The organism is Vibrio sp. Isolate32 (assembly GCF_022397955.1).
Taxonomy (GTDB): domain Bacteria; phylum Pseudomonadota; class Gammaproteobacteria; order Enterobacterales; family Vibrionaceae; genus Vibrio.
This window is the reverse complement of the sequence record NZ_JAKEUQ010000009.1, coordinates 57,672-115,342: the sequence shown is the minus strand read 5'-3', so window position 1 is coordinate 115,342 and position 57,671 is coordinate 57,672. Positions and strand designations below refer to the sequence as shown.

49 protein-coding genes and 4 pseudogenes (2 of these 53 cut by a window edge) are annotated in these 57,671 nt (G+C 42.9%); 24 read left to right on the top strand and 29 right to left on the bottom strand.

The genetic code is table 11. From position 1 onward, the window contains the following. On the bottom strand, window positions 1-1,122 hold the 5' end (the start) of the coding sequence (locus L1D11_RS09785) for an ABC transporter permease (protein WP_239833232.1). 1,317 nt of this gene lie to the left of the window's left edge; only the first 1,122 of its 2,439 coding nucleotides appear in the window; its start codon is at window positions 1,120-1,122; its stop codon lies beyond the left edge, outside the window. Between the two features lies 1 nt (window position 1,123). Further along, entirely contained in the window at window positions 1,124-1,798 is a 675-nt protein-coding gene (locus L1D11_RS09780) for an ABC transporter ATP-binding protein (RefSeq protein ID WP_239833231.1), read from the bottom strand. Here L1D11_RS09780 and L1D11_RS09775 point away from each other — a divergent pair. The 5 genes from L1D11_RS09775 to mrdA all read left to right on the top strand — a co-directional run bounded on the left by L1D11_RS09775 (window position 1,797) and on the right by mrdA (window position 9,729). Continuing rightward, window positions 1,797-2,420, top strand: a complete 624-nt coding sequence (locus tag L1D11_RS09775; RefSeq protein ID WP_239833230.1) for an arylesterase — start codon at window positions 1,797-1,799, stop codon at window positions 2,418-2,420. The two genes, L1D11_RS09780 and L1D11_RS09775, sit on opposite strands and share 2 nt — an antisense overlap. Window positions 2,421-2,501: 81 nt before the next feature. Next, window positions 2,502-3,701, top strand: coding sequence for an enoyl-ACP reductase FabV (fabV, locus tag L1D11_RS09770; RefSeq protein WP_239833229.1), 1,200 nt, complete (start codon window positions 2,502-2,504; stop codon window positions 3,699-3,701). A gap of 179 nt (window positions 3,702-3,880) precedes the next feature. Then, the gene (locus tag L1D11_RS09765; RefSeq protein ID WP_239833228.1) at window positions 3,881-5,788 is read left to right on the top strand and encodes a GGDEF and EAL domain-containing protein; all 1,908 of its coding nucleotides are present in this window, start codon (window positions 3,881-3,883) and stop codon (window positions 5,786-5,788) included. 120 nt (window positions 5,789-5,908) lie between these two features. Next, on the top strand, window positions 5,909-7,564 hold the full coding sequence (locus L1D11_RS09760; protein WP_239833227.1) for an ABC-ATPase domain-containing protein: 1,656 nt from the start codon (window positions 5,909-5,911) through the stop codon (window positions 7,562-7,564). 266 nt (window positions 7,565-7,830) lie between these two features. Then, complete coding sequence (mrdA, locus tag L1D11_RS09755) at window positions 7,831-9,729, top strand: penicillin-binding protein 2 (protein ID WP_239833226.1); 1,899 nt, start codon at window positions 7,831-7,833, stop codon at window positions 9,727-9,729. A gap of 79 nt (window positions 9,730-9,808) precedes the next feature. Here the strand turns inward: mrdA and L1D11_RS09750 are convergent, their stop codons facing one another. Next, window positions 9,809-10,444, bottom strand: a complete 636-nt coding sequence (locus L1D11_RS09750; RefSeq protein ID WP_239833225.1) for a DNA-J related domain-containing protein — start codon at window positions 10,442-10,444, stop codon at window positions 9,809-9,811. A gap of 163 nt (window positions 10,445-10,607) precedes the next feature. After that, window positions 10,608-11,447 carry a 2OG-Fe(II) oxygenase family protein gene (locus L1D11_RS09745; RefSeq protein ID WP_239833224.1) on the bottom strand — a complete coding sequence of 280 codons (840 nt, stop codon included), beginning with the start codon at window positions 11,445-11,447 and terminating at the stop codon, window positions 10,608-10,610. 199 nt (window positions 11,448-11,646) lie between these two features. Between L1D11_RS09745 and L1D11_RS09740 the strand changes: the two genes are divergently transcribed. Beyond that, window positions 11,647-12,252: a DUF2238 domain-containing protein gene (locus L1D11_RS09740; RefSeq protein WP_239833236.1), complete on the top strand. Its 606-nt coding sequence runs from the start codon at window positions 11,647-11,649 to the stop codon at window positions 12,250-12,252. 92 nt (window positions 12,253-12,344) lie between these two features. On the opposite strand, the gene L1D11_RS09735 is transcribed toward L1D11_RS09740, so the two are convergent. The 5 genes and pseudogenes from L1D11_RS09735 to L1D11_RS09715 form a co-directional block, all read right to left on the bottom strand. After that, window positions 12,345-12,596 carry a hypothetical protein gene (locus L1D11_RS09735; protein ID WP_004738029.1) on the bottom strand — a complete coding sequence of 84 codons (252 nt, stop codon included), beginning with the start codon at window positions 12,594-12,596 and terminating at the stop codon, window positions 12,345-12,347. Between the two features lie 19 nt (window positions 12,597-12,615). Further along, a pseudogene (locus tag L1D11_RS09730) lies at window positions 12,616-13,520 on the bottom strand (DMT family transporter). A gap of 36 nt (window positions 13,521-13,556) precedes the next feature. Continuing rightward, the gene (locus tag L1D11_RS09725; RefSeq protein WP_239833223.1) at window positions 13,557-15,248 is read right to left on the bottom strand and encodes an SgrR family transcriptional regulator; all 1,692 of its coding nucleotides are present in this window, start codon (window positions 15,246-15,248) and stop codon (window positions 13,557-13,559) included. Window positions 15,249-15,410: 162 nt separating this feature from the next. Next, entirely contained in the window at window positions 15,411-15,644 is a 234-nt protein-coding gene (locus L1D11_RS09720) for a DUF3389 domain-containing protein (RefSeq protein ID WP_239833222.1), read from the bottom strand. A 77-nt stretch (window positions 15,645-15,721) separates the two neighbouring features. Beyond that, entirely contained in the window at window positions 15,722-16,147 is a 426-nt protein-coding gene (locus tag L1D11_RS09715) for a hotdog fold thioesterase (protein ID WP_239833221.1), read from the bottom strand. A 154-nt stretch (window positions 16,148-16,301) separates the two neighbouring features. Between L1D11_RS09715 and L1D11_RS09710 the strand changes: the two genes are divergently transcribed. After that, window positions 16,302-17,090, top strand: coding sequence for a M48 family metallopeptidase (locus L1D11_RS09710; protein ID WP_239833220.1), 789 nt, complete (start codon window positions 16,302-16,304; stop codon window positions 17,088-17,090). Between the two features lie 130 nt (window positions 17,091-17,220). Here L1D11_RS09710 and L1D11_RS09705 read toward each other — a convergent pair whose 3' ends face one another. Continuing rightward, a complete protein-coding gene (locus tag L1D11_RS09705; protein WP_239833219.1) occupies window positions 17,221-18,303 on the bottom strand; it encodes a site-2 protease family protein in 1,083 nt (360 codons plus the stop codon). Between the two features lie 358 nt (window positions 18,304-18,661). On the opposite strand from L1D11_RS09705, the gene L1D11_RS09700 reads away from it, so the two are divergent. The 3 genes from L1D11_RS09700 to L1D11_RS09690 all read left to right on the top strand — a co-directional run bounded on the left by L1D11_RS09700 (window position 18,662) and on the right by L1D11_RS09690 (window position 23,127). Beyond that, the gene (locus L1D11_RS09700) at window positions 18,662-19,906 is read left to right on the top strand and encodes a porin (protein ID WP_239834283.1); all 1,245 of its coding nucleotides are present in this window, start codon (window positions 18,662-18,664) and stop codon (window positions 19,904-19,906) included. After that, the gene (locus L1D11_RS09695) at window positions 19,824-22,340 is read left to right on the top strand and encodes a VolA/Pla-1 family phospholipase (protein WP_239834282.1); all 2,517 of its coding nucleotides are present in this window, start codon (window positions 19,824-19,826) and stop codon (window positions 22,338-22,340) included. The genes L1D11_RS09700 and L1D11_RS09695 overlap by 83 nt, the downstream gene beginning before the upstream one ends. A 229-nt stretch (window positions 22,341-22,569) precedes the next feature. Then, window positions 22,570-23,127: a PhnA domain-containing protein gene (locus L1D11_RS09690; RefSeq protein WP_239834281.1), complete on the top strand. Its 558-nt coding sequence runs from the start codon at window positions 22,570-22,572 to the stop codon at window positions 23,125-23,127. Window positions 23,128-23,199: 72 nt separating this feature from the next. Here the strand turns inward: L1D11_RS09690 and L1D11_RS09685 are convergent, their stop codons facing one another. Then, window positions 23,200-24,114 carry a LysR family transcriptional regulator gene (locus tag L1D11_RS09685; RefSeq protein ID WP_239834280.1) on the bottom strand — a complete coding sequence of 305 codons (915 nt, stop codon included), beginning with the start codon at window positions 24,112-24,114 and terminating at the stop codon, window positions 23,200-23,202. Window positions 24,115-24,312: 198 nt separating this feature from the next. Here L1D11_RS09685 and L1D11_RS09680 point away from each other — a divergent pair, with 198 nt between their 5' ends. From L1D11_RS09680 to L1D11_RS09670, 3 genes are read left to right on the top strand one after another with little or no spacing between them, the layout of a single operon-like run. Next, entirely contained in the window at window positions 24,313-24,525 is a 213-nt protein-coding gene (locus L1D11_RS09680; protein WP_004730923.1) for a DUF1656 domain-containing protein, read from the top strand. A gap of 10 nt (window positions 24,526-24,535) precedes the next feature. Beyond that, window positions 24,536-25,396, top strand: a complete 861-nt coding sequence (locus L1D11_RS09675) for an HlyD family secretion protein (protein ID WP_239834279.1) — start codon at window positions 24,536-24,538, stop codon at window positions 25,394-25,396. A 12-nt stretch (window positions 25,397-25,408) separates the two neighbouring features. Continuing rightward, the gene (locus L1D11_RS09670; RefSeq protein WP_239834278.1) at window positions 25,409-26,764 is read left to right on the top strand and encodes an FUSC family protein; all 1,356 of its coding nucleotides are present in this window, start codon (window positions 25,409-25,411) and stop codon (window positions 26,762-26,764) included. Between the two features lie 93 nt (window positions 26,765-26,857). Here L1D11_RS09670 and L1D11_RS09665 read toward each other — a convergent pair whose 3' ends face one another. The 5 genes from L1D11_RS09665 to L1D11_RS09645 all read right to left on the bottom strand — a co-directional run bounded on the left by L1D11_RS09665 (window position 26,858) and on the right by L1D11_RS09645 (window position 33,065). Further along, complete coding sequence (locus L1D11_RS09665) at window positions 26,858-28,147, bottom strand: DEAD/DEAH box helicase (protein WP_239834277.1); 1,290 nt, start codon at window positions 28,145-28,147, stop codon at window positions 26,858-26,860. A 190-nt stretch (window positions 28,148-28,337) separates the two neighbouring features. Continuing rightward, complete coding sequence (locus tag L1D11_RS09660; RefSeq protein ID WP_239834276.1) at window positions 28,338-29,078, bottom strand: DUF1223 domain-containing protein; 741 nt, start codon at window positions 29,076-29,078, stop codon at window positions 28,338-28,340. Window positions 29,079-29,230: 152 nt separating this feature from the next. Continuing rightward, the gene (locus tag L1D11_RS09655; protein WP_239834275.1) at window positions 29,231-29,419 is read right to left on the bottom strand and encodes a hypothetical protein; all 189 of its coding nucleotides are present in this window, start codon (window positions 29,417-29,419) and stop codon (window positions 29,231-29,233) included. A gap of 312 nt (window positions 29,420-29,731) precedes the next feature. Continuing rightward, the gene (locus tag L1D11_RS09650; protein WP_239834267.1) at window positions 29,732-30,733 is read right to left on the bottom strand and encodes a TerC/Alx family metal homeostasis membrane protein; all 1,002 of its coding nucleotides are present in this window, start codon (window positions 30,731-30,733) and stop codon (window positions 29,732-29,734) included. Between the two features lie 592 nt (window positions 30,734-31,325). Beyond that, window positions 31,326-33,065, bottom strand: a complete 1,740-nt coding sequence (locus L1D11_RS09645; protein WP_239834266.1) for a bifunctional UDP-sugar hydrolase/5'-nucleotidase — start codon at window positions 33,063-33,065, stop codon at window positions 31,326-31,328. A gap of 238 nt (window positions 33,066-33,303) precedes the next feature. Between L1D11_RS09645 and L1D11_RS09640 the strand changes: the two genes are divergently transcribed. After that, a complete protein-coding gene (locus L1D11_RS09640; protein WP_239834265.1) occupies window positions 33,304-35,007 on the top strand; it encodes an ATP-dependent endonuclease in 1,704 nt (567 codons plus the stop codon). A gap of 184 nt (window positions 35,008-35,191) precedes the next feature. Here L1D11_RS09640 and L1D11_RS09635 read toward each other — a convergent pair whose 3' ends face one another. Beyond that, complete coding sequence (locus tag L1D11_RS09635; protein WP_239834264.1) at window positions 35,192-35,686, bottom strand: DUF1097 domain-containing protein; 495 nt, start codon at window positions 35,684-35,686, stop codon at window positions 35,192-35,194. 205 nt (window positions 35,687-35,891) lie between these two features. After that, complete coding sequence (locus L1D11_RS09630) at window positions 35,892-36,797, bottom strand: LysR substrate-binding domain-containing protein (protein ID WP_239834263.1); 906 nt, start codon at window positions 36,795-36,797, stop codon at window positions 35,892-35,894. A 273-nt stretch (window positions 36,798-37,070) separates the two neighbouring features. On the opposite strand from L1D11_RS09630, the gene focA reads away from it, so the two are divergent. Then, window positions 37,071-38,522, top strand: coding sequence for a formate transporter FocA (gene focA / locus L1D11_RS09625; protein ID WP_239834262.1), 1,452 nt, complete (start codon window positions 37,071-37,073; stop codon window positions 38,520-38,522). A gap of 313 nt (window positions 38,523-38,835) precedes the next feature. Here the strand turns inward: focA and L1D11_RS09620 are convergent, their stop codons facing one another. The 3 genes from L1D11_RS09620 to L1D11_RS09610 all read right to left on the bottom strand — a co-directional run bounded on the left by L1D11_RS09620 (window position 38,836) and on the right by L1D11_RS09610 (window position 40,339). Then, window positions 38,836-39,405, bottom strand: coding sequence for a YceI family protein (locus tag L1D11_RS09620; RefSeq protein ID WP_239834261.1), 570 nt, complete (start codon window positions 39,403-39,405; stop codon window positions 38,836-38,838). Then, on the bottom strand, window positions 39,402-39,941 hold the full coding sequence (locus L1D11_RS09615; RefSeq protein ID WP_239834260.1) for a cytochrome b: 540 nt from the start codon (window positions 39,939-39,941) through the stop codon (window positions 39,402-39,404). Before L1D11_RS09615 ends, L1D11_RS09620 begins: the two co-directional genes overlap by 4 nt. 152 nt (window positions 39,942-40,093) lie before the next feature. Continuing rightward, window positions 40,094-40,339, bottom strand: a complete 246-nt coding sequence (locus tag L1D11_RS09610) for a DUF2164 domain-containing protein (RefSeq protein ID WP_239834259.1) — start codon at window positions 40,337-40,339, stop codon at window positions 40,094-40,096. A 286-nt stretch (window positions 40,340-40,625) separates the two neighbouring features. Here L1D11_RS09610 and L1D11_RS09605 point away from each other — a divergent pair, with 286 nt between their 5' ends. Both L1D11_RS09605 and L1D11_RS09600 read left to right on the top strand, forming a co-directional pair. Further along, on the top strand, window positions 40,626-41,261 hold the full coding sequence (locus tag L1D11_RS09605) for a hypothetical protein (RefSeq protein WP_239834258.1): 636 nt from the start codon (window positions 40,626-40,628) through the stop codon (window positions 41,259-41,261). Window positions 41,262-41,837: 576 nt separating this feature from the next. Next, the gene (locus L1D11_RS09600; RefSeq protein WP_239834710.1) at window positions 41,838-42,575 is read left to right on the top strand and encodes an EAL domain-containing protein; all 738 of its coding nucleotides are present in this window, start codon (window positions 41,838-41,840) and stop codon (window positions 42,573-42,575) included. A gap of 40 nt (window positions 42,576-42,615) precedes the next feature. Here L1D11_RS09600 and L1D11_RS09595 read toward each other — a convergent pair. Then, window positions 42,616-43,061 (bottom strand): annotated as a pseudogene (locus tag L1D11_RS09595) (biotin/lipoyl-binding protein); the annotation flags it as partial. Between the two features lie 150 nt (window positions 43,062-43,211). Between L1D11_RS09595 and L1D11_RS09590 the strand changes: the two are divergent. Then, window positions 43,212-43,958, top strand: a complete 747-nt coding sequence (locus tag L1D11_RS09590; protein ID WP_239834711.1) for a TetR/AcrR family transcriptional regulator — start codon at window positions 43,212-43,214, stop codon at window positions 43,956-43,958. 100 nt (window positions 43,959-44,058) lie between these two features. On the opposite strand, the gene L1D11_RS09585 is transcribed toward L1D11_RS09590, so the two are convergent. From L1D11_RS09585 to L1D11_RS22640, 3 genes are all read right to left on the bottom strand, one after another. Further along, on the bottom strand, window positions 44,059-45,330 hold the full coding sequence (locus tag L1D11_RS09585) for a DEAD/DEAH box helicase (protein WP_239834712.1): 1,272 nt from the start codon (window positions 45,328-45,330) through the stop codon (window positions 44,059-44,061). A gap of 57 nt (window positions 45,331-45,387) precedes the next feature. Continuing rightward, on the bottom strand, window positions 45,388-45,999 hold the full coding sequence (locus L1D11_RS09580) for an ACP phosphodiesterase (RefSeq protein ID WP_239834713.1): 612 nt from the start codon (window positions 45,997-45,999) through the stop codon (window positions 45,388-45,390). 137 nt (window positions 46,000-46,136) lie between these two features. Continuing rightward, a complete protein-coding gene (locus tag L1D11_RS22640) occupies window positions 46,137-46,265 on the bottom strand; it encodes a hypothetical protein (RefSeq protein WP_275666017.1) in 129 nt (42 codons plus the stop codon). A gap of 446 nt (window positions 46,266-46,711) precedes the next feature. Here L1D11_RS22640 and L1D11_RS09575 point away from each other — a divergent pair, with 446 nt between their 5' ends. Together L1D11_RS09575 and L1D11_RS09570 are read left to right on the top strand one after the other, a co-directional pair. Continuing rightward, entirely contained in the window at window positions 46,712-47,935 is a 1,224-nt protein-coding gene (locus L1D11_RS09575) for an aromatic amino acid transport family protein (protein ID WP_239833426.1), read from the top strand. A 148-nt stretch (window positions 47,936-48,083) separates the two neighbouring features. Then, the gene (locus L1D11_RS09570) at window positions 48,084-49,508 is read left to right on the top strand and encodes a methyl-accepting chemotaxis protein (protein WP_239833413.1); all 1,425 of its coding nucleotides are present in this window, start codon (window positions 48,084-48,086) and stop codon (window positions 49,506-49,508) included. A 433-nt stretch (window positions 49,509-49,941) separates the two neighbouring features. Here L1D11_RS09570 and L1D11_RS09565 read toward each other — a convergent pair whose 3' ends face one another. From L1D11_RS09565 to L1D11_RS09555, 4 genes and pseudogenes are all read right to left on the bottom strand, one after another. Further along, a complete protein-coding gene (locus tag L1D11_RS09565) occupies window positions 49,942-50,670 on the bottom strand; it encodes an HAD-IA family hydrolase (protein ID WP_239833414.1) in 729 nt (242 codons plus the stop codon). Between the two features lie 230 nt (window positions 50,671-50,900). Beyond that, a pseudogene (locus L1D11_RS22635) lies at window positions 50,901-51,037 on the bottom strand (HD domain-containing phosphohydrolase); the annotation flags it as partial. Window positions 51,038-51,158: 121 nt separating this feature from the next. Beyond that, window positions 51,159-51,550 (bottom strand): annotated as a pseudogene (locus tag L1D11_RS09560) (phosphodiesterase); the annotation flags it as partial. A gap of 60 nt (window positions 51,551-51,610) precedes the next feature. Beyond that, window positions 51,611-52,105 (bottom strand): hypothetical protein, encoded by a 495-nt coding sequence (locus L1D11_RS09555; protein ID WP_239833415.1) that lies wholly within the window; start codon window positions 52,103-52,105, stop codon window positions 51,611-51,613. 248 nt (window positions 52,106-52,353) lie between these two features. On the opposite strand from L1D11_RS09555, the gene L1D11_RS09550 reads away from it, so the two are divergent. The 4 genes from L1D11_RS09550 to L1D11_RS09535 form a co-directional block, all read left to right on the top strand. Continuing rightward, entirely contained in the window at window positions 52,354-52,830 is a 477-nt protein-coding gene (locus tag L1D11_RS09550) for a CreA family protein (protein ID WP_239833416.1), read from the top strand. Window positions 52,831-52,946: 116 nt separating this feature from the next. Next, window positions 52,947-54,251: an inosine/guanosine kinase gene (locus L1D11_RS09545; protein ID WP_004738099.1), complete on the top strand. Its 1,305-nt coding sequence runs from the start codon at window positions 52,947-52,949 to the stop codon at window positions 54,249-54,251. Between the two features lie 279 nt (window positions 54,252-54,530). After that, window positions 54,531-56,279 carry a formate--tetrahydrofolate ligase gene (locus L1D11_RS09540; protein ID WP_239833417.1) on the top strand — a complete coding sequence of 583 codons (1,749 nt, stop codon included), beginning with the start codon at window positions 54,531-54,533 and terminating at the stop codon, window positions 56,277-56,279. A gap of 236 nt (window positions 56,280-56,515) precedes the next feature. After that, a protein-coding gene (locus tag L1D11_RS09535; protein WP_239833418.1) for a diguanylate cyclase crosses the window boundary here: on the top strand, window positions 56,516-57,671 show its 5' portion. 749 nt of this gene lie beyond the right edge of the window; 1,156 of the gene's 1,905 nt are visible here — the first part of the coding sequence; its start codon is at window positions 56,516-56,518; the stop codon falls past the right edge of the window.

Sequence of the window (57,671 nt, the reverse complement as noted above, 5' to 3'; positions counted from 1 at the left end):
CGCCGAGGTATTGACCAATCCAAGCAATGGAATTCCAAGTGCTGGTACACCGATTAGAATGCTCGATACAATGGCAAGAATGGCAGGCTCGATACCATAGCTAGGAAGCGGTGAAGGCAATAAATCACCAAGCGGGATACGAAGAAGAAACTCTAGTCCGATCCCAATCGCGATACCGAGAACGGCACCAATAACGACAAGTAGTGAAACTTGTACCGATAGCCACTTAATGATCCATGGTTTGCTAGCGCCCAAGCTTTTTAACATGGCGATGGTCTTTCGGCGGCTCGCTACATAATGTTGGCACGTCAATACCAAGGTAGTTGCCGCCATAATTACGACAATAGCGACCGTTAGTGATAAGTATTGAGTGGTGCTTTTAAACATATCATTAGTGCGGCTCGCTGAATCTTGTGTACGCCAACGATCACTCGGAGTTAATTCGATACTGTCTTGAGCTGCTTTAAGTTTTGCATCATCACCGTTTAAAAACAGTCTGAAACTTACACGGCTTCCCGGTTGAATGGCACCTGTCGCGTCAATGTCATCATTATGTATCAGTACCGCGGGCATCTGTTGGAATGGATTGAAGCTTAATCCCGGTTCTTGAGTGATTCGCCCTGTTATGGCTAGGTCAGCATCACCGATGGTGATGTTGTCACCTATTTCGACTTCCAACTGCGCGAAAATACGTTCGTCGAGCCACAGCTCACCGGGCTTAACGTGATTGGTCGATGCATTGTCTGCACTCTCTAGAAGCATCTCACCGCGTAATGGGTAGTTACTCTCCACCGCTTTAACCGTCACCAACTGCATCGCGTTGTCGCTAAATGCCATGGTTGAGAAACGCGTTAACTGAGAAGTTTCTAGTTGCTCTAATTGAGCAATGTCGAGTAGTGGTTGTGGGATTGGGTTTGCTGAGATGAACACGCTGTCAGCGGTGAGTGCATCTTTCCCCTGTTTTACGATGACCTGCTCCATACGCTCAGCCAATGCTGATAACGCGAAAACACAGGCAATGATCAGTGTTAAAGCGATTGAGACTGGCCATAATTGACCATGTCGAACCTCTTCAATGCTCCATGAAAACAGGCGTTTGTTCAATCCGTTTGATGAGTTCAATTTAGACTTCCTCAATCTGTCCGACATGCATCTTAAGCGTTCGTTGGCAGCGTTGTGCTAGCTTAGGATCATGTGTCACCAATACCAGTGTGGTGCCGTGAGAAGAGTTCAGCTCGAATAGTAGCTCGACGATTTTGGCCGCGGTTTGTTGGTCTAAGTTCCCCGTTGGTTCATCAGCAAACAGGATCTTTGGCTTAATCATAAATGCACGAGCTAAAGCCACACGTTGTTGCTCACCGCCCGATAGTTGAGATGGCAAGTGATCGAGTCTGTCTTTTAGGCCAACCGATTCGAGTAAGGCTGTTGCGCGTTCTATGTCTTCATCTTCGCCTTTCAGCAAACATGGAAGCGTTACGTTTTGCAGTGCAGACAAGCTAGGGATCAAAAGAAAGCTCTGAAAAACAAACCCAACCGATTCGCTTCGGATTTTCGCTCTCGCTTCATCATCAAGCTGTGATAGCGGTTGCCCTAGCAGATGAATTTCGCCTTTTGTAGGAACATCAAGCCCTGCAAGTAATGTCATCAAGGTCGATTTACCGGCTCCGGACGTGCCGACAATCGCGACTGTTTCACCTTCACGAATATCAATATCGACATGCTCTAGGATTGTTAATTGTTCTTGATTAGTAGACACTGTCTTGGAAACAGCTTCTGCTTTAATGATGGATGTATGCATGACTCGACTAATTTCCTTTTTGTTCTTTGTATTATTTTCTACCGCTTCTCTTGCTCAAGACTCAGCGCCAAACCAAGAGTCTAAGTTACTCATACTTGGCGATAGCTTGAGTGCTGGCTACAACATGGATATCAAACAGAGTTGGCCAAGTTTGTTACCAGATGCTTTAGCGAAACACGCCAAAGCGGTGATCGTGGTCAATGGCAGCATTTCTGGTGATACAACGGGTAACGGTTTAGCTCGTTTGCCACAACTGCTTGAAGACCATGCTCCAGATACGGTTCTCATCGAACTGGGTGCGAACGACGGTCTTCGAGGTTTCCCACCTAAGCTGATGTCTTCAAACTTGGACCAAATCATCAAACAAGTTAAAGCCGCTGGTGCCAAACCAATCATGATGCAAATTAAAATTCCGCCTAATTACGGCAAGCGTTATAACCAACAGTTTGAATACGTATTTGCAGCGTTGGCTGATCAACAAAATGTGCCGCTACTGCCGTTTTTCCTAGAGCACATCATTTTAAAACCTGAGTGGATGATGAACGATGGACTACACCCAAAACCAGAAGCTCAACCTTGGATTGCTGAATTTGTCGCCGAAGAATTATATCAGTATCTTTAAGTTTTAATGGTCTAGCTCAATAAATTTTACACAGCTTTACGTTAGCCTGAGTACATATCACTGTTAACTGTAAGGTTATTTATGCTGATCGAACCTGTTATCAAGGGTGTGGTAGCCAAAAGCGCTCACCCTCTTGGCTGTAAAGAAGCCGTTAAGCAACAAATTAAATTCGTAAAGAGTGCGCCGCAAATCAAAGATGGCCCAAAACGAGTCTTAATCATCGGCGCTTCCTCAGGCTTCGGCCTTGCTGCTCGTATCGCCCTAACCTTTGGCGGTGCACAAGCCGACACCATTGGCGTCTCATTTGAACGTGGTCCCAACGAGAAATCCCTTGGCAGTGCTGGTTGGTACAACAACATCTACTTCAAAAAACAAGCGGAACGCGAACAGCGTACAGCCATTAATATCGTTGGTGATGCCTTCTCTAAAGAAACACGTGCTCAAGTTGTTGAAGCGATAGAAACTTACTTCGAAGGTGAAGTTGATCTCGTTATTTATAGCTTGGCTGCTGGCCTTCGCCCTAAACCTGATTCTGATGATTTTTGGCATTCTGCTATCAAACCTATTGGCGAAAGCGTTACTGGCGCGACCATCTCGCTTGAAAATGATAGCTGGGTTACTAACACCCTTGAAGCCGCAACTGCTGAGGAAGAACACAGTACTCTCAAAGTCATGGGCGGCGAAGACTGGGAAAGCTGGATAGATGAACTCATCAATGCCGAATCTATCGCACCTGGTTGTAAAACTATGGCCTTTTCTTACGTTGGCCCTGAAGTCACACACCCTATCTATCTCGATGGTACACTAGGTCGTGCAAAAATCGATCTTCATCAAACCAGTCATGCGCTTAACCTTGAATTAGCTAACTTTGACGGCAACGCTTATGCGACCGTATGTAAGGCGTTGGTTACCAAAGCAAGTGTATTCATCCCAGGCTTCAGCCCCTACTTGCTGGCGTTGTACAAAGTGATGAAAGAGAAACAGACGCATGAAGGCTGCATCGAACAAATGCAGCGCCTGTTTAGCACTAAGCTGTACGGTCAAACTAAAGTACCGCTTGATGGTGAGCGATTGATACGAATGGACGACTGGGAACTAGATCCAGAGACACAAGCTCATGTGACAGAATTGCTTAATAATATGGATGAAAATAACTTCCAAACCTTGGGAGATTACCAAGGATTTAAAGATGAATTCTTGCAGCTAAACGGCTTTGCACAACCATCGGTCGATTACACTAAGAAGCTGAATAGTGAAGACTTTATAAAATTAAAGCCTTAGTCGAAATTTATCTCATTACTGAGACCTATATTCACATTTGAAAACCTCTGCAAAATTGCCGAGGTTTTTTTGTGCAACATTTCTTATACTTAATTAATGTAGGATTCACAGTTTTATTTGGTTCATCATAATTAACACAGGATGTGTTGATGCATAAAGCATAATTGACTCGGAGTCATATGAAGAAAATAAAAACACTCGATTTAGATATCCCAGACGATATGGAGCACGGTTGGCAAAATATTGTCGATCTCTTAGCTCAAATTACTCAAGTGCCAGCTGCGCTAATTATGCGTGTTCACTCCAACTACATTGAAGTCTTCTCCACCAGTGATAGCAAGAAAAACCCTTACAATAAAGGTGACTCAGAAAAGTTAGGCAATGGCCTTTATTGTGAAACAGTAATGGAATCGCAACAACGCCTACTCGTACCGAATGCGCTCAAAGATCCATCATGGGAAAATAACCCCGACATTGAACTGGGCTTGGTCTCTTATTGTGGCATTCCCCTTCTTTGGCCAAATGGCGAGGTTTTCGGAACCATTTGCATCTTAGATTCTAAGGAAAATCACTATACGCCCACTTATATCAAACTACTTGAGAGCTTTCGTACCTCCATAGAATCTCAGCTTAAAACTCTCTTCCAACATGCAAAGTTAGCTCAAATGAATCGCGACCTAAAAAATCGTGTATATACACGAACTAAAGATCTCGCCAGTCTGAATTATTCTTTGAATCAAGAAATTGATAAGCGCAAAGCGGCTGAACAAAAAATCAATTTTCAAAAGAATCACGACCTCGGGACCGGCTTCTTGAACCGCAATGCGTTTGAGTCGCGTCTTAATCACAAACTATCATCACAACGTAGACTCACTGATTGTTCGTTCGCCGTCATTCATATTGGTTTTACTAATGGCAGGCGTATACAAGCGCGATACGGCTACAACGCGTTAGACAAAGTTTTGGTGGAGTACCGAAAACGTATCGACAGCATTTCTGATATCGACGTATTAACAGCACGCCCTACTTCTATTGACTTGGTGTTGGCGTTCAGCGTTAAGGATTTGCACCATCGTCTCGAAGAGCTCTGTCAAACACTGGTAAAGGTTGGTCACTCCGAATTTGACCTTGATAAGGATAAAGTTCACCTGCACGCGTTTATCGGCATTGCGACAACTAATAGCGAAGATGACGCCGAGAGTATTCTCCAGAAGTCTTCTGAAGCTATGCTCGCATGTAAAGATTCCGGACAAAAGTTTGCCTATTACTCTCAGTCTCATGCTGACGAGCAAAGCCATATCAACAAGATCGAAGGTTATTTGCTGCAAGCGGTACGTAACGATGATTTGATGCTCTATTTCCAACCCAAAGTGTGCCCATTAACTCACCGCTGGGTGGGTGCCGAAGCTCTACTTCGTTGGCGACACCCTGTTTTAGGCGACATTTCTAACGAAACGTTAATTCACATGGCTGAGCAGAACGGCTTGATTTTCGAAGTCGGTAGCTTCGTGCTACACAATGCGATTGAGAAAGCCAAAGAGTGGTCACAATACGTTGAAGATTTTAAGATGGCGATTAATGTGTCTGCGGTGCAGCTCAAGAACGCGCACTTTGCTGAGCAAGTCGTCCATTTACTAGAAACCTACCACCTTGAACCTCACTTCTTAGAGCTCGAAGTGACAGAGAGCGGATTAATTGCAGATGAAGTGGTGGCAAAGAACACGCTTGAGTCACTACATGACATAGGCGTTACATTGTCACTAGATGATTTCGGTACCGGCTACGCGTCATTCAGTTACCTCAAGAAGTTCCCATTTGATGCAATAAAGATTGATAAGAGTTTCATCGACCAGGTGCTCGACTCGAGTGAAGATTCTGAGATTGTCCGTTCCATCGTCCAGATAGCGAAAAAGCTGGATATGAAAGTTATGATTGAAGGGATTGAATCAGAAGTTCAGGAGCAATTTATTATTGATGAGGGCTGTGACGTTGGCCAGGGTTACCTTTATGGCAGGCCGATGCCAAGCCAAGAATTTGAGCACAGCTTAGTCAATCAAAACTATTTAGGTACAACTCGTTACGCTTAAAGTAGAAAAGCACAGTTAGTTTTGGATTTAGGCCTAGTTTCTCTTTACTCTATAGGTGGTGATTTTTATAATCGCCGCCTTTCTGTTTTTATCTTCCCCTTTATATAGGCATTCCTCGTTATGGATCAGTTGACTGCAAAGCTTAAAAAGCTCGAAAAACAAAACTACCGTGCATATCAACAAATTAAAGGTCAATACGACTTTGCTGATTTCGAATTACACATCGACCACATTCAAGGTGACCCATACGCTTCAGCTTCTCGTTTTCGTGCAACGCGCGCGTGGTCCTTAACAGGGTTAGATTGGCTGAAAGAAAAGTCTTATGAATACCAAGTAGCGGCTCGTGACTTTATTGCACGTAGCTTTGCTGAGTTCGCAAAACAAGAAGCGACCGTTTCTATTGCATTAACGGGTCAAACAGTACTCGATAGCACTGCCGTCGTGTTTACTGAGCACGGTATCGAAATTCGTTTCCGTATTAACCTACCTGCTGATGGCCGTAGCATTCTTGCGAAGAAAGCGAACAATATCATCACCTTCTACCTGCCGAAGTTTATCCGCCGTGCAACGCTAGAGCGTGAACTGAACATCGATGCAATGATTAAGCACTGTGAAACGATCGAAGACCAAGAAGCGCTACGTGCACAGCTAGATGAGCACAACCTAGCGGCATTTGCTGCAAATGGCAGTGTATTACCACGTATCGCGGGTAACTGTGACCTTCCAATGAAAGATGCGGTTCCTTTCACAGCACCAGAATCACTGAGCGTTACGTTAAATACGCCAAACCAAGGCGACGTAACAGGCTTGGGCATTCCTAAAGGGATTACATTGATCGTTGGTGGCGGCTTCCACGGTAAATCGACACTATTGAATGCGGTTGAGCGTTCTATCTACAATCATATTCCTGGTGATGGTCGTGAAGGCATCGTGACTGCCATTGATACCATGAAGATTCGCGCTGAAGATGGCCGATGTGTGCACAGCTTAAATCTGTCAAACTACATTAATCATCTTCCAATGAAGAAAGATACGTCTGATTTCAGTACGCAAGACGCTTCGGGCTCTACCTCTCAAGCGGCTTGGCTACAAGAGTCGATTGAAGCCGGTGTTCAAACGTTATTGATTGATGAAGATACATCAGCGACCAACTTCATGATCCGTGATGAGCGTATGCAGGCATTGGTTTCAAAAGGTGATGAGCCAATTACTCCTCTTGTTGACCGTATTGGCCAGCTACGTGATGAAATGGAAATCTCTACCATCGTCGTTATGGGCGGTTCTGGTGATTACCTTGACGTAGCAGACACTGTGCTTCAAATGCATGATTACCAAGCAGTAGATGTTACAGATAAAGCAAAAGACGTTATTGCCCAGCACCCTACTCAGCGTACTAACGAGTGTGAAACGCCATTGGAGATGTTTGTTCCTCGTTCACTGAACCGTGCATCACTGATGAACATTCTTACTGATGGTAAGTTCCGAGTAAGTGCTAAAGGCAAAGAGTCTCTGCGTTTTGGTAAAGAGTTCGCTGACCTGTCTGCACTAGAGCAACTTGAATCAACTTCTGAAGTCAACGCGATTGGTTGGGCGTGGTTCCAGTTTGCACAAACACCAGGCTGGTCGAATAGCCCAGCAAAAGAGTTTAATGCGATTTTAGGTAACGATTGGCACCAAAACATGCCTAATTATGGTGATTTAGCGAAACCAAGAACGTTGGATGTGATGGCGGCTCTTAACCGTATGCGTAAATCTCAGTTTAAGCGTTCGAACTAAGTTCTATTCAATAACAAATAACGGCTCCCACAAATGGGGGCCGTTTGTATTTCTACTCGTCTTGAAACCACTCTATCGAACCACAAATGTTAAGTAACGAATTTTGTGCACGATAAATAAGCTGGTTATCGCTCAACGCTTCCTTCCCCATAATTTATATAACTCAGGTTATCTTTGAGAAGCTCATAAAACATGACATTGTTTTTACGAAGCTATGGTAAAGTCCGCCTAAACAAGTGTAACTAAATATAACAGGCTAAGATTTGATGTACCACAAACGCGTAAAAATGCGTGATCATAAATGTGAAGTAAACCTGTTTAGAAACCGTGTTATTGTCGCATTCATAGGTATTCTGCTTTTCACTCTCGTCTTAATCGGTAACCTATACCGACTCCAAGTTCAAAACTTTGATAGCTACCAAACCCGCGCTGACGGGAACCGAATTAAAGTGCTCCCGATCGCCCCTACGCGAGGGCTAATTTACGACAGAAACGGTGTTTTACTGGCTGAAAACAAACTGGTGTTTTCACTCACCATGATCCCTGAGCAAACAAAAGATGTGGATGAGATGCTGATCAAGCTCAACGAGTACATCCCGCTGAGTAAAGAGCAAATTACGCGTTTTAAAAAGCGCTATCGCAATACCCGCCGCTTTAAATCCGTTACGATATTAGAGAACCTGACGGAAAAAGAGATCGCAAAATTTTCTGTTCACCAATACCAGTTTCCGGGACTGACAATCGATACCAGCTTAAAGCGCTTCTACCCCAACGGTGAAGTACTGACCCATGTATTAGGCTACGTTGCACACATCAATGACAACGACTTAATAAAACTGGAAGAACAAGGAAAAGAAGCGAATTATCAAGCGACAACTATCATCGGTAAACTTGGTGTAGAGCGATACTACGAAGATATACTTCACGGTCAAAAAGGCTATCAAGAGGTTGAGGTAAATAGCCGAGGCCGTATTGTCAGAACCATAAAATATGTTCCACCAGTAGCCGGGAAAGACATAGTGCTCAACATTGATCTTGATCTGCAAAAGTATGCGTTTGAGCAGCTTGACCATCGCACTGGTAGCGCGGTTATTCTAGACCCGAAAGACAACAGTGTTTTGGCAATGGCATCAAGCCCGAGTTACGACCCTAACCTTTTCGTTGATGGCATTTCTAGTAAGAATTACCAAACATTACTCAATGACCCAGCCCATCCATTGGTAAACAGAGCAACGCTAGGTGTTTATCCGCCTGCTTCTACTGTTAAGCCGTTCATGGCTGTTGCAGGCTTGGAAGAGCATGTAATTTCAGAAAATACCATTCGCAATGATCACGGTGTTTGGCGTATCCCGGGTTCTAAGTCTAACTCCAAAGCGTGGCGTGACTGGAAGCGTTGGGGACATGGTTCGGTTGATGTGACACAAGCGATCGAAGAGTCGGTGGATTCATTTTTCTATCAAGTGGCATTTGACCTCGGTATCGATCGGATCAGTACGTGGATGAACCGTTTTGGTTTTGGTAAGCCATCGGGCATCGACATATACGAAGAAAGTAACGCCAACATGCCGACTCGAGATTGGAAGATGATGCGCTACCGCACACCTTGGTATCAAGGCGACACGGTACCGATCGGCATTGGACAAGGGTACTGGACTTCGACCCCGCTGCAACTTGCGAAAGCAACCTCTGTGTTAGTCAATCACGGTAAGGTCATGCCACCCCATATATTGCGTGCAACATTGGGTCACGGTGAAGACTTTGACACGCAACAGCTAGTCGAATCAAAGCAAATGCCATCTATTGACGAAGTTCCAGACAAGATCTGGGATGTGTCGATTAATGCGATGCGACTAGTGAACCATGGCAGCCGTGGCAGTGGTAGAAGAGCGTTTAAAGGAACCAAGTACACAAGTGGTGGTAAGTCGGGCACATCGCAAGTATTCGGCTTGGCAAAAGATCAGGTGTATAACTCTAAAAAGCTCGAAAGGCATCTACTAGACCATGCGCTCTACACCGCCTTTGCGCCTTATGAACATCCAGATTATGTTGCCACTGTCGTTATTGAGCATGGTAATGGTGGCTCTAAGGTCGGTGCGCCTTACATCCGCAAAGTGCTTGATTATGCATTCGAACACAAAAGCGGTGTGAGTAAAGATCACTCATAACTGACCAAATGTACGAAGCCCCACTCGTTTAAAGTGGGGCTTTGTTGTTCATAAACCACAACACATCCAGCGGCGCAATTTAGCTTCGCAAGACGTGCCACGCTTCGCACAATCTTTGAAACTGAGCCGTGTTACCTTCATCTCTATCTGGATGCCATCGAAGCGCTAGTCTTCTCCATTGTTTACGTATTTCTTCCGGTGAAGCGTCGAGCGGTAATTCAAACAGACTCAATGCTCGACTTCGATCCATGTCTGTTTCGACACTACCGACATACTTTTTATATCGAGTCCAAAACTCATTCAATAGCCTTTTAACTTCACCCTCTTCCGCCTCATAGTTCAACCAGTCAATATAGTACTCACGCAACGGGTCTTGGTGGTCAATAGCGTGTGTGCTTCCATGATATCGGCCGCACATTAGTTCTATGTCCATCGCCTGAACTTGAAGCCAATTATCTGGGTAGAGTGTCTCTTGTAGTTGGTAGAGCGCGTTCATGATTAAGAAGTTCTTCTTGAATAATTCCTTCTCTGGAACTGGGTCTAACACGGGAACGAAACCGAGTTCATTAAGATGTGCGGCCAAGGTATGCACCTTCCACCCACTTGGCTTTTGTTTGAGGACTTCCATTATTGGCCAGAGTAACGGGTTTTCCATATGAGCATAAAAATGACGACTTATGTCTTGGTGGCTCGATGATTCTGGGTTGTCTAACATAATTAATTGGGCCCGTTACCATATGCATTTGTGTGTATTATTAATTGAAAGCGATCTGCCGCGATTTGTCGAGTTTCAAACTGAATAAATTTCAATTAGTTAATTGTTCAAACAACAAAAAGGCCAGCATATTGCTGGCCTTTAGAGTATGAAGTCTTACTAATTAGATAACGCCTAGCTCTCTTAAGCGCTCCATTAGGTATTCATTTGCTGTGTACTTTTCAGATAGCACCACTTCTGGTTTAGGGTGCAGGAAAAGAGGCAGTGAGATGCGTGATTTTTCTTGGCGTGCGCCAGTTGGGTTAATTACACGGTGAGTCGTTGATGGGAAGTAGCCACCAGATGCTTCTTGCAGCATATCACCAATGTTGATGATCATGTTGCCGAAGTCACAAGGTACATCAAGCCACTCGTTGTTTTGAGATTTAACTTGTAGGCCTGGCTCGTTCGCTGCAGGTAGCACAGTAAGAAGGTTAATGTCTTCGTGTGCTGCAGCGCGGATAGCACCAGGTTCTTCATCACCTTGCATTGGTGGGTAGTGAAGTACGCGAAGCAGAGTTTGTTCGCTGCCGTTGATCATTTCTGATAGAGCGATAGAGAACTTTTCTTGTACTTCTTGAGGTGCGTGCGCTTCAACCCAACCTAATAGCTCTTGAGCAAAAGCATTAGCGCGTTGATAGTAATCTAGAATTTGCTCTTTAAGCTGCTCAGGAATTTGACCCCAAGGGTACACGTGGAAGTATTCTTTAATGTCTTTTACCGTGTGGCCCTTTGCAACTTCAGACACTGAAGGTGGAAAATATCCATCTTGTGTTTCAACATTGAAGTGGAAGTTCGCTTTCTCCTCAGAGATAAAGAATTGGTACCAGTTCTCGTAAATTGACTCAACAAGCTCTTTCGGGATTGGGTGGTTTTTCAGTACGCCAAATCCAGTTTCACGTAAAGAGCGAACAAATTGTTCTGCTGCGTCGTCAGCAAGATAATCGACAGTTTCCAGTTTCATGACTTTCTTTCTTGTTATGTAGTGATACGGAGATTTTATGGATCGCCTTGTTGTAAATCAAACTTTAGTGAAACTCTCGCAACCGTTTGTCTAGATACTGGGCGATAACGCTACTTTTCAACAATTTTGGTAATTAAAACCCAATTGAACAGTGTTCATTATTGTGTAACTATACATAAAACTTATATAGGATCTGATGATGACAATTACGCCACTTGCTCAAAATAGACCTCTACTCTCGCTCACTGCGTTGTATCTCGTTGTTTTTCTATTCTCAGCGTTTGCGCCGTCTTCAAGAGCGGTTTGGATTGCAGAAATCTTACCCGCCCTATTGATTCTTGTCGGGATATGGTGGTTATCGACAAAATTAACGTTTTCAAAAACGGCTTATGTTTTGATGTTCATTTGGTTGGCACTGCACACGATTGGCGCTAAGTACACTTTTGCAGAAGTACCGTTCAATTGGTTTAATCAGTTAATTGGCTCTGAGCGCAACAATTTTGATAGAGTCGCACACTTCTCTATTGGACTTTATGCCTACCCACTCTCTGAGTATCTTATTCGGAAGAAGCTGACTCAGCCCGTGATTGCGTGCTTCTTTGCACTGTTTGCCATCATGAGTGTTGCGGCAGGCTATGAAATTATTGAGTGGTGGTATGCTGAAATCGCAGGTGGTGATGAAGGTATCGCTTTCCTTGGGTCACAAGGTGATATTTGGGATGCGCAAAAAGACATGCTATGTGATACGACCGGAGCTATCGTCTCACTGCTGCTTCTCAAGCTTCAAGGACGTACCAAAGTGTAGCCAAGCATTTCGTTAACTCAGCTTGTTCAAGACTTACTTTCAAATGCCACACGTGCTACACGTTGTGGCATTTTTGTGTTTTAGCTTCAAGGCTATTTCATCGTGACCTTACCACCCACGAACTTAAATGCGGGTGTGCCTCGTACTAAGGTATCTCGAGCAAACTCAATTCCACATTCAGGGCAAATGCAGGGCTCTGTCGTAAAGTCTTCAACAATCCTTTCCTTAAAACATTTTACGAGCGCACCCTTTCCGCCTTTTCGATATTTGAATAACTGTGTTTTGCATTTCGCGCAAAATATTTGAACGGTTTTCGTAGGTTGCTTCTTGTTTGGTTTCGCCATAAAGGTAACGTGTTGATTCTTATTGTTTAAGTTTAGGCGCTACAAGCACTAAGCTTATGCCGCCTAATATGATGGTTGATGAAATAACAAATTGCATGGTGACAGGCTCCGAGAGCAACAGTACGCCACCGAGCGTTGCAATAACCGGAACCGAAAGCTGTGCGATGGATGCCACAACAGTATTGAGCTTTTTTACTACGTAGTACCACAAACTGTAACCCACCGCTGAAGCGACAGAGCCAGACAAAACCGCATAAATGATTCCTTGTTCAGACATTGAAATATCAAGAGCTGAACTTGGTACTACGAGCCACGGTGATACAAACACCAAGACAATCAAAGAACAGAACCCAAAGTTAGCCGTTGTTGACAGCAGAGCATTTGAAGATCGCTTGCCGGCCAAGGTATAAATACCCCATCCGATACCTGCCAATGACATTAGCGCAATTGAAACAAAATCTGGTGTGCTGGTTGATCTGGTCGGCATTAGCAAATAGACAAGCCCTGATACAGAGAGCAAACAGCCTGCCCACTCAATCAAGGACATCTTATTACCGGAGATAAGATGAGCCGCGATCATGGTAAATTGCACCGCAACAAACAGTACTAACGCTCCTAGCCCTGCTCCCAGTTCTAAATATGCAAACGAGAACCCGAACATATAAACGATCAATGACACTATGGAGACTAGACTGAATTGAGATTTGAGCTTAGAAAACAGCGATGTGGGATTAGGTTCAGCTGTGTTATTGCTATTCTGGGACGCGATACCTAGCAAAATCAATAGAGTAAACGCGCCAGATAAAATGCGTATTACGGAAAACTCAAAGGATCGATCGTTTGATCCATCAATGCCCATCGACATAGCACAGAATTTGCAGCAAAGCCCACCAGCGTAATAAATGTCACTAAGACGGTTTGCATTATTATTCCCTTGCCCTTGCTGACGCTATCCGCTGATTAATCAACGTCTGGTTTAACCCAAACTTGGCTAAAATCGAACCAACCAAGCGCATTACACTTCGCGTTTTGTAAGGTACCACACTGGTCTTTGTTTACGCCTAACCAACAGTGAAACATAGGAATCAATTGGTTGCTTTGTACCAGTTGCTTACCAAGCTGCCTTGCTGGGAATTGTTCAAATTCACCAGAGCGCCAGCGATCGATCATATGGCACCATTGATCAAAGTCTTCTGCCGGGCTCGATTCATCAAGAAAACTGTAATCCATAAGCCAGCATGCCAACGCATCGTCCCTGTTATTGGCAATACCCATAGGGTTTATCCAAATGTCCACGTCATCCGCATGAGGAGGATCGGTTTCATAGCCATAAAGCTCAACATCGACGTTATATTGCTTGAGTACCGTAACAATGGCCTTGGCAAGCGTAGGAAACATAGGGTGCTGGCATTGATATGCTAATTTTATCGAAGGCTTAGTATCGGCTGGTGGACATACTGGGACTTTTAACTTGATATCGTACCAACCTGGTTTAATGCCGTAAGCATGTAATACGCCCAAATCAATTACTGTCTCTTTGGGGATATGCACAAACAGGTCGGCAGCATTTAGAGCGTTAGACAAAAACTCAGCCCATGCTGGGTCCTTCGCAATGCCTTTCTTTCTATTGAGCAGTAGATAGGTACATCCCGGGTCAAGTTCTACCTCATCACTATCACCGCGATCAGCCATCACTGGTTTCGAAAGGCTCGGATAAACCATCGATGAATAGGCTTCATCTACAACCCAAACTTCTACACGATCGATCAGAGGCCTAAACCCAAAGTATCCATTGAAAGCGGTTAATACGAGTTGTTTTTCGTCATTCTTCTCAATGCGATACGGCCCAGTACCAATAGGACGAATATCGTAGTCCTCTCCTCGCAAAATCATCGGCAACGTTACTTTTGCGACAGATTCTGTGAGCGCAAGTGGGAAGTATTTATCTGGGCGCGTTAGAAAGACATCAACCACGCAATTGGCTGGAGATGATACGTCTTTGATATGAGAGAACATGTTGAGTGGCTCAAGGGCTAGCAGCGTATCAACAACATGATTTGTCATAAGTGGTTCGCCGTTATGGAAGCGAACCCCTGGCCTCAAGAAAAACCGCCATTGATAGTCACTGATTTTTTGCCAAGAGTGTGCAAGGTCAGGCTGTAACTGGTCATTTTCATCCAAGCGAGTCAAACCACTGAATACTTGGCAGGCGATATGTTGCTCGGAGCGACGCATCGACTTAGTCGGGTTAAGCATGGAGAGAGGACGATAATAAGGCAAACGGATAACCTGTTCACCCTCTTGGTACTGAACTCCCAAGTAGTTTTGGATGACTTGAGTCAGCTTCGCGGCATTTTGATCAAGAACAGACAATGCCTGTCCAATCTTACCTTCTTCTAAATAGCGCCTTGCCAAGTTTTCGCTAACGTCACAACGGTTCTGCTTGAAGATGAGTTGGGACAACTTACCTCGACCAGCTGCAGGTAGCCACTCTACCCAGCCCTCTTCTTCGAGTTTGTTGAGAACCATTCTAGCATTTCGACGGGTACAACAGAGCACATCTGTTATGTCATCAAGCTGAACATCAGAGTCTTTACCATCGAAGTATTCAAATAGGGTTTCGAATTGAACGCGAAGTCTTGGGCTACTCATAAAGAGGAAAACTTAATCAAGGGATATTAAATTCAGTTTCCTCATTTTATTAGCGAAAATCAATCTAACTGATAATGTTTTTACACAGAATTATCGAATTTAGGCAGGCCTACTCAAACATAGAGAGGTGACAAGCACCAAAAGTGCTTAGACGCTCTAGAGTTACATGACATCACAGCCAATTTCATTGGCAATGTCTCGAAGTTGTTGCTCATCATCGAGTTTTATTGACCACTTACACTCAGAGCCATTTGCGGAGATGACATTTGCCCCTTTTCCGATTAGTTGAATGGAATCAACCTGTGCTTGTAGCGTGACTCTATGTTCACCATCTAAACGCACAACGAGCTCATGGGCTGTTGCAATGACTTTTCCACTTTTAAAGGTTATGACCATGGATTTCTCATACTAGGATTATGATTGGATGATGGAGTTCAAACCAGTGGTCACGATGGGCCTACCAGTCTGGCGAGTTATCGCTTGTGTTTTTTTACCGCAATGGTTAGACGACTTGTGCAAACTAAGCGTTGACGCTCGTCAGTGATGTTTATCTGCCATACTTGTGTTGATACGCCAAGGTGAATAGGCTCAGCGGTACCGATTACATGCCCTTCACGCATCGACCTTACATGATTCGCGTTGATATCGAGTCCGACACAATAGTAGCCTTCTGGCACACAAAAATTTGCTGCTAATGAGCCTAGCGTTTCTGCAAGCACAACTGAAGCGCCACCGTGAAGCATACCAAGTGGTTGGTGAGTGAAGTGACAAACTGGCATCGTCGCCACTAATGAATTGTCGTTTACTTCGATATAAACAATGTTGAGGTGCTCAATTAAGGTATTCTGTGAGGTTGCGTTGAAGGTATCTAGGTCAACAGGCTTTTTCCAAATGGTCATTCAGGGTCCTTAATTATTGATATCGTTATCGCTTGAGCAGATTTCGCTATTGGTGTCTGTTCGTGTCTTACATCTAGTAAGTTATCTTATAGCTATTAGCCATTACGCAGTTGATGTTAACATGCATAAAAACCGAATACACAGAGGATATTGTATGATGTCATGGATGAAGTTTGCCTCGCTTCTCACACTCGCAGGCTTAACCGCGTGCAGCGCTTCCCCAACGGGAAGAAATCAATTGCTGCTCTTTTCAGACAAAGATATGTCTCAGCTTGGTGCGCAATCTTTCGAACAGATGAAGAAAGAGCAACCTATCAGTAAAGATGCAAAGACCAACGCTTATGTACAATGTGTAGCGAATAGCATTACTCAACATATCCCTAAGCAAGGTTTCAGCGAATGGGAAGTGGTTGTTTTTGATAGTGACCAAGTCAACGCGTTTGCCTTACCTGGTGGTAAAATCGGTGTATACACTGGGCTACTTAACGTAGCTGTAAATCAAGATCAACTAGCGACCGTTATAGGACACGAAGTCGCCCACGTTTTAGCTGATCACAGTAATGAACGTTTGTCCCAATCACAGATCGCCAATACAGGTTTATCGATTACGAGTGTTGCTTTGGGTTCATCTGAATACAAGCAATATCAAGGTGTAACCATGGCGGCGTTAGGTTTAGGTGTCCAATACGGCGTGATTTTACCCTATGGTCGTACACAAGAGTCTGAGGCCGATATTGTAGGTTTAGAATACATGGCACAAGCCGGCTTCGACCCAAGGCAGAGTGTCAACTTATGGCAGAACATGGCGAAAGCATCTGGCGGAAGCCAACCACCAGAATTACTATCGACACACCCTTCTCACAGTACTCGAATCAAAGATCTACAGACCAAGATAACGACATTGCCAAAATCAAACGTCGCAAGGCCAAACTGCAAAGCCTAGTATCAATGCGAAGAGAACTTTTATAGCAGAGCTCGACTAACACACGATACGAAAACGCCCTATCCAATTGGTTAGGGCGTTTTTAGTTTAGCTAGATTTTCGTACTGATCTTTACTCTATAGCGAAAGTATTAAGTACCAAGGATCTGTAACGGCAGGCTTAATAGCTGGTCGCCAGTAGAAGCGAAATACCATATAACGCCGATCAAACTAGACACTAGACCTACGTACCAAAGGAAAGAAACAACTTGTCCATATCTATCTAGTGGTAATAAATGGCTATGGTGGCGCCCTCTCCATTCAAACACGATTTCAACACTACCCATAATCAATAAGAAGCCAAACAGCGTTAGATTCAACTGATAACTTAGAATAACGCCGCCTACAGCCGCTGCGACACACAGAACGATACCGAGCACGCTGTTCATTGAAAAGCTGATACTTTTTAGAACATGACCACCATCGAGAGGCAAAATTGGCAGCAAGTTGAACAAGTTTAGTAAGGCATTAAATACCGCAAGGCCAGCAAAGAACATCTCGCCTGTCACCCAATACAAAACGGTAAATACAAGCGACAATATCAGTCCAAACAAAGGCCCCATGATTGAGATAACCACATCTTGCCATCGTGTATTAATCTTTTCATCGGAGAGTGCTAAGCCACCAAGGAACGGGATAAGATAAATACCTTTCGTTTTCATACCGAAGTATTTCATGGCTCTGATATGACCATATTCATGGAACATCAAGCAAGCGATCAAAGCGAGAGCGAACTGGATAGAAAATAGCCACGAATATGCCGCTAAACTTGCAGATGCAAGCACCACTTTAATCAACTTAGCACTCTTAAGCGCTTTCATTCCAAGCGATACTAACCCAATCAGGCTAAAACGCTTTTCCGGTTTAGGCGCGACAACCGGAGTTTGCTGTTCGATGTCTTTAGTATTACGGCTTCCTTCGGTGATGACTTGTCCGTTAACCAGCGCCTTATAAGCCATCTCAAAAGGTTGCCACTGAACCGTAGATTCGACGTGACACTGCAACGTTTCTTCGCCAGACCGAAGCATAAATGTGTGTGTTCGCACATCAACATCTTCCGAAGTCGCATCTAATTGAGACACTAATGTGTTGTCCCAAAATAGCTGCTGCCACCCTGTCATCGATCCTTCTAAACGAAGCGGTTTACCAAGAAACTCTATCGCGAGTAATTCCAAACTATAAATTCCAATTAAATGACCATCAAAATGAGCCGATATTATGCCGATTTAGGGAATGTCGGTAAACAGAAACAAAATCGTTACATATTGAGCTATTGAACACTATTTATACTGCAGCGGTGCATAAATGCTCTGGTCACACCTCCAACCACAAATAAATCATTGATTGTATATATAATATTGATGTTAAAGTGCCGCCCCTCAAAAATATAAGTTCACAAAATAGCAACTCTTTCTTTGACTTTATATGAAACACCAACCTAACATATTGTTAACATTAGAGCTTCAACGCTAAAAATGCTCAGTGTGTTTTCAAACAAGAATAATGAAATTTGATGCCCTAGGAGGGTCAAGGATGAAAACAATACAACGCTCTCTCGTTTCACTGTCAGTACTATTTGCATGTAATTCACTTGCCGCTGGCTTCCAAGTTGCTGAGCATTCAGCCTCAGGTCTTGGTCGCTCGTTCTCAGGTGAAGGTGCAGTAGCTGACAACGCAAGTGTACTAGCAAGAAACCCCGCTGCAATGACCCTATTTGATACAGCCCAGTTTTCAGGCGCGGTTTCTATTGTTGATCCAGAGGTTAACGTTTATGACGTAGATGCAAAAGAACATTCAAAAGACGTTGCCCCGTTACAAGTGGCACCTGCAGCTTATTATATTAGTCCGATCAATGAGAAGTGGGCTTGGGGTATTGGTATGTTTACCAACTATGGTGTAGCTACAGATTACCCGAATGATATAGCAGCTGGAGATATGGCTGGTGATACGTCATTACTATCTGTCAATTTAAACCCAAATATCGCTTACCGAATCAACAACTCATTCAGTATCGGTGGCGGCCTGAATCTGGTGTATGCGGAAGCAGAGCTCACGCGTCACAAAGGAGCACTTGCTCCGTGGATTGGAGGAAATGCATCTGACAACCTTATTGGTATGACAGGCGAAACTTTTGGCTACGGCTGGAACGTTGCAGCGATGTATGAGCTAAACGAAAATAACCGTTTTAGTATTGGTTACCGCTCTAAAGTTGACCTTGATTTTGATGACGGGGAATTCACAAGTTATGACTCAAATAGAGCAACTGCCCCGAAAGTTGACGGACGCTTGCAAATTGAGCTGCCTGCAATTATTGAACTATCCGCATTCCACCAACTTAATGAACATTGGGCTATCCATTACGGTTGGCAACAAACGGACTGGAGCACTTTTAAAGAGCTAAAAGCGACAAGCCCTCAATGTAATGATGGAATAGCTGGTCAATGTTTCTATAAACCAGAAAAATATGACGACAACAATCGATATTCAGTAGGTGCAACTTATCAGTTAAACGCTCAGTGGGCATTGAGAGCTGGTTACGCATATGACGAACAAGCTGGTGAAGCAACTCTGAGTATCCCCGACAGTGATCGTATGTGGTATAGCGCTGGTTTCACTTACGCTTGGAGTGAAAACATGACCTTAGATGCTGGTTTTGCGTTGGTAGTGAGTGACGACGGTGAATTCACGGAAACAAATGGCAGCCAACAAGAAAGAACGTTCGAAGCTGAAGGCACAGCCTACCTTTCTTCAGTTCAGCTTAACTACACATTTAACTAATTCGGGATTTACTATGAAACGTAACTTTAAGATTTCTCTATTATGTTCCGCGATTCTGTTGGCAGGTTGTGGTGACAACACTGAGAGTTCAGGCACAAGTAATCAACAACTTGAAGCTTACCTAGAAACATCTTTAGCAAGAGCAACAACACAAAAAATGTTATTGCAAGGTAGCAATGCGTCTGTACCTTTAAACAATAACCTGTTGTTTGACTCCACAGATGGTACTTTAGCTATTCCAACTGGTGGGGATGATAGCATTTCGAACCCGAAAGCTGCACTCAATTATGCTGACGGCTTTTCGACAAGTATGCCTATTTATATCGAGTTTGAAGGTGATGGCTTCGGTGATGCTACTGGTATCGTTACTTCCGGTGTAACACTACTAAAGCTTTCTAAAAAGTTAACCGATACATCTTCAACTGCTCCAATACCAACACCCGTACCTACTTCGGATTACACAGTTTACAAAGCGGGTTCAAACTTAGCTATCACACCGAATACTCCGTTCGACGAAAAGTCTGAGTACTTACTTGTTATTACTGATGAAGTGACAGATATAAATGGAAACCCAGTAGGTACGTCCCAAAGCTATGCAGCGCTAAAAACTGATACAAAAACGTACTCAACAGGTGATTTAGCCAGTGCTCAAACCCTGATCAAAGGCCAAGAAGCTATAGCTGCTACCGTTGGGGTAGATGCTAAGAAAATCGTCTATTCAGCTTGGTTCACCACTACCTCAGTAGGTGATGTACTTGCCTCTACTGCGTCATTAATTGGTGGAATGGTAGATGCAGGCGCGCCACTTTCCACATACTGGAATGGTAGTGCTAATCCAAATAATGTTGATTTAACGGCCGCTTATAGTCTTGTTTTTGATTCGTCATCAACGCAATTATTTGACACAGCAATTGCTGCTGATGCCAATTTTAAAAAATATCTCGGAAATAATGATGCTACGGAAACTGCGACTTTAATCGGTGGGATCAACCTACTTTACTCAAATGGCGGTATCAGTACTTCATCAGTAAATGTGACTAAAGGTACAGTCCAACTCCCATATTTCCTTGAAACAAATCCGGCTAAATTTTCTACCACACCATTTGCATCAGCATTGGACAGTTTAGCGATCATAAAAAGTGCATTAACAGACAGCTCTATAAGCTCTTTTGTGGGTGCAGAATTGGTTAAACTAGGTCTAGATCCAACCAATCTTAGTGCCGCTGATGTGACTACATTGATGGGGAAAACCCTTACCAAGGACGCAAGCGGCACTCCACTAGATAGTGAGCGCATCGTTACTCAGTATTCACCAATACCACAAATTAAATCACTCGAAGCTGTTGACGTTATTTTGTTTACACCGACAACTGGCACACCTTCAGGTGTCGTCATTTATCAGCATGGTATTACCACTGTAAAAGAAAATGCATATGCCTTCGCTGCTAATTTAACAGCACAGGGGCTTGCAGTTATAGCCATTGATCACCCTATTCACGGCTCGCGCTCACTTTCTGGCGGTGCGATATCAACTAACGATAATGCTCTTTACTATCTGAATCTAAGTGCTTTACCTGTTGCCCGGGACAATATCCGTCAAAGTGCACTGGATGTAATTGGCCTTCGAATGGCGCTTGAAAAAGTGAGTAATGACTTTACGGGTACACCATTAGCAAACGTAAGTGCGTCTGATGCGAATGTTAAATTCATGGGGCATTCTTTAGGCGGGATTACCGGCTTTACTTCGGTCGCGACCGCCGAGTTTGGTGGTACACATAAGTTTAGCTCTGCGGTATATGCTAATTCAGGTGGTCACATAGCTGAATTATTGTTTGCTTCTGAAACGTTTGGCCCTGAAATTAAACATAATTTAGCTAAGCAGCTGAATACGGCTTACAGGGATTCAGTCGCTACAGCTTGCGCGACCAACAACATTGAAGATGGTGACTGTTACACCGCTTTTGCTACTGGAAATCCAACTAGCGCTGCAGCAATTGAAACTGAATTAGTTGCATTTAAAGTCGCTGCTCAAACCCTTATTGACACGGTCGATCCACATTCACTTGCAAACACAGAGGATCTGTCATCATTTAGCTCTAACTATCCAACGTTGTTGATACAGTCGCAAAATGATGAAACGGTGCCAAACAATGGTAGTGATGATAACGATGAACCATTGTCTTACACGGCTTCGTTTGTTGGTTCAGAAGGATTAGATGCAACTTTAGGGTTGGATGACTCTACAAAAGCTACCCCCTTAACTGGAAACCGCGTGTTTGTTCAATACAATGCTACAGCTAAGCATTCCACGATAATTGGACCGCAAGCAGACCTTTCTGATGCCGCTCATACCCTATCGATGAGAGCTCAAGTAGCTGATTTCTTAGAATCGGATATCCTTGATGCAGCAGCACCAGATGCTCTATTGGAATAAGTAAAACTTAAGTTTTTTCACTGAAACCAAATGCCAGCCTAGCCGCTGGCATTTTTGTATCCGCAATCTTTACCTACGCCTAGTTAACCGTTTGCATAAAACTTTAAAACACAAATGGTTGATCTCGGCTAAAATTAATCAAGACAGAATACCGTACGACCTCTTTCTTTATTTTAAATAAAGTGGATAATAGCCCCGTAAATTAATACCTAATAAATGTGAGTCCATTATGTCTTCTGAAGCTACTATGCTAGAACGCTGCCAATCTAAATGTGAACTATGTGGTTCTGATTCTTCTCTTACTGCATACGCAGTACCGCCACACAGCCACGTAACAGTGGATCACGGCATCATGGTATGTGACAAATGTCTTGGTGAGATTGACGAGCCTAAAGATATTAACCACTGGCGCTGCCTAACTGACAGCATGTGGAGCCAAGAAGCCCCTGTTCAAGTAACAGCATGGCGCCAACTAACTCGTCTTAACTCAGAGAGCTGGGCTCAAGACGCGCTAGACATGATGTACATGGAAGAAGAAACATCTGTTTGGGCTCAAATCGGCATGTCTGCTGATGACAAACCGCTTGATGTAAACGGCGTTGAACTTAAGAAAGGTGACGACGTAACAGTAATCAAAGACCTGCCAATCAAAGGTACTAACCAAGTGATTAAGCAAGGTACTGTTATCCGTGGTATCAGCGTTGGTGACGATCCTAAGCTTGTTTCTGGTAAAACAAACGGCGGTCAATCAATGTACGTAATCGCTGAGTTCTGCCGCAAGAAGTAATTCTTCTTTAAGCTGAACAAAATCTAAAAAGGCGCTAATGAATAATTAGCGCCTTTTTAATATCTCAAATTTTCACGGCTTAAGACTATCAATAAGTTGCTCACGGTACTCCTTAATGACAGACACCAAAGAGCCTTTGATACCACTGACTTGTTTTGAGTGCGGGCACCACAACGCAAATCCAAATTTGAATCCTTCCACCATTTGCGCAGAGTGAATGGGCTCTATTGAATGTTTTGAAAATTCAGAGGCGGTAAAAAATGCCTTAGGAAGAAGTGCCCACCCAAAACCCTCTTCAAGCATTTTGATCATTAACGAAAGCTGATCGAGCTCTTCATAGTCAGAGCTCACGATAATCTTTTCAGACATACCTTCGTCAATAAGAGACTTCAATACGAATTGTTTAGAGTTCCTTAGTGCCACTAATACTTCGTCTTTATCGATATGTGAGAGTTCTCCCCCTTTCTGTCCGAATGGGTAGAACTCAAAATGCCCAAGGAAAGTAGAATCAAAACTATGCATCGCCCGGCTATTGTGAGCATTCACAAGTCCAAAGTGATATTCCCCACTTTGTATTCCTTGTTTAATTTCGTTCTTATTCCTAACCAGAAAGTTCACTCGCATCATTGGGTAATCGTGCTTAAGTCGTTTACGTATATCGACCAACACACGTTGAGGAACGAAACTAGAATACGCGATTGTTATTTTCTCTAACCCACCATAAGAAAGGCTCAACGCCACCTTATCAAAAGTACGTGCTTGCTCAATCGTCTGTTTTGCGTAGTGATAAAGGAGGTGCCCGTCCTCTGTTGGTTCAACAGAGCGCCCGACTCTTTCAAAAAGATTCACCGCCAGATGATCTTCCAAGTTTGTAATCACCTGACCCACGGTCGTTCTGTGTTTATTGAGCTTTATCGCGGCTTTACTGAACGAAAGCTGTTCATAGACAGTCACAAACGCGAGAAGTTGTTCAATACTAAAATTCATGTTGATGTGCTTCGTTTCTTAATAATTCATTGAATTCAGAGTAAGAGATAGCGATTGCTCTTTTACCCGTTTACAACCTTACTCTCTAGTATATACCCAAATTTACTTACTTTTGATGGATCTGGTCCTCTATATACGATTATTAACATTGCACTACTTCCGTTATCGTTACCTTCTCAAAACGATAGAGACAAACCCATGAACACAATGCCGCATGAACTCGTGTGGGGTGAAATCTATTTCCCTCCTTTACTATTGGTTATCGCGTTAGCGTATGTATTGACGATACTGACTGGCTCAATCGCAACAAAACTTGGGCTACATAAATATGTCGCTTTTCCTGCAATTGCCGAATTAAGCCTAATCGTGATTTTCGTCGGCGTTATCGGCCAATTCATTACCATTTTCTGAGGCACTAACCTTGATTAAACGTTATCTCATCACGCTACTACTGGTCGTTGCTGCAAGCTCTGTGGTTTATAGCTATTACCAATCTTATTCGAGTACCCCCTGGACTAGAGATGGTCAAGTCAGCGCTTACATAGTTTCAATTACTCCCCGAGTTACAGGGCAAGTGACTAAAGTCCATATTGAGGACAACTCACAGGTGGCTAAAGGCGACTTACTGTTTGAGATCGACCCAAGCATTTATCAAGCGGCCTACAATAAAGCGTTGGCGGCACAGAAACAGGCTCGCGCGCTCTTAGCAAAAGCTAAAAACGAAGAGCAACGCGCGTTGAACTTAGAAAAGAGAACGCCTGGCGCAATGCCAGTGCTGACGTTGAATAACCTGAATAACGCAGTTGAGACAAACGCAGCTAACGTTGCACTAGCAAAAGCCAACGTTGAAGAAGCGCATTTAAATCTTGAATACACCAAAGTGTACGCGCCAACAAACGGTTACATCACGAACTTAAACCTACGAGAAGGCTCTCAAGTGATCGCCAATACACCGGTAGTTGCGTTGATCGATGAAGACAGTTTCTGGATCGAAGGTTATTTCAAAGAAACTGATCTGGTTAATGTTGGCCCAAACGACAAAGCTGTTGTCACTCTCATGATGCATAACGATATTCAATTAGAGGGTCATATCAAAAGCATTGGGTTTGGTATTGCAACACAAGACGGCAGCACTGGTAATGACCTTCTTCCTAACGTGAACCCAAACTTTCAATGGATTCGCCTTGCTCAACGCATACCAATCAAAGTAGAGCTCGATAACCTGCCTGAAGACTTACAACTTCGTGTTGGCATGACAGCTTCGCTCAAAATAATCAAATAGTTGGATGTCTTTATGTTCAGTGCATCAACCAAAGAAGCCATTAAAGCGGCTCTCGCTATTGTCATATCTATCTGTGTTGCGTTGTGGTTTCAATGGGAGAAACCCTATTGGGCGGCGATTGCGGTTGCGGTCATGGCACTGAACGAGAGCTTTGCTCATTCAATAAACAAAGGCCATAACCGATTAATGGGCACCTTGTTAGGAACTGGCTACGCCTTTTTCTTGATTGCGATGTTTTCGCAAGACCGTTTTCTATTCCTGATGTTTTTCACCTTATTTCTAGGTACATGCATCTTTATGTCGAGTGATGAAAAATACGGTTATGTCTTTTCTATAGGCTTTGCAGTTTGCTCAATCATCTCTTGCATGGGGGGGTTCGATAACCAAATTACATTCTATTTTGCGGTGCTACGAATACAAGAAACTCTATTAGGTGTTATCACCTTCTCGATTGTTTATCGTCTAATCTGGCCCGTAAACACTGAACAAAACTTCGTACAACGATTTGAAACGAGCAGAGAAACACTGATCGCAGCAATGCGCGATACCAACAACCTTGATATAGAAGCTTTAGAGTCCAATACCGCCAATATTGAAAAGCTCTATCAACTGTTGGATTTACCGCTCACTGGCAGTTATCACCTAAAAGAAAATATTCACGCATGGCGTTTACGAATCAATGAAATGGCGCATATTCAAGATCGTCTGCTTGAACTTGCCTCAGATGAAATGAGTCAAACTCTTGATTGGGCGGCTCTCACCAAAAAAATGGAAAAACTGGAGTTAATGGCGCCAAACTCTTCATTGATTGATGACGTGCCATTTGTGATGACTGAAAAAAAAAACGTTTCTTGGCGCCATGAGCACCGTACGTTTGTTCAACACCTTAATGAAGATGGTAGAAAAGTCTTACAAGGTGTCTCGATGTTCGTCACGTCGTTATTGGTTTGGATATACCTGCCTGTGCCGGGTGGTTTTATCTTCCCGATGATTGCAGGCATATTTTCTTCAATGCTTCCAACTATGCCGCCAAGTGTTATTAAGGACGCGTTTTTTGGTGTTATTAGTACGGGCACAGTTATCTTGCTTCAATATATCTTTATCATGCCGATGATGACTGAATTGTGGCAATTGGCGCTGTTCTATTTCATCAACAGCATAGTGATATGGAAAGTGTTCGCGACACCTAAACTTATGGTGCACCGAATACTTGGGATAAACCTGCTGGTCGTACTTACATCTGGTGCACTTAATCTAACACCGGTTTATCAGATTCAAACACCATTGCTGATGTTAACCACACTGCTCATTATTTTGATGATAGGCAAATTATTTACTGACCTCTTTAGAGTCAAGAGTATCGCTTAATCTCGTTACGTGGATTAGCTTAACTTGGGATAAGAAAAACAAGAAAGGCGCTGATTAGCGCCTTTGGATACTCTATTGTTTACTGATTCTGGATCAGTTGTTGTTTAGCCACACATCTTGGTTTTGTGGAGCTTTCTTCTTCTTTTTCTTCTTGCCTGTACCAGCCGGTGGCGCAACAGGTTTTAGTGCTGCGATCAGTTCAGCTGTCGCTTCTTCATCCACTTCAAAGCCCTCAATTTGCTCACGTTCAAGACGAATCTTGTTCTTCTTCTCGATGATTTTGAAGTGATGGTAATCTTCGTGATCGATCAGAGATAACGCTAGACCAACCTCACCCGCACGACCACTTCGGCCAATACGGTGCATGTAGTCTGATGGGCTACGCGGTAAATCAAAGTTAATAACGACTGGAAGCTTTTCGATATCCAGACCACGTGCTGCGATGTCTGTCGCGATCAGAACATCAATCTCGCCAGATTTGAAATCTTCAAGGATACGAGTACGTGAACCCTGCCCTTTATCGCCGTGGAAGACTTCTGCAATAATACCGCGCTTATAAAGCTTGTCTGCTAGGTGTTCACAGCTGTTCTTCGCGTTTACGAAGATCAGTGCTTGGCGCCATTCGTGTTGTTGAATCAGGTGCGCTAACAATGCAGTCTTACGGCCTTTTTCTACTTCGAATACACGTTGAACTAGAGTGCTCGCGTTGGCGCTTTGAAGTTGAACTTCAATTGGGTCAGTAAGTAGTTCGTGAGTAAGCGTTTGAACTTGCTCTGGGAACGTCGCAGAGAACAATAGAGTTTGCTTCTTGCTTGGCAGAAGCTTCAAGATAGCGTCTAGTTCTTCTGTGAAGCCAAGGCTCAACATACGGTCAGCTTCATCAAGCACTAACGTTTTAACTTTGTCTAGCTTGATTGCGTTGCTTGAAATAAGGTCAAGTAAACGACCTGGCGTTGCCACCAAGATATCAGTGCCGCCACGTAGCGCCTGCATCTGAGTATTTACTGATACACCACCAAACACACAAACTGTTTTAATCGTGCCATTGAAATGCACAGCGTAAGATTTAACGCTGTCTGCTACTTGCTTCGCAAGTTCACGAGTAGGCACTAATATTAGGCCAGAAACGAAATTACCTTTGCCCGAACGACGATCTAAAGGTGCATCTTCATGAATCTTTTGTAACAGTGGAAGTGCAAATGCTGCGGTTTTACCTGAACCGGTATTTGCGCCTGCAATTAAATCGCGTCCTGCTAACACACTTGGAATAACTTGCGCTTGGATAGGCGTTGGCTGTTGATATTCAAGCTCAGATAAACGAGCCATCAAAGGTGAGATTAAGCCAAGATCAGAGAAGTTGGTTGGTGTTGTGGTGTTAGTCATTAATTGCAGGAACTCAAAGCTAAAATAATAGCGCGCTATATTAACGTATTTCAGCAGTATTACGTAACTAAATCGCCCCTTTCTCACCAGTTACAGCAAATTAAACCAAGTCAAACTCTATGGAGAACGACAGCGCGAAAAGCTTTATCGCCTCCATAGGTTGTTTGCAGTGTTTTTGCTTTACGCAGACCTAGTTTAACCACCCTGCTACCGTTTGCTCGGGCACATACGACTTGGGCTCAGTTAGCCATACAGCAATGGCATCGGGTTTGGCGACTAACGGAGTGAAATCGACATTGAATTGCCATTTCGATTCACCACGCTGGTAACCATCGTAAACTACGATAAAATCGTGCTCTAACTTCTTACCTCTGTTTTCCCCTGCTCTAACGCTTGTGACTTCGTTCATCGCCAATAAAGCGATATGAGCCACATAGTCACCTTTACCTTCATAACTCACGCTGAAGGTGTCACCTTTGTAATTGACCGTAAGTTTGGGGTTATTTTGTTGTTGGAGTGAAGGTGACGTCCGGTCAAGCCAGTTGAAGTAGCCACGCCACTCCTTACCGTCAACAACAAAACCCGGTGTATAGACCCCACTTGTCACCCCGTATGCCTTATATATTCGTTGTTTCTGACTGAAGGCCTTACTCGCGAATTTATCTCCCCACCCTAAGTAATCCCAATAGTCGACATGATAAGCGAGAGGAATGACTTGCGTCCAAAGTGCTGGGTCGTCTTCAAATGTACTTAGATACGCATCAGCGGGAGGACAACTAGAACAACCTTCTGACGTGAATAGTTCAATAACCTGTGCTGGCTGCCCTTCGTGGCTCCAGGTTTGCGCAGCCGACACTGAAGAGTAAAAGCCGATCGGTAAGGCAAATAAGCAGAGTTTAATCAATCGTGAGTTGTATTTGGCGTGTGACATACCGTGATCCTCATAGAAGCTACTTATCTAAAGACCGCGGTACATAACTCTTTCTTTCAGAAACTAAGTTATTTAGATACAAAAACGCCAGCTTAAGAAGCTGGCGTTTTTTAGATTCTTTATTTCTTCTATTCTATGCGTTTACGCTTAGACTAACGGTTGATACCGATATCGCGCTGCATGTGACCAGATAGTTCGCTTGCGTAGTAACTACGTGGAGAGTTGTCTACGAAAAGAATATCAAAAATGTGTGCAATCAATCCTTTGAAGTTAACCGAGTAGGTCTTCTTATCCATAGAGTTAGGAACAGCGATAGTATTCATTTGTACTGCTTGAGCCATGATTGCCTCTCTATAAATTTGTTTGTATGTTTCGTTCTGATGACAAGAATAATAAGTGATCTTTTTCAGGTTAAAAAATGACTAAAATTAGTTTTTGGGATTAGTTTTTCTAATAAAACAAGCCATTAACAATGCCTGGGAGTACCTATTCATAAAATTTGAATGACAATTCACTTTGATGCTTAAATCATGCATTTAGTCTAAAAAGACCACAAACAAAAGTGGCCAATGTCACATAAAATTTACATAAATAAATTTCTTGCTTCATCGACCACGTGTTACTTATCGAGTTTTCGATAAGTTATATTTGTTTTAATTTACTTGTTCAATAGCTGGCTTCTTTGCAAAAATCGACGCTATAACCGCAATCGTCATGGTAGAAACCAATACCGCTAGAGACCAGTATGTCGGGATAGCCCACTCGCTATCAACCAGTAGCATTTTCACACCAATGAACACCATGATGAATGAAAGTGCAGGCTTCAAATAGATGAACTTGTCCATCATGCCTTGCAGTACAAAATACAAAGAACGTAGGCCAAGCAGCGCAAACACGTTAGCTGCCAGTACCAAGAATGGTTCTTGTGTTACCGCGAAGATTGCTGGGATAGAGTCCAAAGCGAACATTACGTCCATTACTGCTATCGCACCTATCACCAACATCATTGGTGTAAGCACCCATTTCGCGCCTTGTTTGATCATCAATGCCGGGCCGTGGAAATCTTCTGTCACAGGCATAACTTTACGAAGTAGCTTTTCAGGTAGTGTATTCACACTCTCCTCTTCGCCCTTGTCTAATGCTAGCTTAATACCTGTACCAATTAGGAACGCAGCAAACACATAAAGTACCCAGTGGTATTCAGCAAGCAATTGCGCGCCTAACGCGATCATTATTGCACGTAACACCAACGCGCCAATAACACCCCAAAGAAGTGCACGAGGTCTTAGGTGCTCAGGAACCTGGTATTGCGCGAAGATCATCGCAAACACGAATAAGTTATCGACACTAAGTGATTTTTCCAACAAGTAACCAGTGATAAATGACACGGTCGCTTTCTGCGCCGTGTAATCACTGTTTGGCGCGTAAATATCCCAAAACAGGTAGATAGAACCTGCAAACAAGAATGCCAGCAAGAACCAGAAAACACTCCAGATTGCCGCTTTTCTGATTGTGACGTTGCCACCACGAGTCTGGTATATATCGATAGAAACGAGAATGACCGTCAATAGGAGAAAGCCCACATACGTCGTCATGATTGGCGATGAAAAAAAGGATTCACTATTGGTAGATAATAGAGATTGAGTTGAGTTCATTATTCCTCCGGGCGGAAGAACTGTTCAAAGACCTTCCGCAAACAAAACATATCAAGCTCCACGACGGATATTGATTGTGATTGCGTTGGTCTCGTTGAAGTGAAATATGGGATTTCACCTTTACGCACCGGATAGACACTTGGCCTAACGAGATGACGATACGTAAACTTGCGCTAACTACTCCCCAAACGCGTGGATAATATTCCGCAAACTTTGTTTCGTCTAGATAAATTTTCAGAAATTAATAAAAAAGGAGCAAAACGCTCCTTTTTTATTTGTGCCCGTCTTCAATAAGATACTCCTATTGATTCCGACAATACCACTCATGGTGATAGCTTGCTCTGAAGCCTGCTAACAACACGTTAAGAGCCATTCGTTCAATTATTGAGTCACGTTAAGATACTTAGCCTAGGTATGCTATATGCCCGCCATTGGAGCGAGATAAACTAATGCAGACCAAACGGAAACCCAGCCAACAACAGCGGCTGCATCCAACCAATCTTTCCTATTCATGCTTTGCCTCCACAGGAACTTGCCCTAGAAATCTAGCATAAACAGTGCCAATTTTATAAATGGCTCACTTTGGGAGTGTTTACCTAAAACACTCCATGCAATTTAGTGGCTTGTTGTATTTCAGAGACTCTGGATTGTCTTGTAAGAACGCAATAAAACAGTCGGCCATCGAGTAAGTCGTTACGATGCCGTCACCAATCATATCCAACACAGCGTTGTAACCCTCTTTCCCTTTCATTGTGTAAGCCGAAGATGCACCTCGGTAAATACGTTCACGGGAAACTGGCTGCCAACCAGACTCTTCTGAATGAATTTCTAAATGATGGATACGATGTCCGAGTGTCGCTTCTTTGTGATAACAAAACCTTAAATTATGTGTATAAGGAAAGCTTCCTGATCCAGTCCCCACCACACCGTTATCTAACGCATTATTAATGGCACCTTCTAGCATAGCGGCAATGGTCTCGCCTTTTATCTCATAAACCCCAATAGGTACGGCAAACGGTAGTAGCTTTCCGGCAATATCGGCAACGGATACATCACCGCTATTGAGTGAGTTTCTTACCCCACCAGAGTTATGGATGGCGAAGTCTACCCGATGACCTTTTTGGTTCATTAAATAGTGGAATGATTGTGCGACAAGCGGTGCAAGTTGGCTCGGTCCGTTTTCGTCAGGGATTCGAACATGGCGAAGTTTTGTGTCTGCATGAGCAATCACTTGTTGCTGCAGTTTACGAACCCTAGGTTGATACTTATCCGTAAGAATGCTTTGTAGCTCAGGATCTTTCTTACACACCGAGATGTTCGGGTGATTATTAAGATACTCACACGCCATATCATGAGCATCGTCCTGCCCAACCTCGCTCAACTTAGCATCTATAAATAGTCGACGCCCTAACAGCAGTTCATTTCTACCGTTGAACTGAATCACTTTACCTTGTGAATCAAACTCTATTTCGCAATGGCCTAGGCTCATTGCGTGGAAACCCGCTTGCACGATGTAGGTGTCGCACACTTTAACGCCGTAGTCATCGTCCTTAACTAGGCCGATATCCGAGAAATCACCTTGTAATCGGTGACTATGCCCGCCAACAATCACACCAATACCAGATACATTAGCCGCAAGTTCTAAATCTGCTTCGTAACCGAGGTGGCTGAGTAAAACAGTTTTATTGACACCGGCTTTATGAATCTGTTCTATGGTCGCTTTCGCTGTTTCTAGGGCATTTTCAAATGGTGTATCAATATCAGGGTTTGCAATACTGGCCATCTTGTCGATGCTCAATCCGAAAATAGCGACTTTTTCGCCATCGAATTCCTTCGTTATAAAAGAAGCACTTCGTGTTTCAGTTAAGTAAGGCTTAACAATTTTGTTGTCCGCTAACGTATGAGTTTTATTGATATCCTCATTCGACAAATTCCAGTTACCAGCTAAAAGTGGAAATTGGATCTTCTTTGCGAACATAGCAACAGGTTCATTACCCATGTCCAACTCGTGATTGCCAAGGGTCATTGCGTCTATATTCAGCGCATTCAGTAAATCGGCATTGGCTTTGCCTTTGAAAAGTGAAAAGTACAAAGTACCTTGAAAGCAGTCCCCAGCATGAAGAAAAAGGGTTCCAACCTTTTGTCTCTGAGCGTCTTGTTCAATCTGTTTAAAGCGTGTTGCAATTCGAGCGAAACCACCTGCGCTGACATAAGGTTCAATGATGTGGTTGTTCATTTTAAGTGATAGCTGTAATGACGTTGGTTCAAAGTATGAGTGGGTGTCGTTGATGTGTGCCAACACAATCTTTGTCGGCTTGTTCTTTTTAGTCATATTTTCTTCTCTCTTAGTCCCTTCATACTAGGTCGGGAATCATGACAGAATCGTGAATTTTATGAAACTGCACTGAAAAAAAATACTCGATATAGATCAACGACCTCATATTTCGGCGTATAAATAAAGAGTGGGTTTTGTGACAGATGAGCATACCGATTATCCATTTTTCGATTATGCTTAAAGATATCTGTTAGCTTTCAAATAATTAGCAGAGCCTTCCGTTAGGAGTAAGCCTATGCAACTAGAAAGAATCGAGATTTCTGGCTTTCGAGGTATCAAGCGCATGTCATTGGCGTTTGACGAGCTAACCACGCTTATTGGTGAAAATACTTGGGGTAAGTCTTCATTACTAGATGCCCTTTCCGTCGTTCTTCCTTCAGACGGTGTGCCATACCACTTTGAAATGACCGATTTTCATGTCGATTACTCAGTTTCACACCCGCAGTCTCAACACCTACAAATTGTCCTGTCGCTCAAAGCCAACGATAAGAGCGAACTTAATGCAGGCCGTTATCGTAAGCTCAAACCCATCTGGGTCCAAGATGAATTCGGTGTACATCGCATTTATTACCGAATCAGTGCAACTTTAGAGCAGTACGAAACCACCACCCACTATGCATTCTTAGGGCTCGATGGTAATCCTCTCAAGCTACACCATTCAGAAAAGCTCGCACAAGAATTGATGACCTTGCACCCGGTAATTCGCTTACGCGATGCAAGGCATTTTGATCGCCCTTTCAATGCTAAGTCGGTCACCCCAAACGGGAACGGGACTTCAAACAATGGCAATGGCAATGGCAATGGCAATGGCAATAATGGTAACGCACGCCAAGCTCGAATTGAAAAACGAATCGATAATACATGCCGCCGTCTAATGGCGATCCCTGGTCATGTAAACAAAGGTGAGATCCGCAGTAGCTTACAGTCTATGCAGAGCTTGGTTGAACACTACTTCTCTTTCAAAAGTAATTCTCGTCGTAACCCAAGAAAACAAAGGGATGGATTGCTCTATTCTGCTGGTTCTAACGACCAGAGTATCCATCAGCTCGTAGAAGAAACCAATAATAAACAAACACGCCTGTTGTTCATGGGTTTATTAAACGCTTATCTGCAAGCCAAAGGGCCAAACGACTTGAGGCGTTGCGCACGTCCACTTTTGATCCTTGAAGATCCCGAAGGTCGATTGCACCCTACTCATTTAGGGAGAGCTTGGAGCCTAATGCAAAAGCTGCCGATGCAGAAAATCCTCACTACCAACAGTGGTGAGTTACTTGCCGCGGTGCCTTTACAGTCTATTCGTCGTTTGGTTCGTCAATCAGACAAAACCATCGCTAATCAACTGAACATGAATCACTTTAGTAAAGATGAACTAAGGCGAATTGGTTTCCATATTCGATTCCACCGCTCTGGTGCACTGTTCGCTCGATGTTGGTTGTTAGTCGAAGGGGAAACAGAAGTTTGGTTGTTTAACGAATTGGCCAACCAATGCGGATATAACCTTGCTGCCGAAGGTGTACAGATCATTGAGTTTGCTCAGTCTGGACTAAAAGCGCTAATTAAAGTCGCACAAGAGTTTGGTATCGATTGGCATGTCGTTACTGATGGTGATGCGGCAGGTAAAAAGTACGCCGCAACAGTTCACTCTAAGCTCGGTAACGACCAAGAGCGTCATCGTTTAACCGAGCTACCTGATAAAGACATCGAACACTATTTGTATATGAATGGATTTGAGAGCTTTTTCAGGGACATGGTTAAGATCCCATATGACCACCCTATTCCACCGAAAAAAGTCGTGGCTAAAGTATTGAAGAAACATGCAAAACCTGACCTCGCTTTGGCGATAGTTTCTCATTGCGAAGATCGCGGCCAAGAATGTATCCCACTACTGTTGAGGTGGACGTTAAAACGAGTGATCACCATGGCAAACGGGAATACCTAAGCCTTTAGCTTTTCTGATAGACGGTATAAGTCCTTCTGCGAAAAAGCTTATTGAATTCTTACAGCTACCAAAAACAAAAAAGGCACATCAAATGGTGTGCCTGTATAAATTGATATACAAATTAATTGGGGGGTTATCTTGCAAGAGTTCACAGTAACTAGAGCATCGTTGCTTAACGTATTCGTTACGCTTTTACTTGCTTAGCGTGTTGTTCAACCACTTCCGAAGATTGAGTCGATTTTGCGTGAAGCCATAAGCCCGTTGCTTTCATTAAGTATCCAAACACGCCACCAAGCAGCAAAGAAGGCACGACCAATTGCCAATCACCACCTGCAGCAAACGTCGCGCAACAGCCAATGAAGGTTCCTGGGATATATCCTAACCACGCTTGTTTAGCTTGAATACACATAAAGAAAGCGACAATAGCAGTAATTACATAGCCAAGAATCTCTAACCCAGCGAAGGTTGAGCTTTCTATAATTACCATTGCCCAGAATACGCCTGTCATGTTGGTTAATAAGCTACCAGCCAATCCTTTTACACCACCGGTTGGCGAAGCAAAGTAACTGGTGCAACCTAAGAAACCCGCCCATGACAATAAGCCAAAAGAGATAGCTATCCATCCCCAAAGACCTGACAAAATACCTGTTGTTATTGAAATCGCGACTAATGTACTCATACTATTTCTAAAGCCTAATTACGTAATTCAACGCAACCGGATTTAGCCTCACCTAAAATCAAGTAAGCATACTATGGTAAGAACGCCTCCTTTTGGGTGATCGTGATCACATTAATAATGTACGCGAATGTGCATTTATCACCAGATAAAGACCGGAATCGCTTATTCAACATAAATGGTTATAAGCATTAGTGTTGAGTTGCCACTAAAGAACGGACGGTTTGCCCTTCATCATTCGTTTACCTTCGCGCTTAATACATTCAGCAAGCGGGTTTTCTGCCATGTCTGCACGCCAAATGAATGAAAGCGTACGCTCCATCTCAAGTTCTGGAACATTTAAGGTAACTAATTGGCCAGATTCAACAAACTGCTCAACATCGAGATAAGGTAAGCACGTTAAATACGGACCGTTTGCTACCAAACTTCTTAAAACAGGAACGTGCTCATACTCTCGCCAAACATCGAGATCACCAATTAAATGATGAATAGAACTATCAAAAACTTTGCGAGTACCAGAGCCGTGTTCGCGCAACACCCATTTTGCTTGCTCTAGCTGTGCCAAGCTGACACGTTCACGTTTCGCGAATGGGTGGTGAGCCGCAGCAACAACAGTTAAATGGTCGGTGCACCACACTTCTTGATGAACTCGACTGTCATCGCAGCGCCCTTCGATAACGCCGAGGTCATATTTGTAATCTAACACCCCATCAATAACTGCGTCGGTACTTTGTACGCCGAGCGAGATTCGCATCTCTGGAAAGTCATTATCAATAATACTGATGAGGTCTGGAACAAGGTGCTCTGCAGGCGTTTGACTCGCACCTAATTTGAGCTCTCCACTCAATAAGTGCTGCTCGTAAAATCCCATTTCAATTTGCTGGGCATCTTGCAGCAAACGCTTCGCTTTTGGCCTTAGCCACATACCCCAATGAGTAAGCGCCATTTGCTTGCCCTGCCTTTCAAATAAAGGCCTACCAAGCATTTTTTCCAACTGTGCAAGAGACATACTTGTTGCGGATTGAGTTAACGCCAGCTTGTCTGCTGCATGACTAACACTCCCGGAATCGGCTACTGCATCAAATACCGCGAGTTGCTTTAATGAATAACGCAAAATTCATCCTTAATGCTTTTAATTATTTGTGTCCTGATGCTCATTTTTTATTAAGCCGATGAGCAATCAATTTCATTCTACGCGTAACCAAATCTATATCAATAAATTTGATGTGGTTTCTAAAAATTATCAATTTTACCTCTACCCCTCAACGCCCTAATCTGGAATGGCAGGACACAACAAGCCCTGCAAAACACAATTGATTAACCATTACGGATTAACCAAGTCATTAACACTAGGAATTACACATGACGGATTGTTCAAGGGGGGGATATGGCAACCAGCACTTCTGAAAATCATCAACTGTTCTCACCAACAGAAATGATGGCGGAAGCAGAGAAGTTTGCATTAAGCAAAGCAAATAAAACCAGCAGCATGACATTGAGTTTAGCAATCATGGCTGGCGCATTCATCGGGCTTGCTTTTCTATTCTACATCACGGTAACCACGGGCAGCGCTGATGCTGGATGGGGATTGAGTCGCTTAGCCGGCGGGCTCGCATTCAGTATGGGTTTAATCTTGATTGTGATTTGTGGTGGTGAGCTGTTTACGAGCTCAGTTTTATCAAGCATCTCATGGGCAAACAAGCAAATTACCTTCACTAAAATGCTGTCTATCTGGGGCAAGGTGTATGTCGGTAACTTTATCGGTGCCATGTTCCTATTAGCTTTGGTAAGCGCAGCAGGTTTGTATCATCTGGATGGCGGGCAATGGGGTTTAAACGCTCTGAACATTGCTCAACACAAGCTACACCACAGCCCTGTTCAAGCATTTGCTTTAGGTGTGCTTTGTAACTTGTTGGTGTGTTTAGCGATTTGGTTAACGTTCAGCTCTGCTAACGCAATGACCAAAGCCATGATGACCGTACTACCCGTAGCAATGTTCGTAAGCTCAGGCTTTGAACACTGTGTGGCGAATATGTTCATGGTTCCACTAGGCATCACGATTCAAGCATTCGCACCAGAAAGTTTTTGGATGCAAATTGGCGCAACACCAGCCCAGTACGCAGACCTAAACATCATGCAATTTGTCACCGCGAACTTAATACCAGTGACAATCGGCAACATCGTAGGTGGTTCAGTATTGGTCGGCTTAGCCAATTGGAGCATTTACCGTCGCCCACAACTTAAAGCAGCAAAAATTACCGCTATTACGCAAACAACAGAAATTACGTCAGTTAAGGAAATCACTATGAACACAGCAACGACTATCAAGCAAATCATGAACACTCAACCAATGACACTAAGTGTAGAAATGCCTACATCAGTGGCAATTGATTCACTTTTAGACGCTCAACTTGTTAGCGCTCCTGTTTGCGATATTGAAGGTCGTCTGGTTGGTATCTTCTCTGTTCACGACGTAATGGTGGACCTTTGGTGCCAAGATTACATCCCAACTAAAGGCCAGAAAGTCGTAGACCTAATGAGCCGTGACGTTGTGGCTATCGATGCAAACGACAAGCTAGTAGACGTTGCTGAGTTCCTATGCATCGACAAAGAGCAACTTTACCCGACAACAAGCATGGGCTTCGCAACTCGCCTGACTTCTCTTTCTCTAGAAGAGCGTGCAAAAGCAATGAAAGTAAGCCAACCACATATGCTTCCAGTGCTAGAAAATGGCGTAATGATGGGTGTGTTGACTCGCATTGAAGTGATGCAAGCTCTGCGTCCAATCTACGGTGACCGCCTAAACGTGGTTCCACAAGCTGAATTAGAAACGGCTTAACTAATCGTGAGTTGAACTATGAGGGATTAGTAGTTCAATTAGATAACTCAGTCATGGCAACGTTGACTGGCTAGAGCTAAATGGTGGCTTTTAACGTGCCAAACGGTTTGACACAAAACAGACCTAAACACGTTGTCATTTATCTCAATAAAAAAGGCGCAAAGTGAAAACTTTGCGCCTTTCTCTAACTCTAGCTGTTTTGCTACTTTCCCTGTTACTAAATAAATAGCTAACTGCTGACCTATTTAGTATCGACCAAACTTTTGATGTTTCTAAAAAATGTTGATACCTGTCAGAGAGCTAGAAAGCTAGATTACTTCTTTACGCCTTCAACGTGTAGATCCATATCTACATAGCTTGAAGCGCCCATTACTGGAATGTTGAAGTCCGCAAGTTCTAGGCGAGTTGTACCAACGAAACCAGCACGTTCACCACCCCATGGGTCTTGACCAGCACCGATGAATTCAGCTTCGATAACGATAGGCTTAGTTACACCGTGAAGTTTAAGGTCACCCATTACTTCAAGTTTGCCGTCGCCTTTATCAACTACTTTCGTGCTGTTGAATGTAGCATCTGAGAACTTACCTACGTCAATGAAATCAGAGCTACGAATGTGCTTATCACGCTCAGCGTGGTTAGAGTCGAGACTCGTTGTATCAACAACAACGTTTACTTTTGATGCTTCAACGTTGTTTGCGTCATACGAGAAATCACCAGAGAATGTGTTAAAACGACCTTGGATAAAGCTGTAACCTAGGTGGCTAACTTTAAAGTTAACTGATGCGTGTGCACCTTTTGTATCAATCACGTAATCAGCAGCGTTAGCAACGAAAGGCATTGCCATAGCGAATGCTAATCCTGTAGCGATAATTGACTTTTTCATTTTGAAGCTCCTATCATTTTTCGTAGCGTATCGTCTTTGTCGATAACGTGGTGTTTTATCGCCGCTAAGGCGTGTACTGATGCCATAATGATCAGCATCCAGGCAGAATAGTAGTGAACCGTTCCTGCAATATCAGATTGGTTTGCAAATAGTTCGCCCATACTAGGCACGGTGAACCAATTGAAAACATCGATCCCACGGCCATCTGATGTAGAAATCAAATAACCAGAAATAAATAAAACCGCTAAGTTAAGGTACATAAAGCGATGAGCAATTTTCGCAGCTACAACTTCGTAAGCCTTGCCTTCTACTTTCGGTGACGCGGTAACTGACTTCCAAACCAAGCGAACCACAGTAACAACAGCCAAAAGAATGCCTACCGAACGGTGGTAGTCTGGTGCTGTTTTGTACCACTCGCTGTAATATGAAAGGTCAACCATCCACAGGCCAACGCCAAATAAACCAAAAATTGTTAGCGCTGAAATCCAATGCATCGTTCTTGCTAAAGGGTTGTAATTTCTAACGTTGTTTTCCATACATCTATTCCGAAAGTTAACGAGTCGTGTAGTTTTCAAAGCGTACCCTACACTAGGTTTCTGTAACATAGTATTTACCAAGCTTTACATTGGTAACATCATTTCAAATTAAACGAGTTATTCAAAATTTTCGAACAAGTTTGGGCACAACGTTAGATTTCAACGATTTGTTCAATCTCATAAAGCTCATCTGAGATATCCATCATCTTCCGTTCTATGACCTTTTGTGCGTCTTCTATCCCCTTGTTGTAGTATACCGCACCAAACTTTTTACTGATGAAGTCAACCAAGAATTCAGTGTCGAACTGACCAAGTTCCACATCAAGTTCATCCTGAAGGTACTTTTGGAGCGTATGAGAGAGCTCAGACTTTTGTTTTGAATCTAATTGAATGGTCATGAACATTTCCAAATTTAAAGAGTAAGTAGAACAGTCGTGATTAGCTAACTAAGATTAGGTCAACTAGTTATAACTTGAGCAAGTAAGCTGAGCCCGCTAACTCACTATAATTTCACATAATTTTGATTGCAGACCAAGGGAGTATCAGTGCTATCCTTAAAAACGCTCAGTAACGGCTAATTTTGATAGAGGGATCAAGAACTCACACTTTGGCAATAGGTAACGGAACCACAATTACCGTACTATTGTCCATCAATAAGATAGTAACTGTGTATAAGGGACTTCATTGTTATTAGATCTAGTGATTAAAAGCGTCAATCAGTTTCAAGACGATTGCCTAAAACTATGTGAACGCCACTACCCTACTGTGCACAATCAAGGGATCAGTGAGCACCACATAGGTAAAGCGTTTGCCCGCCGAATGGAACACACTTTTGTTAGCTTTGATCATGCAAGTAACATCAGTCCACTAGAAATGTTTTCTTCTGGTGAAACGCCTCGACACTTCCGAATATCTTCCGAGATCGGTACGGTTTGGATGATAAGTCATCATATGGTGAGCGCAGGGAAAACCTGCCGTAGAAAGTTGATGTTGGATATACATAACTGGCAACAAGAGTATGGATTTGCAATTCAGCCAAATGACGTTTTGATCATTGTCTCCGACCATTGGATTAGCCGAAGCAAGAACAGTGGTGAGTTGTTACATTGGTGGATGGGAGAACTGCCAAAAGAGATAACCGAATACAGCCAACAAGGCATTACTCTAAGAGAAAGTGAGTCTCAATTTGCCGCTGATTTGAATATTAACTTTAAAATCAGCCCCTGTTTTATTAAATTCGGCCACCCATTGAAACGATCAGGAAACCAACAATTAGTTCGAAAATATCTGCAACTTTATGCGGTTCTTCAATGGCAATAAGAATACGGGTCAACTTTTTAACTCAATATTGAAAGTAAATTGTTAAACTTTCATCCCAATATTTTATAAAAAACAACTCATTCCCTCTTCATTAATTATTCGAACTTCCTGTTTTAATTATTAATAGCCGATCGGCTCACTGTCTCAATTTTATGAGATAGGTATCATTTCTATGTAACTCGCTTAATATCTCCATTTTGTAACTTTGACATTCCCCCACAACCTAAGCCTTTAACCCTACTTTTCTTCGGTGTATCTGCGCTCTAGCCTTATATTGGTTTAGATTGATATGCGAGACGTTACTCAGTCATTAAATTCACAAAAACTATCAAATCTAGTGAATGATAAGTTAATTTAATGGTTATTGTCATTTATCATGCTGATTTTTCATTGATTATATTTGTTTAAATATGCCCCCTGAAAATAAGTTTTTATTGATTGACAATTTACTAACACGTGTCAATATTGTGACAGCCATGACGTATATTTTCGTTATTGAATAAGCCCCCTTGATTAGCGACTATGATTTTATCAGACAGAAGTGAATTTATTAGCTGTATATCTGTCGATTCCGATATGCAGTTTATTGCTAAATATCAAAACCTTACACTTAGAAGTGTCTATCAACCTATATTTGACAGTTCAATGACTCAGATAGGCGTAGAGGCTTTGGTTCGTATTTCGAATAGCAAAGGGGATATTGTTCGTCCTGACCACTTCTTCCATTCCGATAACACCTCGTGCACTGATAAGATCAATGTAGAGAGATTGAGTCGAGCTATCCACATTCGTAACTTTGCACAGTCAACTATTCGTCATTTACACCTATTTTTGAACGTTCTTCCAAACGTTGGTGAGCTATTTGCGTCAGAAAAAGTCTGTGACAGCCTTCTCGCAAAACGTCTTCATGAACTGAATCTGTCATGTGAGCAAATCGTGATGGAATTGGTAGAGCTGAATACTGAGAGTGAAGAGCGTTTGAAAAATGCAGCCCTCTCACTTGCAGATAACGGCTTTCAAATAGCAGTTGATGATTTCGGAACACAAGCATCAACAGAACAGCGCGTTCGCCGTATCAATCCTCATATCATCAAAATCGATCGCTCGGTTATGTTGGACTTTGAACAAGGCTACACTCGAGAAATGGAGTTAGTACTCGATCTTGCAAATCAAATTGGCGGCAAGAAAGTTATTGAAGGAATAGAAACCCAGCAACAACTTGAAATCATGCAAAGCTTAGGCTTCGACATGTATCAAGGATATCACTTAGCAATGCCAAAGCCGATCGAGTTAGACATTCGAATCCCAATTTAGAACCACCCCTCTATTTTCTATTCCACAGGAAGCCACTTTACCATTGGTTAGCGGCTTGGTAGTAATAATCGGTACTAACAAGCTTTTTCAAGTAAAACTCTGAAGCCTGCTTGTATTACTGTTCGCAAGGTCAAATTTCGCTTGCGCAGCATCAACCGTAATTTGGTAATCCGTCGCATGTAATACAGCTAAAAATTGGCCTTTCTTAACTTCTTGTCCCATACGAACATCGAAAACTTCGATATCGCCACCCACTTGGAATCACAACGCAGCACGATCTGTCGCGTCGACCTTTGTGATAAAGCTATCAAGCTCAACATTCGTCTGCAGAGGGATCTCAAATAGCTTTACGGGCTTAATAACCTGTACATGTTCTTCTGACTGAACCCTGTTACATCCGGTCAGAGAGCCTACAAATAACAGCGCGGCGATCACTGCACCTACCTGCTTACTTGTTTTGGCGTAAATAGACAACTTGGATTGCATGTTGCGTCTACATTTGATTATTATGATTTACTACACAGTCGTGCAGTATATTAAAGGATTGCAGAGCTACAAGATTTACTTTCCACTTGTACAGTATTTTTTATTTCAGTAAAAACAGGGTAAAATATCGTAATCGGATAAATTTGTGAAATGAAGATGACTGAAAAGAAGCAAGGTAGAAGAAGCGCAAAAGACGCTAAAGAAACTCGATTTCAAATAATGACTGTAGCTGCAGAGATGTTCTGTGACTCTGGCTACGAGCGCGTTTCATTACGTAATATCAGTGAGAAAGCGGGTGTGTCTCATAGCCTTATTCGCCACCATTTCGGCAGTAAAGAGAAGATATGGCATGCAATAAGTGATTGTTTGCACGTATATTTCCAGTCTTACATCAGTAAAATCATGCAAGAACTACCGAAAGACGTCGCACCGAATATCGCTATCTATTTGTTTTCTATGCGTCTGTTTACCAACATGATCCATTCACGCAGGCCAATGCAACTTCTGTCCGACTCTGTACGTCAAGAAGACAACTTGGTTGATTACTTTATCGACAACGTGGGTGACCTCGAATATGAGATCAACATGCTTGCTGACCAATACAACAAAGAAAACCCAGACAGAACCATCAATATCTTCGAAATTAAGTGGCAAATGATCATGTTTGCTAATGGTGCAGTATGCCTCACCCCCTTCATGGAGAGCACCTGGAACGAAGGTGATATGGAAGCAACGGCAGAAGAAGCGCTAATGAAACACTGGCAGATGTTCAATAAACAAATGGTTAATCAATTTGCTATTGAAAAAGAATGGGTACTTAACCCGAGTACTCTGGAAGAATTAATTTATGAAGTGCCGTGCGAGTGGAAGTCTAATCCAGAACACAACCACGACTGACATCAATTTCAGGCAAAAACCAATTTGAACAATACAAAAACGTGCCGTTACATCATTCATGTAACGGCGCGTTTTTATCGAAAAGGTTTAGATAGCCCGATTATCGGCGAGCCTTACCGCGATTTTGGTGAATCTTTAGCTTTGCTTTCATTTTACGCTTTTCTGCTGAACGACTTTTACTGCGGCCAGCACGCTCAGGCGATACATCTTGCTCGGGGCTAGGTTCAAAGCCCTTTAGCCACTCTTGAGGTAGACGGTTATCAAGTAGTCTCTCAATTGCGCCCAACAAGTACGCTTCATCGTGGCTCATAAGAGAAATTGCAAGGCCACTATTACCTGCGCGGCCTGTACGACCAATACGGTGAACATAGTCTTCCGCTTTGTAAGGCATATCGTAGTTCACCACTTGTTCAAGCTGCTGAATATCGATGCCACGGGCAGCGACATCGGTTGCGATCAATGCTCTTACTTTACCTAATTTAAAATCGTCGAGGGCTTTTTGACGAGCACCTTGGCTTTTATCACCATTAATTGATGCCGCTTTAATACCATCCAATTTAAGCTCTTTAACCAAAGCATCTGTGCCCTGCTTCGTCTTAGTGAACACCAATACCTGTTGCCAGTTATTTGAACCAATTAAGTACGCTAGTAATTCGCTTTTGCGCTTCTTATCGACTGGGTAAACCATCTGTTTAACCGTCTCAGCAGTGCTATTTGTTGGTGTCACTTGAATTTCACTTGGCGACTGCATCATGCGGTGCGCAATGGATTTTATTTTGTTGTCGAACGTTGCCGAGAAAAACAGAGTTTGGCGAACTTCATTCATGCGCGAAAGAATACGTTTGATGTCTGGCATGAAGCCCATGTCTAGCATGCGGTCAGCTTCATCTAATACCAATACTTCTGTTTGACTCAACATGATGTTCTTAGTGAACATGTGGTCAATCAAACGCCCCGGAGTCGCAACTAAGATATCGGCACCTGCACGTAGGTTGTCGGTTTGGACCTTCATGCTCACTCCGCCATAAGCCACTACTACTTTAAGATCTGTGCTTTTTGCATAGCTAGTTACGTTATCAAACACCTGTTGTGCGAGCTCACGTGTGGGCACTAAAACCAGAGCACGAACTAACTTAGGGTTTGGAATAACGTTATCTTTGGTTGCGAGTAATCTTTGAATAATTGGCAAGCCAAAAGCCGCTGTTTTACCCGTACCCGTTTGAGCACCAGCCAGCACATCTTTGCCTTCTAATACCAAAGGAATCGCTTGTTCTTGAACACTGGTTGGAGCCGTAAAATTAAGCTCTGATAGCGTAGCAAGTAGATGCTCAGACAATCCTAATTGGTTAAAAGATTTAGTAGATTCAGACATAGTTTGATGCTCAAAGATTAAATAAGCGCGGATTGTAGCAAACCTGCATTACGCTGTTTACCTTTCCTTCTGATTTTTCTGTAATTGTAGTGCATTAAACTCGTTTGCTTCCTTCAAAACCATGGGATAAAGCTCATTAAAGTGACACTGCAACGTATCATATTGGTTTTCCAAGTCAGCGTAGCACGCTTTTAGCATGCTGAGCTTTGGCCTTCTTAAAGCCATTCGCTGTAACACCATTTCAATAGACTCCATATCCTGATAACTCTCCAACCAGCGTTGTTCTGCCATTTTCTGATGAATTATCACAAAGCTTTCCGGCCAATGAGGTTCTTGATGATCAAATATTTGTTGATGGCTATCGAGACAAAAACGCTCTAGTGATTGCTTAGAAAAATGCGCCCAATGATTGGCTAAACAGTGATCCCAGAATACATCGAGTGCGATAGGTGCAAAGCGTTTCGTTTGGTTTGAAAAGAGTGATTTAGCAGAACGAGAAACATCGTGCCTGTCTGTATAGCTGTCTACAAACCGATGAAGTCGAATGCCATCGGACAGCGAATCTGAATAGTGTTTATTTGGGTCGCCTTTCACAAAATCACCTAACAAGTTTCCTGCTAGGTTGCTGTTACAGTGTTTGGCGATATGAAGGTGTGCGAGAAAGTTCATTGAACCTCATTAAAGTGTCGAGAACTAAGTAACATGGTAAACGTACTTGTTTATCTTCGCGAACTTTAATGAGGATAGCTTTTGGTATGACGAGTGAGCGAATTAGATTTGCTCAGTATAAGAATTGAAATGAGACGTTAGTTAGAAGATGGAAAAAGCTCTTCAGCTAACTGTTTAACTGTCTGTTCGTAGTAAGATAAATCAATGCCAATTTCCATAGCATCTAACAACTCTAGACTTTCGTCATTTAAAGATTGGTCACTCATAGTGCCCCCTCTATTCCTTGATGTGGACGTTATGTCCAATTAACCAGTGCACCATCTTGGACTTATATTATGTCACTTTGATGAACGCACTCTACTCTACCCATTCCATATTTATAGCTTGAAGCTACTCGCGATCATTAACGGTTATCTACGTTAAAGGGGTATACACAAACGACATATGTAATGCCACCATACATTAAGTACAACAAATTACTCCAATTATTTTGAAGCCGATCATGGTCAAACGTTTGCTCACCTCGTTTTTTGCTCCTCAACAATATAACTGTAAACATTAATTTACAGTGGATATTTTAAATTACATTAACCGTTGCAATTGGAATTAAACTCAATCAGAATACTCCAAAATCGAGATATTCTTTGGGTTTATGCGCTTAAGCTAGAAGAATTACAATTAAAACACACCATAACGTAAATAATTATATACAATGAATAAATCAAAGGTTTTTGGTAGTACTTTGATCATTGCTGGCACAACAATTGGTGCCGGCATGCTCGCTCTTCCTCTTGCTTCTGCAGGTATTGGCTTTTCAACTTCACTTTTCTTGATGCTTGGTTTATGGGCACTAATGGCATTTACAGCGTTATTAATGGTGGAGTTACACCAATTCGTTGAATCTGATGCCACCCTACACACTTTGGCTCACACGATTTTAGGAACAAAGGGAAAGTGGATTGCGAGCTTCGCAGTTATGTTTCTATTTTGCGCACTGTGCGCCGCTTACATCGCAGGCGGTGGTGCGCAGTTTAATCAACGAATTGCCGACATCGCAGGAATTGAGCTCAATGGCCAAGTGACGACTTTGCTGTTTACATTGTTCGTGGCTGGTGTTGTAACTATTGGTACGCACAGTGTTGATAAGGTTAACCGTGTATTATTTGGGCTAAAACTGGTCGCGATGGTTTTGGTTCTGAGCTTCTTAGCACCTAACATCACTTCTCAATACCTATTAAGCATGCCACTACAGCAAGGTCTGATTGTCGCGGCAATTCCAGTCGTGTTCACCTCTTTCGGCTTCCACGGCAGTATCCCTTCTATCGTAAGATACCTTGATGGTGATGTTCGCTCTCTACGCAAAGTAATGATTGTAGGTTCTGCACTACCTTTAGTTATCTACATTTTTTGGCAAGGCGTTACTTTAGGTGTGGTGAGCCAAGAGCAGTTGCTTTCTGACACAAGCTTGGGTGCACTTTTGGTATCGCTGTCGCAAACTGTGCATCAGTCAAATCTAAGTGTGATCGTTGGTGTGTTTGCCGATCTCGCTCTTCTTACGTCTTTTATCGGTGTTAGCTTAGGTCTGTTCGAATTTATGGGCGACTCATTAAGCAATAAACTAGGTAGTGCAAAACGTGTAAAGACTGCCAGTATTACTTTCTTACCACCGCTGGGCTTTGCGCTATTTTACCCACAAGGCTTCATCATGGCTTTGGGTTACGCAGCCATCGCACTTTCTGTATTAGCCATTCTTTTACCTACTGTCATGGTCTACAAAGTACGCTACACAGATTTCACCATTGCGACTAACGGCTCACAATCTAATTACCAAGTTTGGGGCGGGAGCAAAGCACTGTTCTTAGCGGGTGGTGTTGGTGTATTTATCATTGCAATTCAAATCCTTATATCTGTAGGGTTATTACCGTCACTCGGCTAATAAAGCAATTCGCCAATGATATTGGCGATCAAGCTCTCATTAATGAAATATCTATATCATTAGTTTTCACAATTAATCGTATTACATCACATTTTTATTGAAGTTGGTTATTTAGAGTCCACAGTAAAGGATTTACCGTGGAGTTTTTATGAAAGAAGTACAATTTCGAACGATAGACAAACTGTTTATCAAGATGTCGATCAACGACAAGTTTTGGGTCATTTTCTTAATCTTTTTTGCCGCTTTGGCAAGCCTAGCTGGCCTCAACTACGTCAATAAAATGGAACACATTGACGTAACTGCAAAACAGCAAGTCGAGTATCAACTGCAAGGCATTTTATCAGCCTCAGATTCCCCTGCTTCTGTTCGCTCTGTGAGCCAGCAAACTCGCCCTCAAAAAACCACCATTTCAAACAATGGTTCCGTGACTGCCACAGCACTCGCACAGGATGGCAACTACTACTCACTTACCGTTTCAACTAACGATATACAGCATCAAAAGCAGCAAGCACTGTACACTTTATTACTGAGCTTTTTGTGGTGTGTGCCTTTTGGTCTTTTCTGTTATTGGGTAGCGACTTTCCTAGGCGGCGCACTTTGGGTTCTTTACTCAACGACTCAAAAGATTGGTGATGGTGACTTAACATCACGCCTTGGCTTTCACCCTGGCCGTGACGAGTTCGGTACGATTGGCTGTGCTCTTGATCGTTCAATGGACACGCTTAGTGAGTTAATTAACAACGTCAACCACAGCGCAGCAACTCTAAGTGAAACATCGGCTTCTTTTGAAACAGAGATGAAGCGCAGCGAGACACAGATCATGAGCCAAAACGCCTCTCTGGACTCTGTTGCGACCGCGATGGACCAAATGACTGCTTCTGCAAACGAAGTATCTAATATTTCAGCACGTTCGACCGAGCAAACAGAACAAGATGCACAACAAATTAACGACAGTCACGCAAAGGTTCAACAAGCTATTTCAGAGATCACTACCCTTTCTTCTTTGATCGCGCAAACCTCCTCTTCTGTGACCAGCTTGAATGTGAACACTAGCCAAATAAACGAAGTGATCACTACAATCAATGCTATCTCAGAGCAAACAAACCTACTTGCATTGAACGCAGCCATTGAAGCAGCTCGTGCGGGCGAACAAGGCCGTGGTTTCGCGGTCGTAGCTGATGAAGTAAGAACGCTTGCAAGCCGAACTCAATCCGCTACGGTAGAGATCCAAGCAATGATTGAACGCTTACAACAAGAGAGCAAAAACATTGCAAAAATCACCGAGCAAACCGTCGATCAGGCACAAACAAGCAGCCAGTTGATTTCCAACATCGGTGACGACGTAAACTCAATTGCAAATTCAGCCCAAGCACTCATGGACATGAGTATTCAAATTGCAACATCAGCGGATGAGCAAAGTAGCGTAGCAAATACCATTGCAGCTGAACTTAACGATATTCGCAGTCAATCCGATGTGATTAAAGATGTGGCGCAAAACTCATCGAATGGCGTGTCTAAGTTGACGGATGCGTCGGTTACCCTATCGCGGACATTGGCAAGATATCGCACTTAAATGTTTGAAGATCATGACATCTAGCTCGAAAGGAAGAATCATCCCGTTTAGAGTAAGGTGGACAAAACAAATAAGGGCTCACATGAGTCCTTTTTTATTGGGTGGCGTTAATACCATACGAAAAATGCAACCACTAACGATGAAGTTATCATTACCATGAAGCAGGTCGCAAACGAGAGAATATAAAGGAGCAAAACTGTCTAATAAACGAGCTTAAGAGTAATCTATCTATACGGGTCTTATTTTCGCTTACCCTATTGCTGCAGGTGACACATAATGAATAAAACAGAAGCACCAAACATCGAAGACGTGACATGCCCTTTATGCCAACATGACGAATACCTACTTTCAGAAAGTGGAGAGAAGTTTACTTGCGCATCCTGCGGGTTTCACACAAAACAATTTAGTAAAGTACTCAGCCTTCAATTAGGCGCTAACCCACCAAAGCTGCAGAGTTCGGTTTATCACCACTTGAGCATTGCTTGCCATTAATCCAGAGAGAAATCTCTTCCAAACTATAGATATCCTGAGCCGCTCGCTTTGCTGTGTCGGCTTTTGGATCATCACTTAATGTCTCGTCAACTTTCGGTCTTAATCTAAACGACTGAATACCCGCTCGAACACCCGCTTCAATACCTTTCAACGTATCATCTACATAAATGCACTCATTGGGTAAAAAGCCCATATTCATTGCGGTATACATGATCAAGTCTGGCTCGGGTTTCCAACTGTTTGCATCAAACGCAGAAAACACTTTGCCTTTAAAGTCATCAAGCATACCTGTCATCGCTAGAGAAGATTCAACACGATGTTTAGGCGCATTGGAAGCAATGCAAAATTCGATGTCTTGATGTTTGAGGAATTCAATCAGTTCGATAGCGCCGTCCATCGGCTTTAAGTGCCGTTGGAACAATGCTTCTAATTCAGTGCGATATAAAGGTTCGAGTATGTCAATGGAGATAGATAGCCCAAGGCGTGCTTGTGTGTCCATTAAAATGTCAGCTAACTTCCCGCCTTGAAAATGCGCATAACAGTCATTCAAGTTGAGCTTCGCCCCAAATTCACCAAAGACATTAACTAAGGCTTGACAACACAGCTTCTCACTGTCAATCAATGTTCCGTCACAATCAAATATCACACATTTAGTCTGTTCTAGGTGCATAGTTATCTCACTCAGATTAAATCCAAGTTTTATCCTATAGGGTTCTTTCGAAGTGAGGGATGATTGATGTAACAGTTTACGTATACATGCTTATTTCTCTTCACAAAATATGCAGCAGATCACTTTTAACTCGACATAAGCAACAGTTTTTACCAATCGCAGTAGGCTCTTTAGTCTCAATGCCTACAGGATTTGCATAAAACCATGGATAGCAGTCAAAAATATAAATAATACCAACGTGTACTTAGCAGCGCGTCAAACACGTACGCTGACGCGGTAATACGGGAAAATAAGTGAATCTCCTCGCCTGCCTTATCATTTGGTAGCCAGATCCATTCCAGAGCTCATGATGTTTATTGTCAATTAGGATCTGTTGACCTTTCGAGCTGTTTTTTGCACCACTTTGTGGGAACTTCATACAAGACAGAGGCTTTGACGTATAGTTAGCCTACATGAAAAGCCAATAACCACTATGCTTCGCCAGCATTGCTGAGATCATTGATGCCCAAAGCCACAACTGGCGTCGAACGATCAATAATAGAACTTAATGATTCAAGGAAGTTCGCCGCATGATCGTCAGTAGCATAACACCATCAAACTTATAGCCTGAATATTTGACTTCAAAGTAATTAACCAAAGAGTCATAGTAGTCTTAGCTATGAGTACGCTTTGTATCTAAATACTCAATTGAGAGCTTAACTTCACTTTGGGACTGCTTGAACGTACTATCGATGCCCTTTTGAAAATCAGCTGTTCATTGGTAAGAAGGTTCGTAGGAGTGAAAAACTAGGATTTGTTTAACATCCCAATCTTTAGCATAAGCCACAGGAGAAAAAGCGCTAGCACACAATACAGCAATTGAGATCAATAGCTTGTACATACTGAACCTTTTTTAAAATACGGCGCATTGTAATTGGATTAACGCTTTCTCAAAGGGCCTTTAGTTCTCGAACCATACCTTATCGATAGAACCTTTATCTTGAGCCCAAAAATTATGTAACTGTTTAGCAAACCCGACAATATTTTGATCGTCTTGGTTAACAATATCAGATATTAACACTTCATCTTCACTGACTGTCACAATCGCACTCGCCACTACGTCACCGTTTTTGGTGCAGACATATAGGTCATGTTCATCTGACAACATTATTTGGCTCAGGAATTCTAAGATATTGGCCCTTTCAGCTTCATCTTTATACGCACTAGCTTGGTTGAGCGAGAAAAGAACCGTGAGTTTGTGGAAATCCACTTTGTGCAATTCATCGATGTGTGAGGGAGTTTGGGCTTGCGGGAGAAGTTGGTAAGTTCTCTTGGAAAGTTGTTTTTTATAGATATCTAGACCTAAGAGGCTTGCTTTTGCGGGGTAAGCAATATCAAGCTGACTAAACAGCCACTGATTTTTCTTTAATGCGATTTCAGGTATTTCGTTATTCATTCTTTTAGTACCTATAGTTAGTACCCCCAAATATCACAGTTATTTGGAAGACATACGGTCGGCAGAGGTGCCGAGCTACATGCAGAGAGCATACAGAGCATCACCAAGGCCAACAAGTACTTTAAATGCTTCATATTTTTCATTATCCAACAACATCCTTTAAGAACTTAACGAAAAGCTCTACACTCGTATTCAAGCTTTCAATTTTCTTATAGTAAACAGAACTATACAAATAAAAAGGACTTCTTATGAAAAAAGCCTTAATAGCAGCCGGTATCATGACAATGTTAGCAGGTTGTTCGGACAACGAGGTTGGCGACGTATCTTTAGGTTTCTTCACAATGAAGGACATTAAGATGTCATCTTTAGACGATGACAAAATCCCGGGCGTAACGTGTCACATAGCTTCCATCGAAGCGAACCTAAGCCTTTCTGATCCAAGTGATAGCTCTATTTCGTGCCGCCAAACGGGTGAAATCACACCTGAAATGATTGCGCAGGTTGATAAGAGTAAATCTGGTGAAGTGGTATTCAAGCAGTCGAAAAGCATCTTCTTCAAAACCATGAAAGTTCGCCGTATTTACGACGCAAAAAACCAGTCCCTACTCTACTTGTCTTACACCACTAAAGAGACTGAAGGCAGCTTCAAACACAGCCTATCGACTGTTCCTCTATGGGGTACAGCGGCTTACGTTGATCCAGCAACACTCGTACTAACAGAATAATCAATACGAATCACCTGTACAGACATTGTTCAGGTGATTCAAAATGTAATAAAAATGAAAGAAACAGAAACAAAATGTGATATCATGCGGCAAAATTTTTTCACTGTATTTTTCATATGAAGTTTCCTGGACAGCGTAAATCTAAGCATTACTTTCCAACTCACGCACGTGATCCGTTGGTCAACCAAATTCAACAAACACCTAAACTGCACCGCGCAACGATTGTAGGTGTAGGTCAAACCATTGTTGATATCGAAGCCCGTGTTGACAGTGCGTTCCTTGATAAATACGAGCTGAGTAAAGGTCACTCACTGGTATTGGAAGAAAGTAAAGCTGATGCGCTGTATGAAGAGCTTGTAGAGCGCGGTTTGATTACGCATCAATACCCTGGCGATACTATCGGCAACACACTGCACAATTATTCCGTACTTGCAGACAGCAAATCTGTACTGCTTGGCGTGATGTCTAAGAAAATTGAAGTTGGCTCATTTGGTTACCGTTACCTTTGCCGCACTTCTTCTCGTATGAATCTGAACCACCTACAAACGGTAGATGGTCCAATCGGTCGTTGTTACACGCTAATTACCGAAGATGGCGAGCGTACGTTTGCGATTAACGAAGGACACATGAACCAGCTGCTTCCAGAAAGCATTCCTGAGAAAGTGTTCGAGAAAGCATCTGCTCTAGTCGTATCTTCGTACCTAATGCGCGGTAACCCTGAAGATCCAATGCCAAAAGCAGTACAAAAGGCGATTGAATACGCGAAAGCGCACAACGTGCCTGTTGTTCTAACACTTGGTACTAAATACGTGATCGAAGGTAACGCTGAATGGTGGCAAGAATACCTGAAAGAGAACGTAACTATCGTTGCGATGAATGAAGACGAAGGTGAAGCGTTAACAGGCGAAAAAGATCCACTTCTTGCAGCTAACAAAGCACTAGAATGGGTTGACTTAGTACTGTGTACTGCAGGTCCAATCGGCCTTTACATGGCAGGTTACACAGACGAGCTAGCAAAACGCGAAACTACTCTTCCACTGTTACCAGGCAATATCCCTGAGTTCAACAAGTACGAATTCAGCCGTGCGATGCGTAAGCAAGATTGTGAAAACCCAGTTAAAGTCTACTCTCACATTGGCCCATACCTTGGTGGTCCATTAGAGATTAAGAACACTAATGGTGCGGGTGATGGCGCGCTTTCTGCTCTATTACACGACATGGCAGCAAACAGCTACCACTTCGTTAACGTACCAAACTCAGAGAAACACGAACACACGTGTCTAACATACTCTTCACTGTCTCAGATTTGTAAGTATGCGAACCGCGTAAGCTACGAAGTGCTAACACAACACTCTCCTCGTCTTTCTCGTGCACTACCAGAACGTGAAGATAGCTTAGAAGAAACATACTGGGACCGTTAATCGCGCATCTATTGCGTAATGATATAAATAACACTCTCATCTAAAAGGGGTTGCGATATGCAGTCCCTTTTTATATTTAAAGCGGATGTGAGCGTATTTGGAACGCACTAAATCGAATATTTTGCTCATTTAAGATTTGATCTTGCGCAATGACTCTTCAGATCTGGTATCTTCCAGCACATAATCTGTGTGGTTTGCCTTTACTTAGCAAATTTATACAGTACCATCACCACGCAAACGTTTACGCACCACCTTTCGGTTCTGATATAAGGATCAAATATGCTGTCTGATATTGATATTTGTCGTTCAACACCCCTTAAAAACATCAGTGAGGTTGCTAAGCAAGCCGGCCTGCAAGAACAAGAACATCAGCCCTTAGGGCAATTCAAATCAAAGGTGTTTCTAGCAGCACTCGAACGCCTATCTCAAAAGCCAGACGGAAAGTTGGTTGTCGTGACAGCAATTACACCAACACCACTTGGTGAAGGTAAGACCGTGACGACTATCGGTTTAGCACAAGGATTGGCGAAGATTAACCAATCAGCAATGGCGTGTATTCGCCAGCCTTCAATGGGCCCAGTGTTTGGTGTTAAAGGTGGTGCTGCTGGCGGTGGTTACTCTCAAGTTGCTCCTATGGACGAGTTGAACCTCCACCTAACTGGTGACATCCATGCTGTGACAGCCGCTCATAACCTTGCCTCTGCTGCCATTGACGCACGCTTGTATCATGAACAGCGTGAAGGCTTACAAGCATTTGAAGCTCGCTCAGGATTGAAAGCACTGGATATAGACCCTAGCAGAATCGTATGGCGACGTGTACTTGACCATAATGACCGCGCATTACGTATGATTACCGTGGGTAAAAACGAATCTGATAAAACGATCAACGGCTATGAACGCGAAGATGGATTTGATATCTCAGCCGCCTCAGAGCTTATGGCTATTCTAGCACTGGCCGATGACCTCCAAGATTTACGTAAACGCATCGGGCATGTTGTACTGGCATACAACAGACAAGGTCAACCTTTAACCGCAGAAGACTTTGATGTTGCTGGCGCAATGACAGTAACAATGAAAGACTCTATTGAACCAACCTTGATGCAGACACTTGAAGGTGTACCAACACTTATACACGCAGGTCCTTTCGCGAACATTGCTCATGGTAACTCTTCGATTATTGCAGATAAGATCGCACTGAAACTCAGCGACTTTACTGTAACTGAAGGTGGATTTGGTTCAGATATGGGCTTCGAAAAGGCTTGTAACATTAAAGTCAAAGCATCTGGTAAGAAACCCGATTGCGCGGTAGTCGTTGCTACATTGCGTGGACTAAAGGCGAACTCTGGTTTGTATGATTTGAGACCAGGAACACCACTACCTGATTCCCTCTTCAGTGAAGACAACGATGGGTTACTCTCAGGCTTTGAAAACCTAAAGTGGCATATCAATAACGTTAAGCAATACGGTGTGCCTACCGTAGTAGCAATAAACCGCTTCCCACAAGATTCACAGCAAGAACTCGACACATTGAAACAGATGATTACAGAGTTTGATAGCAACGTCGTTGTTGAAGTCAGTGAAGCATTTGGCCAAGGCGGTGACGGCGTCACTAAACTTGCACAAGCGGTTGTTAAAGCATGCCAAAGTGATAGCGACTTTAAGCCGCTCTACCAAACAGCTCAAAGCTTAGAAGAGAAACTCATGGCGGTCGCTGAAATCGGTTACGGTGCCGCGAGCATTACACTCTCTTCGAAAGCAAAGCAGCAGTTGGCTGAGTTTAAAGAACATGGCTATCAAGATCTGTCTGTATGCTTGGCTAAAACACCACTTTCTATTTCAACGGAAGCACATATCAAAGGCGCACCAAGCCAATTTGACGTACCCGTAAGAGAACTAAAACTGTGTGCGGGTGCTGGATTTATTTACGCTTTATGTGGCAATGTAATGACCATGCCTGGATTGCCAGATAAACCGGCGTTCATGTCGTTAGATATTGATAGTAATGGAAATATAGTAGGTCTTAGTTAAGCTCCATTAGCTAGACAAACATCGAAAATCGCGATTTAATCACCTCGCATTTCGGAGCGTTATTCTATAATGAGCAATCATTTTATTGTTAAATGATTGCTCATTAATCAAGTCAAGGTGCACAAAATTGCACTAAAACCACAGTAATATGCAAACCTTGTTTTAAGTTCTGGGTCAAGATCACACTAAAAACCCTATAAAATATATAGTATTGCGCTGATTCTTTGAGGACAGTGATGAATACAAGTATAAAGAAACTAGTCAGCCAATTTCTGTGCACCATGTTTGCCCTAGGATTAGTCCCTGCCCTCTATATCAGCTCTGAATTCGACAGAGTCGAAGCCCAGCACTCGCTAAACATTAAACAATCTAGCCAAAACCAAATTGAGTACAGCTTTCACGAGCTCGCTGTCATTGTTGAACAAATCTCTAACTCAGTTCCCTCTATTGCAGATTCCAAAACGTTACTTCGAGCAATTAAAGAGCCGTCTGTCATTCACACAGAGGCACTGCAAGATCTTTGGGTGATGCTTGCACGTGGCCAAAAGTACTATTCTCAATTACGCTATCTTGATTTAAGCGGTAATGAAGTTTTCCGCATTAATTATAAAGATGGCCATGCTTCAGTGGTTACGAAAAAAGAACTCCAAGATAAGTCATCGCGTAGTTACTTCTCCGCACTTCAAGAACTTAAAGTTGGGGAGGTCAATACCAAAGGCATCGATCTTGAAGTCGAAAACGGCGAGATAGTTCGCCCGTTGATTCCGGCGCTGCGCATTATGGCACCTGTCGCTGACAACAATCGCATTATTGGTTACTTCATTGCCAACTTAAACATGCTAGAGATTTATAAACGCCTTCATTACCAGATCGGTGACTCTTCTGCCGTCCCAATTATTCTCAATAAGACCGGGCACATCATCATGGGGCCAGATCCTTCACAGTCTTTCGGTCATGTTATTGAATCTCGCTCAGACCAAACTTATGACAAGCTGTACCCCAAGCTATGGACTGCGATAAAAGACAACACATCCTCAAGCTACTTTGATGGTAAAAATTGGTATTTTCACGCTGATATTAGCCCTAAGATCAAGCAGTTTGAAGGCCCTATCTACATGGTACTTCACATTGAGAATCAACAGTTAAATAGCCAGTATCATCGTGAAAATCATGCCATTGTCGTACAGATCGTTACATTATCGATTTTAATCTCGATGATCTCAGCAGGTTTTGTACTGTGGAACAGAAATCATAAGAAGAACAGTATAGAAAGTCAGTTAGCAAAAGCGGTGATGAATGGTATGTCGGCTTTGGTCATCACTGACCGTAATAATCGCATCATCAAGGTAAATCAAGAATTTACTCGAGTCAGTGGTTATGAATTGGAAGACG

Excerpts from the sequence above, each read along its gene's own strand:
- L1D11_RS09775 (WP_239833230.1), top strand. The coding sequence starts at position 1,797 with ATGACTCGACTAATTTCCTTTTTGTTCTTTGTATTATTTTCTACCGCT.
- L1D11_RS09780 (WP_239833231.1), bottom strand. The coding sequence starts at position 1,798 with ATGCATACATCCATCATTAAAGCAGAAGCTGTTTCCAAGACAGTGTCT.
- fabV (WP_239833229.1), top strand. The coding sequence starts at position 2,502 with ATGCTGATCGAACCTGTTATCAAGGGTGTGGTAGCCAAAAGCGCTCAC.
- L1D11_RS09765 (WP_239833228.1), top strand. The coding sequence starts at position 3,881 with ATGAAGAAAATAAAAACACTCGATTTAGATATCCCAGACGATATGGAG.
- L1D11_RS09760 (WP_239833227.1), top strand. The coding sequence starts at position 5,909 with ATGGATCAGTTGACTGCAAAGCTTAAAAAGCTCGAAAAACAAAACTAC.
- mrdA (WP_239833226.1), top strand. The coding sequence starts at position 7,831 with ATGTACCACAAACGCGTAAAAATGCGTGATCATAAATGTGAAGTAAAC.
- L1D11_RS09750 (WP_239833225.1), bottom strand. The coding sequence starts at position 10,444 with ATGTTAGACAACCCAGAATCATCGAGCCACCAAGACATAAGTCGTCAT.
- L1D11_RS09745 (WP_239833224.1), bottom strand. The coding sequence starts at position 11,447 with ATGAAACTGGAAACTGTCGATTATCTTGCTGACGACGCAGCAGAACAA.
- L1D11_RS09740 (WP_239833236.1), top strand. The coding sequence starts at position 11,647 with ATGACAATTACGCCACTTGCTCAAAATAGACCTCTACTCTCGCTCACT.
- L1D11_RS09735 (WP_004738029.1), bottom strand. The coding sequence starts at position 12,596 with ATGGCGAAACCAAACAAGAAGCAACCTACGAAAACCGTTCAAATATTT.
- L1D11_RS09725 (WP_239833223.1), bottom strand. The coding sequence starts at position 15,248 with ATGAGTAGCCCAAGACTTCGCGTTCAATTCGAAACCCTATTTGAATAC.
- L1D11_RS09720 (WP_239833222.1), bottom strand. The coding sequence starts at position 15,644 with ATGGTCATAACCTTTAAAAGTGGAAAAGTCATTGCAACAGCCCATGAG.
- L1D11_RS09715 (WP_239833221.1), bottom strand. The coding sequence starts at position 16,147 with ATGACCATTTGGAAAAAGCCTGTTGACCTAGATACCTTCAACGCAACC.
- L1D11_RS09710 (WP_239833220.1), top strand. The coding sequence starts at position 16,302 with ATGATGTCATGGATGAAGTTTGCCTCGCTTCTCACACTCGCAGGCTTA.
- L1D11_RS09700 (WP_239834283.1), top strand. The coding sequence starts at position 18,662 with ATGAAAACAATACAACGCTCTCTCGTTTCACTGTCAGTACTATTTGCA.
- L1D11_RS09695 (WP_239834282.1), top strand. The coding sequence starts at position 19,824 with ATGGCAGCCAACAAGAAAGAACGTTCGAAGCTGAAGGCACAGCCTACC.
- L1D11_RS09690 (WP_239834281.1), top strand. The coding sequence starts at position 22,570 with ATGTCTTCTGAAGCTACTATGCTAGAACGCTGCCAATCTAAATGTGAA.
- L1D11_RS09685 (WP_239834280.1), bottom strand. The coding sequence starts at position 24,114 with ATGAATTTTAGTATTGAACAACTTCTCGCGTTTGTGACTGTCTATGAA.
- L1D11_RS09680 (WP_004730923.1), top strand. The coding sequence starts at position 24,313 with ATGAACACAATGCCGCATGAACTCGTGTGGGGTGAAATCTATTTCCCT.
- L1D11_RS09670 (WP_239834278.1), top strand. The coding sequence starts at position 25,409 with ATGTTCAGTGCATCAACCAAAGAAGCCATTAAAGCGGCTCTCGCTATT.
- L1D11_RS09665 (WP_239834277.1), bottom strand. The coding sequence starts at position 28,147 with ATGACTAACACCACAACACCAACCAACTTCTCTGATCTTGGCTTAATC.
- L1D11_RS09660 (WP_239834276.1), bottom strand. The coding sequence starts at position 29,078 with ATGTCACACGCCAAATACAACTCACGATTGATTAAACTCTGCTTATTT.
- L1D11_RS09655 (WP_239834275.1), bottom strand. The coding sequence starts at position 29,419 with ATGGCTCAAGCAGTACAAATGAATACTATCGCTGTTCCTAACTCTATG.
- L1D11_RS09650 (WP_239834267.1), bottom strand. The coding sequence starts at position 30,733 with ATGAACTCAACTCAATCTCTATTATCTACCAATAGTGAATCCTTTTTT.
- L1D11_RS09645 (WP_239834266.1), bottom strand. The coding sequence starts at position 33,065 with ATGACTAAAAAGAACAAGCCGACAAAGATTGTGTTGGCACACATCAAC.
- L1D11_RS09640 (WP_239834265.1), top strand. The coding sequence starts at position 33,304 with ATGCAACTAGAAAGAATCGAGATTTCTGGCTTTCGAGGTATCAAGCGC.
- L1D11_RS09635 (WP_239834264.1), bottom strand. The coding sequence starts at position 35,686 with ATGAGTACATTAGTCGCGATTTCAATAACAACAGGTATTTTGTCAGGT.
- focA (WP_239834262.1), top strand. The coding sequence starts at position 37,071 with ATGGCAACCAGCACTTCTGAAAATCATCAACTGTTCTCACCAACAGAA.
- L1D11_RS09620 (WP_239834261.1), bottom strand. The coding sequence starts at position 39,405 with ATGAAAAAGTCAATTATCGCTACAGGATTAGCATTCGCTATGGCAATG.
- L1D11_RS09615 (WP_239834260.1), bottom strand. The coding sequence starts at position 39,941 with ATGGAAAACAACGTTAGAAATTACAACCCTTTAGCAAGAACGATGCAT.
- L1D11_RS09610 (WP_239834259.1), bottom strand. The coding sequence starts at position 40,339 with ATGACCATTCAATTAGATTCAAAACAAAAGTCTGAGCTCTCTCATACG.
- L1D11_RS09600 (WP_239834710.1), top strand. The coding sequence starts at position 41,838 with ATGCAGTTTATTGCTAAATATCAAAACCTTACACTTAGAAGTGTCTAT.
- L1D11_RS09590 (WP_239834711.1), top strand. The coding sequence starts at position 43,212 with ATGAAGATGACTGAAAAGAAGCAAGGTAGAAGAAGCGCAAAAGACGCT.
- L1D11_RS09585 (WP_239834712.1), bottom strand. The coding sequence starts at position 45,330 with ATGTCTGAATCTACTAAATCTTTTAACCAATTAGGATTGTCTGAGCAT.
- L1D11_RS09580 (WP_239834713.1), bottom strand. The coding sequence starts at position 45,999 with ATGAACTTTCTCGCACACCTTCATATCGCCAAACACTGTAACAGCAAC.
- L1D11_RS22640 (WP_275666017.1), bottom strand. The coding sequence starts at position 46,265 with ATGAGTGACCAATCTTTAAATGACGAAAGTCTAGAGTTGTTAGATGCT.
- L1D11_RS09575 (WP_239833426.1), top strand. The coding sequence starts at position 46,712 with ATGAATAAATCAAAGGTTTTTGGTAGTACTTTGATCATTGCTGGCACA.
- L1D11_RS09570 (WP_239833413.1), top strand. The coding sequence starts at position 48,084 with ATGAAAGAAGTACAATTTCGAACGATAGACAAACTGTTTATCAAGATG.
- L1D11_RS09565 (WP_239833414.1), bottom strand. The coding sequence starts at position 50,670 with ATGCACCTAGAACAGACTAAATGTGTGATATTTGATTGTGACGGAACA.
- L1D11_RS09555 (WP_239833415.1), bottom strand. The coding sequence starts at position 52,105 with ATGAATAACGAAATACCTGAAATCGCATTAAAGAAAAATCAGTGGCTG.
- L1D11_RS09550 (WP_239833416.1), top strand. The coding sequence starts at position 52,354 with ATGAAAAAAGCCTTAATAGCAGCCGGTATCATGACAATGTTAGCAGGT.
- L1D11_RS09545 (WP_004738099.1), top strand. The coding sequence starts at position 52,947 with ATGAAGTTTCCTGGACAGCGTAAATCTAAGCATTACTTTCCAACTCAC.
- L1D11_RS09540 (WP_239833417.1), top strand. The coding sequence starts at position 54,531 with ATGCTGTCTGATATTGATATTTGTCGTTCAACACCCCTTAAAAACATC.